A 46963-nucleotide genomic window follows, 5' to 3' on the forward strand; every position below is an offset into this window, starting at 1 on the left:
ACTAGCATTAATAAAGTCGATTCTGGTAAATGAAAATTAGTAATTAGGCGATCAATCACATTAAATTTAAAACCAGGATAAATAAAAATTTGTGTATCACCTGACCATGCTTGTAGTTCACCCTGATGTGCGCTTGCAGCACTTTCTAGCGCACGTGTTGCAGTTGTACCGACAGCAATGATCTTATTACCACGTGCTTTGGCTGATTGAATCGCCATTACAGTAGAAAGCGGTACTTCACACCATTCGGAATGCATCACATGATTTTCAATATTATCGACTCGAACCGGTAAAAATGTACCAGCCCCCACATGTAAAGTGACAAAATGTTGTTCAATTCCTTTACTTGTTAGTGCAGCTAAGATGTCTTCATCAAAGTGTAAGCTGGCCGTTGGTGCTGCAACGCTTGCTAGTTTTTCCGGATTATGAAAAACAGTTTGATAGCGTTCTGTATCGATCGCTTCAGCTGCCCGATTAAAATAAGGTGGAATTGGAAGCTGTCCATATTGTTCAAGAATATCGAGAACAGATTGAGAAAATTCAACAATAAATAAATTTTCATGCCGACCTTGTACTGATGCTGGAATTTCATCCTCTCCCAGAAAAATTTCTGCACCTGCTTTGGGAGAGTTACTGGCTTTAATATGGCAGTAGGCCGTTGTTGAACTGATTAAACGTTCAACCAATACTTCAATTGCACCGCCCGAAGCCCGTTTGCCTTTTAAACGTGCTTTCATGACTTTGGTATCATTGAGAATAAGTAAATCTCCCGGGCTAAGCAAATCCACAATCTCTTTAAATAACCGATCATGATATTGTCCTTGTGCATCTAGGTGTAATAATCGAGAAGCACTACGAGACGCTAGGGGATAATGTGCGATTAATTCTTCAGGTAAATGATAACTAAAGTCGGAAAGTTGCATAAAATTGAGGAAAATAACTAGTAATGAATAACACAGTATTATACGCTGATTATTAAGAAAAGACTGAAATCGCAAGAAACGAATGAAAGATGAAAAAAAATAGTAGAGTATGCTGTTAAAATAACCAGAAAATAGAAAGAGATATTGACATAAACAAAGAACAAGGTAATATTAACCGCACAAACAAGACCTCCTTTCCCGAGGTGGTGAAATTGGTAGACGCGGTGGACTCAAAATCCACTGTCAGCGATGACGTGTCGGTTCGAGTCCGACCCTCGGGACCACCTATAGGTCAACAGATTATTACACAAAACCCCGAAGCCTTGATATATAAAGGCTTCGGGGTTTTGTCGTTTTAGGGGTTTCGGTTTTTTTCGGGTATTTTTAGGTATATTTTGGTATGTATCTCCACCCGATCTCCACCCGGTACACCTGGTTAATTGGAGTTGGTTTTATGAGATCATCTGTTTATCAAAGGGCGAATGGTAAATGGAAGGCCGATGTTGCGCTTGATGATGAACGTCGTACAAAAACTTTCGATAAAAAAAGTGATGCTGTGCTTTGGCAAAAGGAAAATGAACGTGATTTGTTGTTGAACAAGCGAACACGGGAGGCATTAGACCAAAGAAATATTATTGTGACTGTTGCCGAGGCTTTGCGTCGTTATGCCGCTGAAGTATCGGAATTTAAAAAGACAGGGAAAAAAGAAAAACAACGGATCCGTTATTTTATTGATACTTTACCAAACGTGGATTTTCCGCTAGTAAAGTATCGTGCTGAATATCTGGTGCAGTATCATGACATGGTGATGAAGCGGTCTATCAATCCATTGTCTGCATCAAGTGTATTACGTGATTATTCGACGTTATCTGCATTTTTTAACTGGTGTCGTAGAGATAAGGGCTGGATTGATTTTAATCCTGTAGAGAGCGTTAGAAAACCGAAAAAGCCGGTTCATCGTGTACGCCGTATTGAAACTGACGAGGTGGACAAGATTCTGACGGCTTTAAATTATGTTCCTGGTACTGTGCCAACGACCAAAATGCAGCAAGTAGGTTTGATTTGGCTCATTGCGATGGCAACCGGAATGCGATCGGGGGAAATTGTCGGTCGGAAGATCCATGATATTTTACTGGATCGGGACTGTGTAATTCTTCCGGATACAAAAAATGGTACCAGTCGAGTTGTACCGCTTGATGATTATGCAAAGGATCTCTGGACCTTGGCTCTGCGGATCCGCAGAACGAATAATTCCAGCAAAGTTTTTTCTGTCTCTGACGGCAGCCGTGATACTTTGTTTCGTAAAGCTCGGACTGTGGCCAAGTTGGACGATGCGGATTTGACGTTTCACGATAGCCGACATGAAGCGGCAAGTGTGATGGCCAAGCGGATTAAAAATGCTTTGACGTTGTGTAAAATATTTGGCTGGAAGGATCCTAAATTTGCTCTGGTCTATTATAATCCTACCAATGACGAGATCGTGGACGAGCTTAATCAAAGTAAATTTAATCCTGTGTATCGGAAAAAGGTCATAAAGGTAACTGATGATTTAAAAATCGCTTAACTGTCTGTTTTTATATTTGAATTTTGGATTGGTGGAAAGGTAACTTTCAGGTGTAAAAGCGGTAACGGATGTTACCGCTTGGTGTGGTTTAGAGGGGTGTCATTTCGTCCTGTACCTGTTTTAGGCGGAATTGGGCTTTGTCCAGTACGGTGATGAGGTCGCCTTTGGATAGGTGGGTGACACGATCACTGGTGCCGTCCATGCCCATAACTGCGATCATGTTGAGGGTGGCTCTTACTTCGTCTATGAGGTCGGCATGGTTTTGGGTGATGCCGAATTCGATGTCTTTTTTCATTGTTATTCTCCCTGATGCTCAATCATGTTTTTTGGCGTGCTGAATACCCAGCATTTGCAGGTTTTTCCTGTTAAACGACTACTGACTGCCTGATTGCTTTGCATAAATACAGGGTGTGGTTGATGGCTGTTGAGTAGGGCAGTGGTGAGCTGTGGCCGTGGTGGTAAGCCTTCTATGATTTGGTAGAGGTTGACCAGACTTAGGGCAATGTTGTGTGGTTTTCTGCTGTGGTTGAGTTTGTCCAGACCGTAGTTGTAGATTGCACTCCAGAAGCTATCGAGTGTTTGCTGGTGGATAAGATTGTTTTGATCCAGTGTGAGGCATTGCAGGGGTAAGGTTTCCCGATGAATTTTGTTGCGTGTATACCAGATGACTTCGGCATCTTGGATAATACCTTGTGCATCATGGTTGAATTTGGTGATGGTAAACAAGGGGCTGCCTGAATTAAGTTGTACTTTTGCGCCAATGTGCAGTTGATTTGGGTTGTGTTGAAGATTGTAGAGGGTGGCTGCCATTTGGTTAAAAGCGTTGATGTAGGCAACTTTAAAATCTAATGCTTTTTTCCCAGTAAAGCCCATTGCGAGGAGGGTAAAACCATCTTTAGTCATCTCATAGATTTTGTCTTGTCGAGATGCGTTGTTTGGCATTTCCACGGTCGTTGACGTAAGCTCAAAATTGAGCCCACGTAAATCTTCTGGTAATTCAGCAATTAGATTTTCGATATCTCGGATGACATTCTTGTGCAGTTTGCCAAAATATTTTGCTACTTTTAGGCTATCAGTTTTGATTTGCTGATTTTGGATAAAGACGGCATCGTTGAGGTCAAGTGTGTTCATGCGCTTGCCCCTTTGATTGTTGTGATGATTCTTTGGATGAAAGTTGGTTTTTGGGCAAAGTTTGGGGACAGAATACGTTGATAACAGATTTTATCGAGATGACTTTGAGGTGGGCGAGTTTGTGCCTGAGCTGATTTGTTCATGATGAAGTCTCTACTGCAAGTTACGTTTTACCTCCCTACGCCAATAGGGTGGCAGACTGAACGACGTTGGCGTACCGCTAGCAGTAGAGAGCGGCGGATATTTCTATCCCATCGCCCAGTCCACCATAACGCACAGATGTGACTTTTCATCAGACAAAAAAAGACCGCTTTAAGCAGCGGATTTCTGACTGCTACTACTTATTCGAGACGCCAATCTCGACTACTCATGTGGAGTAGTGGTTTTATATTGCCTTAGAAGTTGATAGGATGTCAATACTTGCTCACGATGGTAAAAGTGATGAATACAATATTTGTATTAGATAAAAATATTATTGCTTTAATTTATGAGCAGCTAACTCTTGTACATAAGCCAAAAGACTCTAGCAAAAGGCTAACTAAGAAACAGTTAGAAATGCTTAAATTTTTAAAACGTCATGATAGAAAACAGTATGCTTTTAGCTCAGTAACATCTGTTATTGAAGGGCGTACTAGACAAAAAGAAAGTTTTGAACAAGTAAAAGTTTCAATAGAGTATGATACTAAAAATTTAGATTCTTTCTTTTCTAACGCTCGTACAGATACGAAAAGTTTAAAATCAGACGGTGCAAATACTGCACATATCTTAAGCCATTTTAATCCAGTATACTCTGAGAGAAAATATAGGGAAGTCCTAAAGCATTACTATTTATCTTTAGAAAAATATAGAGTTAAAGGCAGTATTCCAAAGGATAAAATAGATGAATTTTCATTTAGTATTCTTAATTTCTCTGATAATCTAGGGTTGCCTCTGAATAATCCAATAATTAAGATAATATTAATGTATATTAATCAAATAAAAATATATAGAGAGCCAAACTCTAAGCGAAAAGAACCTATAGATATTCTACATCCTTCAAAAAAAATTAAAGACTTAGATGAAAGAGTTCACAATGTATATAGTGACTTATCCATACCAAATTTACTTGCTTCACAAAATTATGCTAAAAATAAAATATTTCAACTTCAAAAAGTTAAAATCCGATTCCTAACTTTAGATGAGGCTCTAAAAGAGTATGTTAATCTATTTGACCTAAAAATTAAATCAAAAAAAATTTCAAAAAATCAACCTGGTGTAGAGGATATGATTGTCGAACTGTATGTAAATAATTCTAAAGTTGATGAGTCACTAAATGAAGTTTATAAAAAATGGAAAGATTCAAATTTAGAAAAATAGATATAAAAATATAAAAAAGAGAGAGGCAAAAACCTCACAGATTGCTGACAATTAGGGGGTGATATCACCCCCTAGGTATGCAAATTTTGATTATTTTGGGCTTTAATTCAGCAATTCCTGCTGATATTTGATGTCTAGTTCATCTGCCATTTGTCCAATAATCTGATTCAAGGCAGAACGATCTGATTGATCAGGGGTTTTGTTTTTGATAGCAATCATCTGGGCAAACTCTTTACGTTGTCGATTGATGGCTGATTGATGTTTGTGATGGTTCAAATTTACAGCAAAACCCATGCTTTCATAATCATGTAAAGCATCTGCCCATTCTGTGATTTTTTGCTGTAAATAATCTGCACCTGAAATATTGCCATTGGCTCGGACTCGTTCTGGATTGATGGTCATAAAATAGGATGCAATTCGATCAATTCTGATAAAAACTTCGGGTAAGTAGGTAGGGTTATCCCTATCTACAGGTAGGGATAACCCTACCTGATTATTGGTTCTGGGCTGTTCGAAAATACCTAAATGATTGCGATAGAAATCACTACTCATGATTTTGGATCGTTGATCCTGCCATATTAGTCCTAACATATCGACAATGGGTTTTAATGGTGTGATGTCCTCAGCAGTTGGACTTTTGTGAACAGGAAGTTGTAAGCCTGCATAGTTGATGATCATGGTGATAGATGATGTTTTCATTGTATGTCCTTAATATGAGATTGTCTGTTTATCAAATGCCATGGCGTATTTGGTCACATCACTGGCTTTCCAGCGTGGGACATAGGTATCTTTGGTGGGTAGCATGCGTGCCGGTGGGAATTGCCTGTGGCTCATGATGTGTTTTTTGGTGTAGTCAAGGCTGTAACCAAAATAGGCAGCAATGTCATGTTCGTCCCAGAGTTGTTGATCCAAAGGTATGGTCGGACGATGGGCGATTCTATCGACCATTTTGTTGATGATCTTTTTAAGTTGGGATAGGTCTGCCATATTTTTTTAACCTCTCGACAATGCGCTGGCCAGTGCAAGTGAAATGAAAGTCGCCAAAGTTGTTACGCTAATAGAGGCAATTAGTGCATGTAGGAAATTACGGCTTATCCAGAAACAAACGAATAACATCACAAATGCCATAGCAAGTACGGTAAGCATAATTTTTAGTGCAAACGGGTCATATAGCGTTGGTATGACTGCGATAAGTGCATTAAGATATGACATGGCTTTAGTCCTCTAAGGCTAGACTTTCAGGGTCGATAAATGGCAACTCATTTGGATCGATAGAATTGGCGTTCGGAGATCCATTTGAGTTGTCGATTTGATTTTTAATTCGATTAGCTAGGTCTTGAATGACTGCTAATGTTTGTCGTGTTGCACCGTATAAATACGGATAATTTTTTGCATTTGTCTTTACTTCATCTTCAGTAACAATATTTTCGAGTATTGCGATGGATTCATTGATGCGAATAATTAAGTTGTCAAGCGCATAGGCTTTAAACTGTAGATCCTCATTTTGTTGCATGGTTATTTCCCCTTGGCTTGAATTAGGTTTGGATTTGTGAATATCCAGCATTTAACCGTCCGTCTTCGGTCGGATGCTTCATTGTCTGCATCGACGTTTTTGCCGGCATCGGCGGGATAGCGGTTTGAGCTGACGGCCCGATTGGTTTCGATGAATTTGTATTTCTGTGATGTCTTAAGTAAATCCTTGATTAAAGTGATGTCCGGTAACTTCTGGTAGTACTGGGCGGCAACTTTGTAGATTTCGTTTAAATTGATCGCTACGGTTTGAGCATCTTGATCGTGATGATTAAGGCTAAATTGTGGTGAACGGCCCGACTGAAGATATTCGAATGCTTCCCAAAATTGTTCGACTTCTTTACAGTCGCCATTCAGTTGATCGACACGGGCCTGTGCCATTTCCATGAGCATATCTTGGGCCTTGGCCACTTCTTCATAATCTAGTACGCCATCAAGTACATGCTCTGCCAATGCTTCGACTAGGGCTGCTAATTGGGCATGGCATAAAGCGATCCTAGTATGGGTAATGCCGGCACTGTGGTATTGGTCTTCAATACTTTTTAGGCGGTCTTGATAGGTTTGTAGGATCTCGTTTTCTTTGCGTAGGCAATGCGTCATGTAAGTGCATGTGTCTTCGAGTTCCATGCGGTCGAGTGTATCGACAATCCGCTTGGTTTCGAGGGACTGTCCTTTGCGGTCAAAAAACAGGTGTAAGGTACGGGTCAGAATTGCTTCTGATGCAGCAATGGACGTATTTTGGCTGATCATGATTGCGCCCCGGAATGGTGGCTCATACGTTTCATTACCTGCGTTTTTCACACCTTTGGAGCGGATTGCCCGACCATTAAATGCATCTTTGAGTTCGTCCCAACTGAATTTTGCTTGTTTGACACTATTACCCTGCTGATCGTTACGGTCGCCTTCGATCAGGACGACGGGAAGGTTGGAGATTTGGGCAAAGTTACGATAGACCGCAACGCTGGTGGCTTTGTTGGCATCAAAGCCTTCATAGTCTTTGCGTCCGGATAGTTTCCATAAAAATTCGATTAAACGGGATTTACCTGCACCAGCTTCACCGACAATTTCAATGAAAGGGTATGAGCTATGAAGGCTGCGGATCTGTTCTGCAAAATAAGATCCTGTCCACCATGCCAGTGTGATTAAACCTTTGCTGCCTCTGACACGATAAAAGTCTTTCCACCATGTCGGTTTAAATTCCTTCTTGGGGTTGATGGTGATGACCGGGGATTTGGCCAATGACTTGAGTTCAAGGCGTTTGATCTTGAAATAGTCATGTTCATTAATAGCGATGATCTGGCCGTTGTGGACAGCATGCTGCGGGAAAATATAAGTTTGGTGTTCGCTGGAATAGCCAATAAAATCTGTGGTTTTCACTTCTTTGAGTCGCTCCGTTTTGCGTTTGATAAAAAATTCAAGTTGTTGATCGGTGCCGGTCCACATTGCACCGGCCATAATTTGCATGGTTGCATCTTTAAATTTGCTGCGGCTGCCGATTTCACTGGCGGTAAATTGTGTCTTTTTTTCTGCCCATTGGCTTTGCATGTTGAAGTAATACCAGGACTCGCCTGTGACTTCGTTGCGTTCAAAATAAAGGGGTTCGATTTGGGCGTTACAGATTTCGGTGACTGCTGCACAGTCCCGAAGGGCTTGTTCCCGTTTTTGTTGATCTAACATGTCGTCAAAACTAGGGTCTTCTTCGATTTGGTTCATACGCCTGACATATTTGTCGTAGTCCAGATTGAACCAGTACAGACGGAAGTTATGATTAAAGAAAAAGGTTTTGGTACGACCTTCTTTGAAGTTATAAATAAGTAGACCTGCCTGTTCGGCTGTTTCGGCAATCAGTAACTCACCGTAATGACGATATTTAGCCCGTTCTTCGCTGTGCAATAGATCATGTAAAAACAGGTCGTTCCAGTCGAAATTTCGACCTTTTACCTGGTGCGGTGGCAGGGCAGCGGAAGAAGAAAATTTTTGTTGTAATGCCCGGATGTGAAATTTTTTGGTGGCATCTTTGCCGGCTTTATCGTTGTCGAATGCCCAGATTAATCGTGGTTTGTCGATTTTTAATTCGTGGCAGCGGTCCTCAATTTGTTTGAGCAATTGGGTAGGGTAGTTACTGGTGGACATGCTGGCTATTGCCGGTTGTCCAGATTGCACCAGGGCGATTGAATTAAATATGCCTTCGCTGATCCAAATGCTTTGTACTTTGCATAGGCTGTCGAGATCCAGTAATGACCAAGCCAGACCTTCATATTTGCCAATAAAGTTGGCTTTTTGACGGCCGAAACGTTCTGGGCGGTCGATAAAGCGTTCCCAATACACACCCTCGGCAATTTTAAAACGGACGGTGCCGGTATAAAGCCCTGGATATTTTTTCTCGTTGCTAAAAGTTTCTTGGGTGTAGCGGTCTTTCAGTGCTGCAAGGTCAAAACCTCTGCCATGTTTGAGATAGGCATCGGCTGCGGCATGAGGATTGATGTCAGTTTTTGGAAATTCTTTGGACCAATCCTTGAATAGATCTTCGCAGATGTCTTTGACGTGTTCTTCGTAGCCGCATTTATTCAAGCGACCGCATTTAACGATGCGTGGATTGATGGCATGGGTGTAGCATTCTTTTTTACTGCATTGTGGGCAAATACCTTCTCTATACCATTCACCTTCACGTTTAAACTTGAAGATCTGGTTTAGACGGTCGTCGATGCGTCTTGATATATCTGACATGGATAAACTCTATTGCAATGAAACGTAATTAATTTTTTGTGATTTGTAGCTTTGGCTACCAGAGTTTTATCTATGCAATAGAATCCGCTTCCTGTTGTTGCTGTATGAATGCATCAAGTAAAACTCTGGTGGGTTTTCTTCGGGTTTCATAGGCAACTTTTTCAATGATGGCTCGTTCGGCTTCGGTGACACGTACCGCAATCACATGAGTTCGGTTCTGTTTTGATTGATTGTTGCATTTAGACATGGTTAAATCCCTATAAATCGTGATTTAGTTACTTAGTAAAACTAATTTATCACGATAAAAGATGATTTAAAAGTACTTATTTGGAAAAAAGTATGAAAAATGATGATTTATTTAATCGTGGTGAAAGATTACGTGAAGAACGAAAACGCCTGGATATAAAAACACAGGAAGATTTAGCGGAAATCCTTGGGGTAAAAAAGAATTCTATTGTTCGATATGAAAAACATAATGATGCCTTAACTACCGACCAACTGGATAAGCTGGAAGATTATGGTTTCGATATTGGTTATATTCTCTGGGGCAAGCGTTTATCCAATAGAAATGAAGTTGCTGCTGATTTATCTGAAGATGAACAACGATTGATTGTAGCGTATAGACAGACCAAAGATGAGATGCAAGCCGGATTGGTTGCAGTAGCGGAGTGCTTTGCAGGGCAGTTTAGTGGTTGAATTAGTTTAGCCCTATATAGAAGCTAGCTAGTTTAATTAAAAACCGTATGAGCATAATAAAACTAGCCATTAAGGCAATGTGCCATAGGATTTTGATAAAGCTATTTGGGTTGTAGTTCATAGATTCCATCATTAAGCCTAGAAATTTAAATCGAAATTGCTTATTATTGCTCACAAGTGTTTAATCCTTATGCTTCAAGGGTCGAACCAGAAAAGCCAAGAACTGCAAATTCTTGGCTTTTTGCTTTTGAGCTTTATTGTTCATTTTTTCTTGTTAATTAAAATTATGCTGTGTTGTGTATTGGCGATAGACAACAAAATGTTATATTTGTAAAACTTGATTCTAATAATTTGATCGTGTGTTGTTTGCTCTGGGGAGAAGAGTAGTGTGAGTAATTCTACTGAAAAAAGTATTAAGAAAGATTTTAAAATCTCTGACTACATTGGATGGATATTGCTAGGTATAACACTTTGGTTTCTGTTTCCTTGGATATTCTCGTTTTTTTTTAACTGGATAATGACAGACCCGAAGTATTATGGTGAGAATTTTGGTGCTGTCGGTGACATTTATGGTAGTGTAAACGCTTTATTTACCTCAGCGACTTTAATTCTTGTTATCGTTTCAACCATGATGCAACGGCAAGCGAATCAAGATGTTCGTGAAGCGATGGCAAAACAGCTGAAACAGGAACAAGCGTCTTCAACTGCACAATTAGCACAGGCTATTGATTCAACAAAAAAACAGCTTGAATTAGCTATACAAGTACATGAAGCACAAATTAGTGAATCAAAGTATGCAATTTTTAATAATAAATTTTATTCTTTAATTAATTTTAAATCTGAATCTGTAAACAATCTGGTTTGGTATACTGATGAACATGGGGTAGAACAAAGAATAGAACCAAAAATCTTTTTTGAACGCTTGTCAAAAACAGTGCGTCATTCTTTATCTGTATGGTCAGAAAATCCCGATGAAATGGATATAGAATTTTTGAAGAAATCTGTCTATATTAAAACGTTTCCCTATTCTAAAAGAAATGACATAACATCCTTACTTGCGTATTTCTCAAATTATAAGTACTTGATAGAATTGGTAAAAAATATGGATTTATCGCCTATAGATAAAAGGATGTATTTAAGAATAATAGCAAATTCAATGAATTATAATGAGCAAATTATTTTATTTTATATTTCACCACTGTATAAAGACTTAATGGAATGTTTAAAAGATTCCGAAATATTTGTACATTTTTCGGGTTATCGATACGAGTTTTTCGCACATAAATTTTATAATGAAAGTTATTTTGGAATTGAGTTTTGGAAAGAGTTTTTTAAAGAACAGGGAGACCCGACCTAAGTCGGGTCTTTTATTACTTCAAGACTTGATCTATCTCACAGATTTGGTGGTGAAGCAGATTAAACAGTGCAGTGTGTTCAGCCGGTGTTAGCTCCTCGTTGATTTTGGTGAATGCGGATAATGCATGTTTAATGGTTTCAACTGGGTATTGAATCTGCTCCAGTTTTTGTTCTGCGGTCATATTTTGACGCAGTTGAATTTGTATTGTTGAGCTCATCTTTTATTTTCCTAACTCATTGTATGAGTGGGGATTTGATGTAAAAACGGGTATTTATCCAAGTGGATATTCGGTATGTTCCAATACATGCTGTTGCCGTGCATCAAATATCCAGCATTTGACGGTTTTGCCTGTGATGATACTACTGACGGCATGGTTGTGCTGCATGTAGATCGGGTAGGGGCTACGGCTTTGCATGAGGTTGGCTTGTAGTAGGGTTTTGGCCGGTAAACCTTCGATACTCTGGTAAAGCTGAGTGATGTTGAGTGCCAAAATGCGGCTGTCCCGGCTGTGATTGAGTTTGTCTATGCCGTAGTGGTTTATGCTTTGCCAAAAGTCGCCTAGGGTTTTGTTCTGGATCAGGTTTTTTTGTTCCAGTGAGAGGCAGGCGACGGGAATGGTTTCACGACATAGTTTGGCTTTGTCGTGCCACATGACTTCGGCATCTTGCATAAAGCCGTTTTGGTCGTAGTGGATACGGCTAACGGTGTAGAGTGGTCCACCGGATTTAAGTTGTACAGCTGCACCGACATGGATATGTTGCAGATTGCCTTGTACGTTGTGAAGCATGGCAGCCATTTGGTTGAAGGTGTTGATGTAGGCAATTTTGGTCAGTGCTGCTTCTTCACCAGTAAAGCCCATAACCAAGAAAATAAAACCATCTTTGGTCATTTCGTACATTGGGCGTGGTTTGCCTTGTTCATCTAAATATTCGACGAGCGTAAAATTGCGCTGGTTAAATTCAACCACCTCAAAATTGAGGGCGTTAGATTTAGCCTCCTGAAAATTAAGGGCGCTAGATTTTATTGCTAAGATACTTTCGATTTTTTGTAAAACATTGTCGTGACGTTTTTTAAAAATCTCGGCAACTTTTAGGCTGTTGGTTTTTACCTGTTGGTCGTGGATAAATACTGCATCGTCGAGTTGTGTTATTGCATTCATGAGCATTCCCCCAATTTCTTTGATTGAATGGAATCATACATACTTTGAATTGCATGTGGAGGTGCATAAAAGGTGCTGAAGAGGTGCGTAAAAAAATTGATCATGGCTATACTCCCCAAAATAGCATGGAGAATGCCAAGCCAAAGATACAGAGATATGAGGCGGTATTGATCAGGGTTTGTTGACGCTGGCGACGACGCTGTTGTTGATTGTATGCGTCTACATCGTAGATTGGGGTGTGTTCCCGTACGGAATTTTGAGTGTGCGAATGCGTAGAAGCGAAATGTTTCATTTGCTATTCCTGTGATCAAGTTAAGTTTTAACCTGACACCATTACTTCTCACGGTGATGGTGACAGACTGGACAGGGGTGAGAATACCGCGATCACAGGGAGCGGCCAGCCCGAAGGCTGCCCTATCCAGCCTGCCATAGAACAGCAAAGCTGAATTGTACGCAAAAAAATAGCCCGTGACGGACTTTTTGCGTCTGTGATCATAAATATTTCAGGTTCTCACGCCTGTGCAAGGATTTTGCCTTGCCTTTAAAGCGTAACTAAGTTACTATTTTTTGGCAAGTAGAATTTTAATATTTTTATAAGTAATTGGTTTGGTGGGGAAAATGACAGAAGATTTAAGTTTAGCGGAGGATATAGCAAGAAAAAAAAAGCTTTTAGGCAAAAAAAAACATATTTAATTAGTACTTTAGAAACCTTAAAAAATGAAGATTGGAATAATTTATTATATAATCATACAAATGATAGTATAAAAGCTACTATTGAAACCATAATTATACTTCTAGGTGAATTAAATTTTAATGATATTGATATATTAATTAATTTAGAGAAAAACATTGATCTTATAAATAATAATTTAGAAAGAATTAAAAACAAGGTGGGTGATATTGATAAAAACCTAGCAAATATTTTGGGTTATATTAATATTTCTCTATATTTTATTAAATTATATACAGATCATCGTACTAATTTTACTAATTTTATAGGTAATTCTCTTAATAAAATTATGGTAGAAGTAAATGAGGAATTGAATACTTTTCGAAGACGAAGAAATATTGCTGATAATGCAAAAACTGAAAGCATTTATAATAATGCAGTTAAGATTCACAGAGATTCTGAAAAGAAATATAGAGATAAATTTTATAAAAGTCTAGTCATAGTTTTTAGTTCGACTTTTTTACTTTTCCTATTAAAATCTTGTATTCAAAATATTTGGGAAGTAACTGATTCAGAATTTTGGTTTCTAAAATTATCTGTTTTAACTGTAGGAATTACATTAATAACTTATTTTATAAAGCAATCCTCACACTATCAACATTTAGCCGATCAAAATTATCAAACACAAGTTGAGTTGCAAGCTTATCCAAGCTTTATGGAAAGTATCCCAACTGAGGAAGCGGCTAGTGTCCGTAAAGAATTAGCATTAAAGTACTTTGGTCGGGAACTAGAAAAAAGCAGTAATAAAACAAATGGTAATTTACTGGTAGACCAGGTTAAAACGAGTGCAGATTTGGTCAAAGCAACAACGGAAGCAATTAAGAATATTAATAAAAACGGTAATGCACAATGAAGACTTGGGAACAGACCTATATTGAGTTTGTCATTTCACTGGCAGAGCCAGTTAAAGACGGTAAGATGATCCATGGTTGGAGTGTGTATTGGTTGATGCCTTGCGAAGATGTTGAGTATCGATCAAAAAATCCTTCTGATGTTAAGTTTGTTCGTAATAGACCGATGCCAAAAATTTGAGATGGGACTAAGTATTCCAGATTGTCAAGTAAAACAGCAAACATTAGGGTTTAGCGGTAGCTTTTGTATCGTTACTAAGTTACTATTTTTGTGTAAGTAGAATTTTAAGATTTTTATAAATAGTTAGATTGGTGGGGAATTTGGTGTGGCTAATGAAAGAATGCTGTTATCAGCTGAATTAACAAGTGCAAAAGCTAATTTAATAAATCTTAAAGGACAGCTAGATCAATTTATTAATAATAATATTAATAAATATAAAATAAATACCAATATTACTGAATTTTCTCGATTAACATCGACCTTTGACGAAATAATAGAAAAATTAGATACATTAATATCATTAGGATATTGTAAAGAAAATGGTGTTATAAACTTACATGCTTCAGTAGGTATATTATCTAGTGATTTAATATCTTTTATGAACACTGCTTCTTCTGAAAGAGAAGGTTTGTTTAACATTAATAGTTCTCATCTAATGAATGTTAATATTCACATGGCAAAAATAATTGATATATTAAATGAGAATATCAATGAATATCTAGCCGCATTTAATAATAGTGATTTTAAAGCTAAAAATATTTTAGAACGTGTAAATGTATTGGAAAATAAATTAGATGAATTATCTTTCAATCAGATTCGTAAAGAAGTTCAAGTGCTAGATAAAAAAATATCTAATTTAATGGATCATAAATCTAATTTCATTGAAGATTTTGAACAGAAGCTAAGAGAACGATCAAATGATCTTATTCTTACTCTTCAAAACGAAATCAATGAACAAAAAGCGAATGCTACTGTTCATATAAATAATGATATTGAAGAGATTAAAGAGTCCATTGGTGCATCCAAAAAAACAATTGAAGAACTTTTGGGTGATATAGAATCCTATAAACGTATTATCAATCATAAATCTGAAGAAGAAATTTCAAGACATTATTCAAAAAAAGCTTCTTCGGAAATGATAACTTACTGGATAGCAACTGCTTTAAGTATTGTGATCATTATCGTCGCTCTATGTATGGCCTGGTTTGGTTTACAAGACTATTATCAAACTTATGTTCACGAAACCGATCCAACAAAACTTCTAGCACTTGAAGCTACAGCTGAATATGCCACTATCTATTTAGGGTTTCGGCTTGTTCTATCTTTCTTATTATTCTTAACGGTAATTTATACTAGCCGTATAGCGTTTCGTTCATACACACACTGGCGTCATAGTGAAAGTATGAAGTTGAAGCTGAGTTCATTACGTCCGTTTATCAATTTATTTGAAGATGATGAGAAAAAAGATATACATAAAGGATTGATTCAGGATTATTTTGGTAAAGATGCTGGAGTAGTTGATTTACCTAATGAGAAGTTTAAGGATGTGCCTAAAAATATTGCTGATATTGCGATGAAAGCGATAGAGAATGTTAAGGATCGTGAAAATAAATCATAATAAAACTTTTAATAGGGAATAGTAGCAGTGAATGCAAATGTTGATTTAAATATTATTATTCAAAAACTATTGAATGATACCTATGGTTTGATCTTTTTATGTAGCATAATTTTTTTAGTTATTTTGGCAATGGTTATCTATTTTGTTGCAAAATCAGGTTTAATATCTGAAATTAAAAATTATTTAGAATATCGAAATAAAAGTGAACAAGATAGATTGAAGAATCAAGAAAATTTATTAAATGATTCTTTGTTTAAAAATGTAAAATCTGAGCTTGAATATCATTTTAATATTGAAAAAATTCAGAAATAATTGAAATTTAAGCATTATGATATAGATTTACTTTTTTATATTATTTCATGCCGTAATAAAAAAGCTGCTATTAAATATTATGAGTCTGCAGGCTCTTGTCTTGAAAAAGATCAAACAACCAAAAAATATAAGTTGAAATCAAAATATACAGATGGCAGTGTAAAGGTCATGTATTGGATTGGAACGATACAGTATTTTGTTTTTGTATTTGCATCGTTATTCCCGACATTTTGGGTTTTTTATATCGCATGGACAACAGGTGAAAGTCTTAAAGACTTACCAAATATTTTTTTTGGATTGCAATTTTTATTATCCATTATTGCAATTACTATCGGCTTATGTTTTTTAAGCCCTCTGTTAAAACCATGGAAAGCAAAACAATTTTTAGAGTTGGAAAAAGTGAAGGATTAGAGACAAAGATATTTATTCATCTACTCGATGATGTGCCAGCTCATATGCTTCACTACGCTCACGCTTGCCCACGGCCAATACAAAGACCAAAACTACATCATCTTGTACTTGGTAAACCAAACGATAGCCTGACGCTTTAAGCTTGATTTTATAACAGTCTGAAAATCCACTTAAACGATTGGCTTCGATATGTGGATTTTCCAAAATTTTGGCAAGTTTCTTTTTAAATTGTGTTTGAATGGTACTGCCTAGCTTTTTCCATTCCTTTAATGCTCGTGGATCAAATTCGAGACTGTATTTAGTGTTAGAGGTCATCTAGGCTTACCTTAATGCCTTTTTGTGGGGTGGCTAATCGTTGCTTCACAATTTCCAAAAGCTCTGCATCTTCGTCTGAAACGACTAGCGTTTTGAAGGGTAGTTTTTCTTGATCTGCGACATATTGTAAAGTTTGACGCAATAAATCGGATGGCGTAATCCCTAGCTTATCCAAAGCTGCATAAGCTCGTTCTTTTAGTTCATCTTCTATTCGGATATTAATTGTTGCCATTGTAATGCACCTTGTAAATACATTTGTATGTACAAATTATAAGTTATAAATTTAACTTTTTCAAAAAAACATTGTTAATTTATTTAGAACCGATGAATCTGAAGTAATGGAATTTCTAAATACCAGCACACGGCGATCAGTGCCATCAAAGCACCGGTCAAAAAGCCGAAATAAAATGCTGGCCAGTGCATTAACGAAATGTTCTGGCTTTGGCTTCTTGTGTTGCTGCACAGTCAATACATAAGGTAATGCCACCATAGGCTTGCCGCTGTGGTGGAATGTCGTTGCCGCATTGCTCACATTCTGTAAGTGATGGGGCGGTGTAGTCTTTGGGCTGGATTTTTATTTGCTCTAGCTGGCGTTGTTGGGCGATGTCAATGATGTCTGTCATGCTGGTTGCTTCAACTGTTTGAGGATTTCCGGGTTTGGGGTGGCTGAAGGCGAGAGTTGTTGTAGCCATTCTGTTCGACCTTTGAAGGTGGCTCCGCAAAATGGATTGGTGCATTGGGCATATACTGTTTTGAGCAGGGCATGGTCCTGACGACTGGAGCGCAGAATCATGGCCGATTTACAGTGAGGGCAGGCATGTTTTGGTATTCTCATGTTGTGTTTGCTCTGTAAACATATGTAAATAATAGCTTAAAACCACGATAAATAGTGATTTTACTTGTAAATATCATTAAATATGATACTTTATGTCTGTCAGCACCGCTGATAATTGCAATGAAAAACCCCATTTTCTACCCACTGCCCCAAGTGGGTATTTTTTTGCCTATTTTTTGGCATTCTGTATTTTTTGATATTCACGTTTTGCCCAGGCATCGGCAGATTTTTTGCTGACATAAACATGTTCTTTGATCAGTGGTTTGCTTTGTCCACCAAGCACCACGACTTGATCTTTGCCATTGCTGCCTTTGTACCAGGTCTTTACGCCGGTGTATGACGCATATTTATTTTTGAGTTTGGCGGCTTTTTCGGCTTTGGTGAGTGGGGCTTTTTTCTCTTTCTTGGGTTTTTCCACCAAGGGCTGATTATTGGTTTCACGAATACGGTTGTATTCTCGATAAGCTGCATTTTCTGCCGAATTTTGAGTTTGATATGTATGTTTTAAGGTGAGAGGTTTGCTTTGATCGCCTAGCTTAAAATTTTGTTGCTTGCCATTTTTGTCTTTATAAATTGCAATAACGCCTGTGTATTGGCTATACACCAGACCATCATTGTTGTGACAATTAGGTCATCAACGGGTTTGTCGGCATTGATGACACCTTTCACATAAGGCATGTATTTCGGAACAAGTTTGCGTTTTTCTTCAATCTTGGTCTGAATTGACTCAATGCCTTTGAGCCGTATTTTGTCATTGGTCAGTTCTTTAAGCTGTAACTGATATGCGCTGGCATCTTTGTTGTAACCGCCAAAGTCATCGGTCATGGCGGTCGCTTGTTGCTCCGCCAGAACCTTTAAACGATGGCGTTTTGCTGGTGACATCATCGTTAAATTACCTTAATCAATAAATTCGATATTTTCTGCAAATGCGACTTTTTCGTATTCTTCTACGACATAGTCTTCATTTACCGATTCATAGTTGGCGATCTGGTCTTTTTTCGGTTCATCAATAATGTGACGGCGACGAGTACCTTTTTGCCAATAAATAGACAAGTTATCCAGGCTGGTGATGAGAATTGCATTCTCTGCGAAGTACGGCACTCGGATAGCTTTTAATCCACCAATCTGAATTTGTGATACCAGAACTTGGCCTGCCAAAACATTTTCGTTGTCATCGGCATTGTTGGTAATGCGGAAATTCTTTTCATTGAGCAAGTTGCGGCCGACAATCACAACTAAATCGGTACCATCCCGAAAAATTGGATGGATATATTCATCGGCAATGTTCTGTACCAATGCATCCAAATTTTTATAGTCACCTGTTGCACCGACGGTAATTTTTCCAGTCCCTTCCGCTCCTTCAGTCATATGTTGCGCCGGTGCATCGGTACGGATTTTTTGCAGCCAGCCGATATTGACATCCTGTAATAGTGGATTGGTTGACCGGTTTGTTGTTGCAGCGGCAGAGGTACCGTTCCAACCAATCATGATGCGATCCAGACCTTGCTGGGTTTGAATCTGATCTTTAAACAGTGGGTAGAAATTCGGTTTATGTGCCCACATGTCTAATCGGTTATAACGGATTGCTGTATCGAAGTTGGTCTGGCGGCAGAAATAGTCACGTTTACGGCTGATGTTTGATGGATCAATTGCAGTACGTTCACCGCTACCACTGGTATCGGTACGCCCTGCGATGGTTGAACCCATGCCTAAGCCGAGTACTTCCGCTGTTTGATCAATTACTTCTTCAACATTGATCATGCCGAGGAATTGGACTTTTTTCTGAATCTGTCCTTCAATTTTCTGGGCAATCGTCGGACTGACGGTAAATTTTTCGGTAACACTGGACACACCGTTAAGCGTGGCCAGTTGTGTCATTGCTGCATTAAATCTTAATCGGGTGTCATTACGCATTTTTTATCTCAAAATCTGGTTAATCGTAAAAATTAGAGGACTGGATTAGCAGTCCACGACATCGGTTGAATTTCCACGGCTAAATTGCTGCTGTTGTCCCGGTTGTTCGGTTGATTCCAGCTTTTGTTTTACAGTGTCATAATCTGTTTTCAGCGAATTAAAGTTTGCTGCTAAATCGTCATGTGCAGTTTTTAGTGAAGCAAATTCTTTTTCGACATCGACCTGACGTTCGCCAACCATTTGAACTGCTTGCTGAACATTGGAAAAGTTGCTATCGGTTTGTTCTTTATTGCTGGAGAACATGGCCTTAAATTTGTCGAACCAACCCGTATTAGCTTGAGTTTCTTCAAATTCGATGCTGGCTTCAATTGGTGTCGAGAACAGATTGTCTGGACTGTCACCAAACTTGATGCCGGCAAATGTACTGGAAAATTTTAATTTTTCTGTGCCGATGGAAGCTGGTGAGTCGGTAATGCCTAAGCCACCTAAATAGGTTTTACCTGTGCCGGCAAAGTTTGGTTTGACTTCAATTGAGGTATAAATTTTCTGCCCTTTTTTATTGACTTCAAGCAATTGGGGTAGGGCTTCGATCTGGGCAAATAACGCAAGTTTTTTCTCACCGGCGATTTCAACTTCTTCGGTTTTAAGAGCAAGCACGTCACCATACGCCCCAAAAGTTGAATCTGGAGAGGCACTGCGTAAATGTTCCAGCCAAATTCGGGCACCGTAGGTATTTTGGCTGTATGTATCAGCCATATCGGTGAGCCATTGCGGTTCGATGGTACGGCCATCAATTGATGCACCGGCGACGGCTACACGAAACCATTTTGATTTTTTAGCCGTTGCTTGATTTTCTGCTGACATGTTGGATCCTGCATTAAAATTGAAAATAACAATCTATAAATATAATTGGCAGAATCGGCACAAATAGATAAATACGCAATAAGCCCTTGTTGTGTATAGCGAATAGACAACACCATCAACATGCTTAATTTTGTAGTAATTGGCTTAATTGCTACATGAATGAGATCGCCGAAAAATCCCCAATCCTGACCTTTGATAACCGACTGTATGCCAAGTTTTTGTACTGGATGGGTTGGCGGATCAGTTCGATTGCAGAATTCTTGAAAGAGAATGATAAAACTGTCCATGCATGGAAGGCTCGTGACAAATGGGACAAAGATGCACCTGCCGGTCGTATTGCCGAAGCACTTGAAGCCAGAATGGTGATGCTGATTTTAAAAGATCAAAAATCGGCACATGATTTTAAGGAAATTGATTGTTTGATGCGGCAGGTTGAACGTCTGGCCAGAGTCGATAAATATTTAAATGGTGGTAATGAAGCGGATCTGAATCCGAATATTAAAAATAGAAATGCTAAACCGAAAAAAGCAAATTTACCCAATGCCCTGACAGAAGAACAAATTGAGCAATTGATTGAAAAATTTGATGAGGGATTATTTGATTATCAGAAAGTCTGGTACCGAAATGTAGATCAACGTAACCGAATATTGCTGAAGTCCCGTCAAATTGGTGCGACTTTCTACTTTGCTCGGGAAGCTTTGATTAAAGCAATCACCACCGGACGGAATCAAATTTTTATCTCTGCATCAAAAGCCCAGGCACATGCTTTCAAGGGGTATATCAAAGATTTTGTCATGCAGGCGATTGAGGTTGATCTTAGCGGTGATCCGATCGTGATTACTTTGCCAAGCAATGAAACGGTACGTTTATTTTTCTTGGGTACAAATTTCAGGACAGCACAAAGTTACTCCGGTGATTTATATTTTGATGAGTTCTTTTGGGTCTATGGCTTTGCCCAATTGAAAAAAAATGCCTCTGGTATGGCATCGCAAAAAATCTATAAGAAAACTTATTTTTCTACACCTTCCACCAAAACCCATGAGGGTTATAAGTTCTGGAATGGTGAGGCCTATAACAGAGGGCGAACCAAGGATAAAAAGGTTGAAATTGATGTATCACATGATGCGTTGGTAAATGGTGCATTGTGTGGGGATCGCACTTGGCGGCATATTGTTAATATTTATGATGCTGAACGCCAGGGCTGTGATTTATTCGACATTGAAGAATTGATCGACGAAAACAGTACCGAAGAATTTTCTAATTTGTACATGTGTGAATTTGTTGATGATGGTCACTCAATGTTCCCATTGGCCAGCTTGCAACCATTGATGGTTGATAGTATGGAACTTTGGTACAAGGACTTTAAACCTACCTTCAATCGACCTTTTGGCAATAAAGAAGTATGGCTAGGTTATGACCCTGCGGAGACAGGGGACAGTGCCGGATTGGTTGTTCTGGCACCACCTGATTATGAATATTCAAAATTCCGTGTACTGGAAAAGCATCAATTCAAAGGTATGGATTTCCAATCGCAGGCCGATGTGATTGAAAAAATATGTAAAAAATATCGGGTGACTTATATCGGACTGGATACGACGGGTATGGGTACTGGTGTTGCCCAGCTGGTCAAAGTCTTTTTCCCTGCATTAACCACTTTCAGTTATTCACCTGAAGTTAAAACTTTACTGGTAATGAAAGGACTCGAAGTGGTACAGGACGAACGACTGGAATTTGATGCCGGTGATATTGATATTGCCATGAGTCTGATGTCGATCAAAAAGACTATGACCGGATCCGGTCGTCAATTCACATTTGAGGCCAGCCGATCTGAAGAAACCGGACATGCAGATTTAGCCTGGGCATTATTGCATGCCCTACATAACGAACCGCTGGGCCAACGCTAGGGTGCAAAAACAGGTAGAACAAAAGTTGAGATTGGATAATGAGTGATGAACACGTAAAGCTAAGTGATGGTATGGTCTTTACCTTTGGCGATCCGGAACCGGTATTAAATGGCTATCAAATTCAGGATATGATGGAATGCTGGTGGAATGGCCAATATTATGAAACGCCATTTAATATGTACGGATTGGCGAAATCGATTGGATCAAATCCGTATTTGCCCAGTGCTTTGCAGTTCAAGAAAAACCAACTGTTAAAATATTTTGTGCCACACGCAAAATTAAACCTAAAACAATTTGATCGCTTGTGCCTTGAGTTTGTGACGTTTGCCAATGCTTATCTGGAGCGTGTAGACAATTGGTTGGGTGATCCCTTGTACTATCGTGCATCCATTGCAAAATATACCCGGCGTATGAGCAAGGATAATGAATTTTTATTGATTAAAGATGATTATTCGTTACAGCCATATCGTAAAGATTATATTTGCCATATTGCCGAAAATGATATTAATCAGGAAGTGTACGGTGTGCCGGAATGGATGGCCGTGCTGCAAAGTGCATTGCTGAATGAGTCGGCTACACTATTCCGTCGCAAGTATTACAACAATGGATCGCATACAGGTTATATCTTGTATATGAATGATCCGAACATTACCGAAGATGATGCGGAAGCGATTCAAACTGCGGTAAAAAATTCAAAAGGGCCGGGTAATTTTAAAAACCTGTTTATCCATGCGCCCAACGGCAAAGATAAGGGTGTACAGATTATCCCAGTCAATGAAGTTGCAACCAAAGATGACTTTTTTAATATCAAGTCCACAACTCGAGAAGATATACTCGCAGGGATGCGTATTCCACCTGTATTGATGGGTATTATTCCAAGTAATACTGGAGGCTTTGGATCTCCGACGGAAGCATCACAAATTTATTTTGAGAATGAGATTATCCCATTGCAGGTACGTTTATCATCAATTGTGAATGAATGGGCAGGGGAACAACTCATACATTTTAATAATCCTATAGTGCCAATGCCACTGAAGGATTGATCTGTTATCTATCTAATCCAAAAAGCCAAGAATGACAATTCTTAGCTTTTTGGATTGCTCACAAAGTTATTTAGCAACTTCTTGAACGGATTTTGTAAAATTATAAGTTGGTAATAAAACTGGATCATATCCAGAATTAATAAAGAAGTTATTTACAAACGCTCGAATAAAGGGATAAGCAATGGCTGGGGCATTTACTTTAGGAAAATTTGAGTCCTTAAACTCTTGAGTAATAGGATTTTTACTTGAAAAACGAGCAATAAAATCAACCTTTAAAATGCCATCATCCTCTTTACCTTCAGGTAAAGGCGCTTTTATATCAAGCTTAAAATGGACAAGAAAATCATTTTCATCTTCATCCTCGGTTTCAGGAAATATTGAATTATAGTAAATAGAAGGTAATGCTGCCTGTTCTTCTTGCATTTCGTCAAAATATTCCAATAAAGCTTGACTTGGTATGAAATGAACTCGTACAGCTCTATAATCTAATAATCTAATACTCATGTCATTCCTTAGGCTGCAATATCAGGGGCGAGGTCAAAAGTATTGTATTTTGCTTTATTAACAATACCATTAGAATTAAAAATAGCTGTAGAGTTATCTTGAATAAAATCAGTATTTCTTGAACGTGGCTGATGTGATTTAATTATTTTTACTGTATCACACAAATCTAAGTCTATCGCATATACTCTATGAGAGCGTTTTGAAGTTTCTTCAATTATAGACATCCAAATGTCCAGATGACGATTAATTTCGTTCTTCTTTACATTATTTAAGCAAAACAAATAATAGTTATCAATTCTTTTGCTATTTAAAGGAATACTATGACTTAAACGCTCATGATCCAGTGTTTCATATTGTTGAATAAATAGCTCAACATTCATTTCTTGAACTAAATTATCAAGAAACGCTGAAGCATTTTGAATGTAGTTATTGTTCATAATATTACCTTTTTAAAAATCAACTTGCTTTGGCAATGACATCACAGTATTCGTTTGGATAGTGTGGTATCTTACCTTGAATACATTGCTTCTCATCACTAAAAACACATAACTGAATTCTAGCTAAACCAGGAAAGTATTCATTTTTTTTAGATGCAGAATTGGGGGTGAAATCTATACAAAACTCTTCATCAATCCACGCATCCAAAACTTTCATTGCCTTAAAATTGAAAGTCTCTTCTTTGTAAAAATTCCTCATATGATCAATAACAGTTGCTATGGTTGGTTTAGGTAGCTTTTTTGAAGAAAATTTTCTCGAATGTTCATATAAAGCCTCATATGACTTTAGAAGTTTTTCAAAGAAATATTTTATATGACTAACATTTCCCACCATATCAAATATCTTTTCATATTCAATGTGAATTAAGTAACATGTAATACAGTAGGGTTGTCTTAATCGATCAGTACCCCACCATTTAGCGAAATGATCACTATCTGGCCAAAAATAGTAACCATCACTCAACCACTGATATTCATTACTATTTTTTGCATGATGAGGAAATTCATCATAAAGAACACGCCAATCTCTGGAATCAGTTTTACATGTTTGGTAGCATGTAATTTGTATCATCTGACCTCCAAAGTGTATTACCTATTTATTAACCGATGATGAAAAAAGTCAGTAAATTACTGACCTTCTCTAATTAGATTATATATGGAAATACTAAGGTGTGCTATACACCTTGCCAAAAAATAGTAACTAAGTTACTATCCAAAGTACAGAGCAGAAATGCTCTTACCACCAACATGGTGGGCGAGTTTGGTCACTCGTTTAAGAAATACATGGTAGGCAACCGCTACTAGCGGATTTTTTTTGCTTATAATTCGGTTCATCCGCTTTATGGTGGATCGAATGGGGAGGCGTAAGCCTGCCGTTTTACCTGTGTTTCACGGTTGACCAACCCCGTTCGGTCTGCCACCCCAGTTTGGTCACTGGGTTGGCATAACAAGCCAAAACACACAGGTACATAACATGAAAAAATCTCATGTGGTTGAACACACCCCGATCTACGATGTAGATGCACATACTAAGCACCAACGTCATCAGCAAAAAATCAAACTAATTAAGAGCACTTGCGAAGCATGTGTTTTTACCTGCTTGTTTGGCTTAACATTCTCACTATTCTTTTGGGGGATATAAGCCATGAACACATCATTATTTGATTTAGACAATGCGGTCTTTATCCAAAACCAACAAGTAAAAACAGATAGCCTGCAAGTGGCAGAGATTTTTGGTAAACGTCATACGCATGTTTTAGAAAAAATCGAAAACTTGGATTGCTCACCCGAATTTACGTCAGCCAACTTTTCGGCTCACGTACAAATGATTCAAGCTGGAGCTGTTCAACGTGAATCCAAATACTACGAAATGACCAAAGATGGCTTTATCTTCTTGGTCATGGGCTTTACTGGAGAGAAGGCTGCACAGATCAAAGAAGCCTATATCAAGGCCTTTAATACGATGGCAACCATGCTACATAACCAACAGTATGTATCGCAAGGGTTGCAATACGGAGCCAAAGTCCAGTTAATTTCGGGTAGCCCAGAGTTCACCGTCAATCAAATGATCTGCGATGAAGAAGGTTATCTGCATAGCGTAGAAGTTGTATGCTGGAATAAAAACCGTCTGCATAAAGAAGTGCTTAGCGTTGCTAGTGTTATTCCAGTCAAGGGATTTCAGAGTGATGTGTTAGATCACTTCTGGAAGGCTGTCTTTGCCTATGGGCTGGACAAACTCAACCACAGCAAGAACCCTAATCTGATTGCACTTAACCTAAAACAGGTGTCCCAATCCATTCAAGGCATACCACCTCGTATGGAACTGGCAGCCTTGCTTATGCATAGCCGTGATCCTTATCCAAAGTACATGCAGCACAACTATGCTGTACACAGTGCTGTAACGGATAAGACCATCAAATGTTGGGTATTCGATACCACGAAACCACAACAAACTATTGAATATAAAGCATAAGGAGCATGCCATGATTCCATTATTAAAAGCAGGCAATCCACTACGTACAGCCGAAGACAGGCTGGAGAATGTACAAGACCAACTCAACCGTCTGGAGCAATACATCTCAGCACTTAGTCGAATGCATTACGATGATGGTCTACCTAGTGAGGAGTTCAATGCCATCATCAATGGCTTGCATCTACAAGTGTATGAAATTTCACAGCAAGTTATGAATAATTGAGCAAAAAATAATCCGAAACGAAGAGTGCACCATACGAGTGCATTCTTCGTGAGGGCGGGCAATTCACCCCACCTCACCTGGGGTCTCTAAATGTGTCGATTCTTCTACAAGAAACGGTCTTAAAAAAATATTGCTGCTCTAGGCTATATATAACTGGATCTAGTGTTATCGATTTGTAATGTCATTCTGCATATTTCTACAAGCATTCTACGATCTTCTACAGCACAAAAAGCGGAAGATAAAAATCATGATGAATCGTGATTTATAAAAAGATAGGGTAAAAGGTAATTCGTTAAAAATACATCAAAAATATTAATATAAGCTATTGAATAATATGTATTAATTTTAGTTACCTTGTTAGGGTAATTTGTGGTAACAAGAATCGTGATTTTTTAAAGAAATATATATAAATCATATATATAAAAGGTAATGTTAGATTACCTTTTTAAATGGTAATTTGTTACCTTTAAGTTACCATGAAATTACCTTTTGTGATTTAGTTATTTAATTATATAAAACATATATTTAAATATAATTTTTAAGTTCTTGTTACCTTTGTTACCCTTTTCCGAGAATACCCCTAATTTTTCAAAACATTCAATTTTTGCATTTTGATTGTATCAGAATATCCGGTATTTATTTATCACTATATTTCGTGATTTAACTTTGTATTTCTCACTGTATATCGTGCTATCTCCGCCAATTCTCCGCCTAAAGACAGTGAACTATTTGTTATATAACGCTAATGAGGTTCCGACCCTCGGGACCATCTGTAGGTTAACAGATTATTACACAAAACCCTGAAGCCTTTATATATCAAGGCTTCGGGATTTTTTCGTTTTAGGGGTTTCGGTTTTTTTCGGGTATTTTTAGGTATATTTTGGTCTGTTACACACACAATTTGACTTGTTTTGAGTGTTTTGAGATGCAGTACATCACCATATATCAATTAAAGAGTGGTAAATGGCGAGCCGAGGTTCGTTTTGAGGGTCTTAGAAAGACAAAGGTTCATGCAACTGAAAAGGATGCAAAGAAGTGGGCTGTTCTTCAAGAAAGGGATTTTATTCTGAACCACAATACCGAGATTGCTTTAAAGAAAAAAACTATTTTGACGGTTGATGAGGCATTAACTCGTTATAGCAATGATGTTTCACAATTTAAGAAGACTGCCAAAAAAGAGATGCAGCGAATAAAGTATTTCCAAAACGTTCTCCCTCATGTTGATTAGCCATTGGTCAATTACAGTTCTGATTGTTTGGTGGAATATCGTGATAAGGTGATGAAACGATCAATAAAGCCATTAAAAGCCAGTTCTGTCCGTCGTGATTTTTCCACATTGTCCTCATTTTTTTCCTGGTGCATTGAGAAAAAATGGATTAAACATAATCCAGTTTCTGAAGTGAAATTACCACTTATTCATAATTATTTTTTTTCGGGGTATTGGAGAAGGCATATGTTTTTTTTGAAGTTTTTTTAGGGTTAATTCTATTTCTAGGACTGATAATTTTTCAGGTGGGAATAGTAATAATTAACTTTAATAATGCATTGTTTTTTATTGGATTATTATTTTTATGTGCTAGCTATGATATTTTTAGGTATAATGAAAAATTGGATTTGAATAAAGTCGGCCTTAGAATATTTTTTATTGAAAGAGATTTTTCTAAATTATCAGGACGATTTGCATATGTGCTATCTAGATTAGGTCTTTCCTTTATTTTTCTGTCTATTTTATAAAAATATTCGTTATATTAAATTTGATGGTGAAAGTATGCTTTTATCAAAAAATACTTAGGGTCTGTTGATATTTCATAAAGGCAACCAAATGTATATAGTAGATCCGTTTAAAACCGCATACAAATATGAAAAAATAATTGGAATAATACATCAATCGAATCGACTAACCATTCTTTCCTTTTCTTCTTTACCCATGCCCACATTTTTTCTATAGGATTAAGGTCAGGACTATAAGGTGGAAGCCAAAGTATTTGATGACCATTTTGCTTGAGTAACTCCTCTATATCTTGACGCTTATGAAATGCTGCATTATCCATCACCACAACGCTATGCTTTGGTAACTCTTTTATTAGAAATTCTTCAACCCAAAAATAAAAGACATCCGAATTGATCTTACAATCAAATAAACCTACTGCAAATAACTGACCTTGGTAAATTGCACCTATGGCATTGGTTTGGTTCTTTAATTGCCAATTGTATGTTCCAAAACAAGGTGTCCCTTGCCTGGAGTAGCCATAAGGTCTGTGTTCATGTGATCTAAAGCCACTTTCATCAATATAAACAATGGGGTGTTTGACCTTTAGTCGGTCTAGTTTTTTCAGGTATTGTTGTCTGATTTTAGGCTTTGCTTGCGGATGGCGTAAGGTCTTTTTTTAACTGTAATCCCTAAACGCCTTAAGGCATCGCCTATAGATGAGACGCCACAATTAAAACGTGCTGCACGTTCATATTGATAATCATCCGGATATTTTTCCACATCTGCTCGTAGAGCATCATCATCAATTTTGGAAGGTTTACGTGGGCGAGTTCTTTTGATCTCTATACGTTTTTTCCATTTAACAATCGTGTTTTTGTCAATTTCGAATTGTGTCGCAACGGCTCGAATGGAATATCCTTCCTCAAGCTTAGCCAATACTTTCTTTCTAAAATGTTCTGAGTAACTCATCTGTTTATTGTATGTTATCTATAGCAGTTTTACTATATACAAGCTAAAGCAATGGCATTTTCATAATTACGCTTTAGTTTGTCATATCGAGTTGCTATTCCTCTAAATTGCTTCAATCTTGCAATATTATTTTCCACTAAGTACCTAATTTTATATCAATTCCAGTCCATATGATTATTGTTGCACTGAGCATTTGATTTTCTTGGAATATTGGCTTTTGTATTCGTTGCCTTTATTTGTTCTTGTAGCTCTGGTCTCAGATATACTCAAAGAATTCATGACGTGGAATGAGGGGCAAAAATATCAAAGTACTAATTCGTATTTACTAATATTGATTTTTGAAAAATCATCATTTTTATCTGTTAAAAGCTGCCCACTCCTGCTTGTGCAAACTTAAATCATATTCGGCAGCATTAATAAACTCTTGTAAATTAAATTCTTTACGATTTTCAGGTAGTTTAATTAATATTGGTAATCTTGAGATACCATTATCTCCGGTAGGAAATGCATAATGCCGCTCTTTATTATTAATTGAAATTAAAGCTTCAAATTCCAGATAAACAGATAAATTGGAATATTCCTTTGGAATTCTTAATATCTCAATAAATGCAGATTCTTTGATTAAATCTATTTTATTTTTTAGTTGTCGAATATTTTCTTCAATTTTTTTATTTTTGTTGAATAGGCGCTCCATAAAACCGTAATTACCTTCATCTTGTTTGCGTTGCAAGGTTTTGATTTGCTTGGATGTATCAAGATAGGCCTGCAAATTTTGTTTACCAATCTGTTTTAATTTTTGAATAGGTTCTAATGCATTTTCGTGTTCTATATACCATTCTTCAGTTGAGGATATTTTAAAGATATGTGTTGAACGTTTTTTTAGTAAAGTAAGGTAGGCTTGTAAACGGGCAGAGAAATTATTTACTTGTTCATCAAAAATGACGGCGGGTTGATTTTGAAAATCATAAAAATAACTAATGATATCAGACATAATTTGTTTAATACTGATGAATAAATAATTGCATTCATCTTGATGTAAGTTATTACTTCTTAAGTATTTTGCCAAAGGCTCTAGGATGTTAATACTTAAACGTTGTTCAAATTCCAGTAACCGTTCCCGAATAATGCTTTCGATATTTAATCCCGTGGCATCGAATGGTTGAAAAAGAAAAGGTAATAACATTTGGCTGTTGTATTCTTCAAAATGACTGATTAAATCGCTGATCGGCTTACTAATTTGTTTTTCTATACTAATAATTCTTTGCATTTGTGATTTAAATTGCTGAATATGTTGCTCATTATCCAGTAAAGTTAAATCCAGTATGATGCCATTAAGATAAATATGTTGAGAAGCTGTTTCAATAATATCTTCTTGTAAGAAGCGACGGGCAGAAAAAGGATTTGATTGTTGGGATGCTGTCGGTGCCAGTATGAAAATAAATTTTGATGTTTTTACAATTTCCAGTTGTCGAATTTGTTGCTGTTGCTTTAAGTAAGTATTAAATAATGCTTTAGGTTGTTCTGCCAGTTGATAGGGACGTAATGTTTTAAACCAGTAGCCTAAAAGTTGTTGTTTTAAAAAAACCTCATTAAAAAAACTTTTTAACTGTTCCGTGGTGATGTTGCGTTGATTGAAGGGTATTTCAATAGTTTCTTTTTTCAGAATAATATTGGCTGCTTTATAAATAAAACCTTTACGAATTTTTTGTTTAATTTTTTGTAAATTAAGGTTTTCATTAACATCTATTTTATCAATTTGTCTGAGAATAATTTCCAGAAAATCTGCAATTTCCAGTGCATTTTTATATTTGTCCAGTTCGGATAAAGAGCTGAATACTTTTTTTGCCAGGTTTCTTATCCCATCATGCCCAATTTGATCAATCGTATCAAAAAATTCGGTGCGAGGATGATATGAGAATGTGTTATGAACTTTATTCCATTGAATCTCTTTTACTTGAAGAATTTGTTTATAAATAATTTCTCGCATTTCCTCATCAAGTTGTAGAAAAATTTTTTGTAAGGAAAGTTCCCATGCCTGATCCAATTGTGGATCAATTTGTGTAACGGCAATATGTAATTGATAAGGAATATGTTTATGCATTGAGGAAATCATTTTTTACCCTAGAGTGCATTAATTTTTTGTGAATGGAGTGATTTTATAATTTTTCATGACAGAATACATCGCTAGTCCTGATCATATTCAGGCGTATTTAAAGATGGTGAATCCTGTGTCGGAATTTTATAATCTCCATTGGCCCATGCGCCAAGATCAACGAGTTTGCAACGTTCGGAGCAAAACGGACGAAATAGGTTATCGTGCCATGTGCTGGGTTGGCCACAACGGGGGCAAGCAAAAGTTTTAGGGGGTTGATTCATTGTTTAATACTCATGCAATCAAAACAGACAAATTGTAACGTAATTGTTAGACTTAATGCATGTTCTTTGTTGTGATCGGTCTATGACAATCCCTGATATCCGTCCATTTCAACCACAATATTTAAAAGCCCCTCGAAATTTTCAAGCTATCACCGATCAGTCGGTTTGTTTGGAAATTGGCGCTGGAAAAGGTAAACATGCTTGTCTGTTTGCATCACAGCATGCAAATCAGCATTTGATTGCCATTGAACGTACAGCAGAAAAATTTCAGTTTATGTTTAGACAGCATCAGGAATTGGCATTGCATAATTTGCAACCTGTTCATGCTGATGCTATACCATGGGTCGTACATGCTTTGTATCCAGAACAGGTTCAGCAGTGTTTTATTCTTTATCCGAATCCCGAACCGCATAATCCTGCACAGCGTTGGCTGAATATGCCTTTTTTTGAGTATTTATTGTCACGCTTAAAAGCTGGTGGTCAAATTACCTTGGCGAGTAATATCAGAGAATATATTGATGAAGCAGAGCAGCAGCTTCTGCATGTTTGGCATTTACCTTATCAAAAACAGAAAATTGTAAAGGAGTCTGCTCGCACACACTTTGAAATTAAATATCTACAGCGTGGTGAATTATGCCAGCAATTATTAATAACCAAGCCACAAGGTTACCAAACCCGTTTTGATCATACCTTGCCACAAGCTGGAACAGTCATGCCATGAATGCAAAAATTGTCATTATTGGTGCAGGTCCGGCAGGTTTGGCGTGTGCAGAGCGTTTGACAGAGTTAGGATTTGATGATATTTCTATCTATGAACAAAAGCCATCTGCTGCACGTAAATTTTTAATGGCGGGTAAAACAGGTTTAAATATCAGCCATAATGAGCCTTTTGAACAGTTTATAGCACGTTATGATCATAACGACTGGTTAAGCCCAATGATTAAAACATTCGATGCGCAGGCAATTCGGGAATGGATGCAGGGGCTAGGTATACAGTCTTATGTGGGGAGTTCAGGTCGAATTTTTCCCAAAGAAATGAAAGCGGCACCTTTATTACGTGCATGGCTAAAGCGGTTACAACAACGTGGGATAAGATTTCATTATCGACATCAGGTCACAGCTTTAACACAGCATAAACTTTCAGGAATTGACTTAAATACACAACAAGCATGGGTCACTACATTTGATGTGGTGGTTTTGGCCTGTGGAGGGGTATCTTGGCCACAATTAGGTAGCGATGGATTGTGGCAAGGCTGGATAAATGATACGCAGCTTAATCCATTTCAAGGCAGTAATGTGGGGGTATGCCAATCATGGTCAACGTATATGCAAGCTTATTTTGGGCAGCCATTAAAACGAATTAAAGCTTGGACATGCAATCAACAGGCGCAGTTTGGTGAAATGGTGATTAGTCACTATGGCTTGGAAGGTGGCTTGGTTTATCGTTGTAATCGTGGACTTAGGCGGCAATTACAAGATAATGCGGTAGCCACATTATTTCTGGATTTATTACCGGATGTTGATGTACTTGAGTTGGAAGATAAACTTTCTCTGGGTAAAAAACAGTCCCTCAATACGCGATGGCAAAAAGCCGGTTTGGATAAAACCAAAATTGCTTTATTACGAGAAATTGTATGCAAACAAGATTGGACGAATCCTAAAAAAATGGCATGGCATATTAAACAGCTTACATTAAATGTTCATGACTTTAGACCGATTACGGAAGCAATTAGTTGTGCAGGTGGTATTCGCCTGGATGCTTTAGATCAATATTTACGTATTAAAACCCATCAAAATTGGTTTGCTTGTGGTGAAATGTTGGATTGGGATGCCCCAACTGGAGGGTATCTGTTAACTGCTTGTTTAGCGACAGGGCGATGGGTAGGAGAAGGTGTTTCTACTTATTTGTGTAAATAGATTAAAAAAACTTTGAGGATATACTGATGGAATATGTGGGAAGTTGTTTGTGTTCGGCTGTTCGCTACAAAATTGAAGGCGATATTGGTGAAATTCTGCAATGCCATTGCCAGCGTTGTCGTAAGACAACAGGAAGCGCATTTGCGGTGGTTGCTCCAGTACACCGTGCGCAGTTTAAATTTTTACAGGGTGAATCTTGCATTAAAAAATTTCAGTCTACAGCCATTACCCAGCGGTGGTTCTGTAGTGAATGTGGTTCACCAATTGTAAGTCTTAGAGAAGATATGCCGGAATACTTCCGCTTGCGTGTGGGTACGCTGGATACGATATTATCACAACGACCTGCCAAGCATATTTTTGTTGCATCCAAAGCAGAGTGGGAGTGCATTTATGATGACTTGCCACAATATGCTGAGCGACCAGAATAAACATAAAGTGGAGCAGTCAATTAGTCAGGTCATGGCTATAACTATTGTCAATGACCTGATAACGTTAAGGTCGTTTCAAGACATTATTTTGCCTGTAATGCTTGACCTTCAAATTTGATTCCCTCCCAGCCATTTTGCATAAACTGACGAATGTTTTGATGATCTATGTGATCTGGTGTTGCTAATACAGATTGATAATGTTCTGCAAATAGTTGTAAGGTTTGATTTTTGTCTAAGTTATTTAATTTTGCAAAACTGAATACTTTGGCACTACCTTGGTTTTGCTCCGCTGTATTGTGCTGACTACCGTTTTGAAATGCTTTGGCATGATAAGTGTAACGTGCATCAATATACGCAATCACATCAGCAAATTTTGCAGTGCCTGCATCTAGTTGGGCAAGTAAGTCCTGAGCCATATTTTCCTCTAAGTTTAAAGATTTTGAGCAGCTTAACAAGCTTTATGAATGCAGACAATATTATTGAGTAGTACATTATGCGACTGTAGATTTTTTAAATAAGCTTTGCTTTAAATATTGTAAACAGTAATTGTATTTGTATCGTTTGGATTTATACTTTGATCCATCGGGAAATGGCATACTTCCCTATACAAACCGCCAATTGTTGGCTAATGATGCCTACGTAACCCCATATTGATGAGGGTGCGTAGTCATGCATCCTCCATATCCTAAAAATATTAGGAGGATCTAAAATGTTCTACACATTACTTTCAATTGCCATAGGTTCTGTGATTGGTGGTTGGTCAAGATGGTATATCGGTTTAAAGCTTAATTCAATTTATCCGGCAATTCCATTAGGCACAGTCTTTGTGAATTTGATTGGTGGCTTTATTATTGGTTTTGCGATCGCTTATTTCACGCATAGTAGCCTAAATCCCAATTATAAACTTCTTATTGTCACGGGCTTTTGTGGCGGCTTAACGACATTTTCCACATTTTCTGCTGAGATTGTGACGCTATTAATGCAAGGGCGATTGGGCATGGCATGTCTAGCAGTGACAATTCATGTTGTTGGTGCTGTGTGTATGACATTTTTAGGCATCTTGACCCAGCAATATCTTTATCAATAAATAAACAGATGCAGTTTTTTGCTAAGAATGGTTGAGGGATTGCATGCTGCAAAGTAGAATTACTCTCATTTTATAACATTCTGAATTTTTTGGACCAATTAATCATGGCTGAACAAATAACCCAACAACAATCACTGGAAGCATTTGAACAACAACTCAGACAAAAAGTTCAGCAGGGTGATCCAGTTGCCTGTTTTCAGATCGTAGAGCATTTTGAGCGTAAAGGCATTGCCCCTAATAAGTTAGAATCGACCAGCCGTATCAATTTGTTGATGGAAGCTTCCAATAAGGGCATTGGTGCTGCCAGTATTTTGTTGGCACACTGGTATTTAAATGGTCATTATGTACAAAAAGATGCGGCTAAAGCGATTTTATTTTTTGAACACGCAGCAAATGTTTGTAAGGATTCATACGGTTTTTATGAGTTGGCAAAAATGTTTGAACTGGGATTGGGGGTTAAAGCTCAACCGGAGAAAGCACAGCAATTTTTGAAAAAAGCTGTAGATTTGCATAATCCTGAGGCAACGTTTACTTATGCTACACAACGGATACAGCAGGAACCTGAACATAGTCTGCAATTGCTTAAAGATAATTATAAAAAACATCATCATGTTAAAAGCTTGCTATGTCTAAATGATGCACAGGAGTTTAATCAGGATAAAGTGCAGAATTTTTTTGAGGCGAATCAAGATGATCCGTATATTGCCGGCTTATTGGCATTTCGCTATCTTAAAAACGGACAGTTACAGCAAGCAAAGCAACTGGCACAACAATCTGCACAACAAAATAATCCGATTGGCTGTCATGTACGTGCGTTAGTGGAATATCAGGATTCTGATGGAGATGCAGCACTGGCACAACAATATATGCTAAAAGCTGCACAATTGGGGCATAATGAAGCTGCTTATCAAGCAGCATTGGTAGTGTTGCAACAGGTTGATCAAATTACGGATTCTGCTCAGAAACAACAATTATTACAACAAGCTTTACAACTTTTAGCTCAGGCTGCACATGCTGGGGTTGCTTCAGCACAATTTTCATTAGGACAATGTTTAACACAAGGGATTGGCGTTGAAGTTAATCGTCAGGAAGGTTTTCGCTGGATTGAACGGGCAGCGCAGCAAGGCAATGTTGATGCAATTTTTGCCTTGGCATTAAACTTACCGGTTGAGCATGAGCAACATTTACCATTATTGAATACCGCAGCACAGGCAGGGCATCCTAAAGCCATGATGTGTATGGGAATTTACTGTCAAAATCATGATCAGCCTGCGGAAGCTATTGAATGGTTTACACATGCTAAGGCTCGTGGTGATATTCGTGCAGGTTATCTATTGGGTATTGCTTATCGTGATGGTTTGGGGGTTGACGCCGATGCTAAATTAGCCGTAGAACTGTTAAATCAGGCGGGTGAACAGGGTGATGCTGATGCGTATTTTGCTTTATATGAGTCATATAAAGAGGGGATTGGCGTACGTAAAAATAAAAAATCCCAAGCAAAATATTTAAAACTGGCACAGACTGCACAACATCCTAAAGCACTTGAAATTCAAGAATAAAATAAATAAGCAATAAAAAACGCCCAAAGACAAAATCTGGGCGTTTTTAATTTTTAAATGATCAATCTAACTGACATGTTGACCAAACAAACCCAGAGCTTCTTCAGCGCTAAAGCGGTATTGTGCATTACAAAATTGGCAATTCATTTCGATTGGATTTTGAGCCATTAAGGTTTCCTTAACGGCTTCTGCTCCAATTTGCAATAAAGCATTGGCACAGCGTTCCTTGGAACAGGTACAACCAAAATTTAATTGTTCAGCCTCAGGTAAGCGTACATCTTCTTCATTATAAAGGCGATATAGAATTTCTTCAGCCGGTAAATGAATTAACTCATCTGATTTGAGCGTTTCAGTAAGCATCGTCAGACGAGGCCATAAATCCTGATCAATTGTTTCCTGTTCTTCTTCAGTACGAGGCAATAACTGAATCAACAATCCTCCGGCAGTTTTATGGTCACTTGCCAATACAATTCGAGTTGGAATTTGTGCCGATAAGTCATAGTACTGAACTAAACACTGTGCTAGTGTTGCATGTTCAAGTGGAACAATCCCTTGATAGCGTTCACCCATATCAGGTTCAATATTAATAAATAATACGCCATTTTGTAGACTGGAAAGCGCAATACTGCTGTCTTCAGCCGTAGCAAAACGATCATCTTCAGTAAATTCAGCCAATGCACGCAATTCACCTAAATGATTACATTCAGCCATTGCCCATTTTAGACTGCCGGAACCCTGAATCTGAATACTGAGTCGCCCCTGAATTTTTAATGTACTGGCGAGCAAGCTGCTGGCAACCAACATTTCACCCAGTAAAATCTGAATGGCCAGTGGATATTCACGCTGAGATAAAATGGTGCTCAGGGTTTGTTGCAAATGCACTACTTCACCACGAATAGGACAGTCATGAATATAAAAACGTTGGCGGACATCAGTCATAATCTTCTCCATAATCAGGCATAAGTGGTGACAAAAGCATAAATATCAAGTTTGGCGAGACGAACTGTCGTCATTTTCAGCAGTTGGTGCACTAATAAACACTTCAGGATCCTGTTTTTGTGCAAACTCATCATTTTCAAACAAGTTCTTTAATTCTTGCAGCATATCACGGTTAGATTCAATTAATTTTTGTGGATCAGCATAGATGCCCTGTTGAAATTGTAGAAGTTGTTCATCGTAATCAAGAAATCTTTGAATTTCTTCCTGAGCACGGATTGGGTCTGTTCCCAGTTCCAATAAAAGTTGTTGTGCCATTGCCAACGAAGACAGATAAGTTTCTCGCCAAATATATTTGACACCAATTTCCCGAAGTAAATGCACATGATGCCGATCTCTGGCTCTTGCTAGAATAGTCACTTGTGGGTGATGCAGGCGAATATGCCGTGCAACATTCATAGCATCCTCCACATCATCAATCGCTAGTACAAAGATTTTTGCTTTAGCAATGCCCGCAGAGTTTAAAATTTCAGGCATGGTGGCATCGCCATAGTAAACTTTTCCTCCATATTGACGAACAAAATCGACCTGATCAATATTATTGTCGATCGCTGTAAATGGAATATGGTGGATGTGCGCAATTCGTGTGACAATTTGTCCCACACGACCAAAACCAGCAATAACAATGTATGGTTCAGGGGATTGATGTTCAGGAATATCATCATATTTTGGATGAGTTGCCTGTTTGGCAAAAATAGGTTCAATAAAACGATCGAGAACCCAGAAAAGTGCTGGTGTTAAGATCATGGAAAATGTCACGATCAGGGTGAGTGGTGCAAGCATTGGAGGTTCAATCATTTTCTCAGCAATTGCTGCACTAAAGACCACAAATGCAAATTCACCACCCTGTGCCAGCGCTATTCCTAGTCTTAAACTATTGGCAAAGGATTGCTTACGAAAATAGGCCATTACGGTCAGCGATAATACTTTTATCAGCATCAGTACAATGGTGCCACCAAGAATTAGTAAAGGTTGCTCTACGACAATATTCAGGCTGATACCCATGCCAACCGTCATAAAGAACAACCCTAGTAGCAAACCTTTAAATGGTTGAATACTAGCTTCAAGTTCATGACGGAATTCTGAATCGGCAAGTAATACACCTGTCAGAAATGCACCAAGTGTGGTACTAATTCCAATGGTGTCCATAAGCACCACCACCCCTAAAACAATAAACAATCCAACTGCGGTTAAGAGTTCAGTGGCACCACTTTGGGCGACAAAACGAAATAATGGTCTTAGAATATAACGACTAAATAAAAACAAACCGGAAAATGATGCAATCACTGCCATAAAATATGCAATACCGTGATGCGCGGTTTCATGGCCAGCCAATAAAGGAATCATGGCCAGCAAAACCATTGCCGCAATATCCTGAAATAGCAAAATGGCAAAAGATTGTTGCCCATAGAAGGTTTTGATTTGTTTTCGATCTTCCAGTAGTTGCAACACAAAAGCAGTAGAGGACAAAGCCAATGCAAAACCGACCACCAGACTTGCAGATAATGAAATCGGTAAAATTAGCCAGAGAATTAGCATCAATACACAGCCAGTAATGGCCATTTGCAATCCACCCAGAATAAAAATGGATTGTCGCATTTGCCATAAACGCTGTGGTCGCAATTCCAAGCCAATCAAAAACATCAACATGATGACGCCATATTCAGCTAATTCCAGAATTTCTTCATGGTCATTGGCAAGATTGAGTGCGCTTGGTCCGAGTAAAATTCCTGTAAATAAATAACCTAGAACCGTTGCAATGCCAAAACGCTTTCCCAAGGGAACCAGAATTAGCGCCGTAGCAATAAAAAGGGTGACTTGTAACAGCATTGACATGATTGGTTTAGGCTCTCAGGGTGTAATTGACACTATCAGTAAAATTATAAAGGTGTTTAGTAATAAAACTTAAGATCACATCAAGCCAAATCTTATATTTCACTTTATAAAGTCAGGCTTGATTCAGTTTCAAGTTTAGTCGTTTAAGCATAGAGATAAAACATTTTAACTTAAATCCTGTGGATCAATATCTAGCGTAATACGAAGTTGATGTTGTCGAGGTTGTTTAAATAGCCATTGCCACCATAATCTTAATTGTTCATGAAATGCTGGTCGGGAATGACACATCAAAATCAGATTACTGCGATAAAATCCAGCTTTCTTTTGCATGGGTGCTTCAATAGGCCCCCAAACCTGTAATTTGCTTGTGCCAAATTGTGGCCACATATTCAGGGCGTGATGTAAATATTCCAGATTATATTGTGCTTGTTTACTTTCGGCACGAATCATGGCTGCATAAGAATAAGGAGGTAATGCTGCCAGTTGTCGTTCTTTTAACGCTTGATCAGCAAAAGCTGCATAACCATGCTTGACCAGGATTTGTAATAATGGATGATCAGGTCGCAGGCTTTGTAATAGAACCTGACCAGTGATATGTCCTCGGCCGGAACGTCCTGCAACTTGTAAAATAAGCTGTGCAGTACGTTCTGGGGCACGAAAGTCACTGCTCATTAATCCCGCATCGATATCCAGAATAGTGACTAATCCAACATAAGGAAAGTGATGACCTTTTGCCAACATTTGTGTTCCTAGAAAAATAGCAGCCCCGGGTTTCTGGGCACGGCTATAAATATTCTTCCAGCTATTGACTCGAGTGGTGGTATCCCGATCTACCCGGAAAATAGCAGTATCTGGGAATAATTCATATAATGTTTCTTCAAGACGGGCAGTTGCCAGACCAATTGGTTTGATCTCTTCAGATTGACAGGATGGGCAAAGCTTTGGTAATGCTTGTTGATAGCCACAATGATGGCATTGCAATTGGGTATAAGGATGATAATGCACGGTTAAATGTGCATCACAATGTGGACAATCAGCTTGCCATGCACAGCTTGTGCACATTAATACAGGTGCATAACCACGGCGGTTAATAAATACCAATACTTGTTGATCTTTTTTCAGTTGCTCTCGAATAGCATCAATTAAAACATCTGCCAGTCCTTGGGTTTTCTTGGCAGTCTTTAAATCAATCAATTGAAATTTAGCAGGTTTTGCAAGACCAGCACGCTGAGTTAAATGCAAATGCTGCATTTTATGTTGTTGTACTAAAGCCAGACTTTCAAAACTTGGTGTGGCCGAACCTAAAACGACTGGACATTGTTGTTTGTAAGCCCGATATAACGCTACATCTCGGGCATGATAACGAAAAGTATCCTGTTGTTTATAAGATAAATCATGTTCCTCATCCAGAATAATCAGACCAAGACGCGGTAATGGACAAAATATGGCGAGACGGGTACCTAAAATGATACTGGCTTTACCGGTTTGAGCCTGTTGCCATGCTTGTAAGCGTTGTGAATCATTTAATCCGGAATGTAAAAGCACTGTATCTACATGAAAGCGTGCTCGGAAACGTTCAATGGTTTGAGGCGTTAAGCCAATCTCGGGCACCAGTACCAATACTTGTTGCCCTCGTTCAAGTGCAGTTTGCATGGCTTGTAAATACACTTCAGTTTTACCACTACCTGTTACTCCATCTAGTAAAAAAGCAGCATACTGTCCCAATTTTTGTCGAATTTGATCAATAGCGAGATCTTGTTCAGGATTGGCAGTAAGCGGCATTTGCGCCAACTGCATTGGTTTTGGACTAAAATTAATGGGACGAATGATTTTTTCAACTAAATGTTTTTGTTCTAGTTGTTTAAGCTGTGCTGCGTTGATTCCGGATAAATTCAAAATGGCTTCAGGTGCACCCTGAGGATGTAATTTGATGCTTTGGTAGGCTTCTAATTGTTTTGGTGCATTTTTCAATAAAGTTATGCCATCGAGATCTGTAATTTTCCAGTAAAAGGTGAGTAAATCATAAGGTCGTCCTTGGCGGAGCACGTTAGGTAATGCAGACAAAATGACTTCGCCAACAGGAGATTGATAATATTGTGCTGCCCATTGTAATAACTGCAATGTTGCTTGATCCAGTAAAGTTGCTTCATCGAATAACTTGGCAACAGGCTTTAACTGAAACTCAGCAGAAAAAGGCACATGACAATCCAACTTTTCTACAATAATGCCAATCATTTGTTTTTTGCGAAATGGTACAACGATGCGTGTGCCAATTTTTGCTTGGGCAAAATGAGTGGCGGAAATTTCATAATCGATCAGATCAAATAAATGCACAGCGAGAGCGACACGTACTCGATAAGGATGGCTTTGCTCAATCTGAGTCATAAAAATCTCAATATTTATCGTGATCAAAGCGTAATATAAACTGGCAAGATCACAAAATGAAAGCATCTGAGCTTAGGTATTTTGATTAAATCATACAGTTGAAATTATTTAAAATAGCAACAGATCCTAATAAAAAGAAACATTTTATGAAAATATTTATACTGTTCTGATTTTGAAGTTTTATAAGAATAAATATAAAAAAGTCCTAAGATATTTTCTGTATAAGAAAAAGTTGAATCTATTACTTTTAATAAAAACTTAACTTATCAAGATTTTATTTTATGTTTGTTAATGATTATTAATGCTGTCCTTAACAATAAATATAAATTATGAATTGATATAGGCTTATGTTTATTTGAGAATATCGGCATAATTTATTTAAGATGCCAGCAGACAAAGGAGAGGGAGATGCGAACATTTTTTCTACCCGATGAATTAAGTCGAATGCATTGGGCAGTTCTTAAAACAGTTTTCCTTACTTTTTTGATATTGCCTATCAGCCATTTTTTGGCACAAATGATTGGAAGCGTACAGGGAAGTAGTCAGATCATGGTTGGATTTATTGGGATTAGTTTAATTAGTGCAACCATCATTATTGCATTCACCGCAGCTTTGAAAATGACCATCTGGCAAACCTCTATAGCGGTCAATCCGACACAACAAATTGTTCTTAGACTTTATCGACATGTGCCTATGCTGTTTTTTGTTTCCTTATTTGCATTCGCTTTATGTCAGCATACATAAAAAATCCGGTCAATATTGATCGGATTTTTTATTCTATTTAACGACGTTGTTTATATGATGTGTCTACAACAGCCGGTTTAAAGCCAATCCCTAATAGTAATAACAAAAGACTTAAAACCAAAATACTCCAGTCCCCCAGACGACTATACAAAGTTTCTCCAGTCATTGCTGGTAAATCCCCACGTAAAACAGCGCGTGTATCTACTGGTAATTGTTTAACAATTTGACCTTGTGCATTGATGATTGCTGTCACACCAGTATTGGTTGCCCGAATAATCCAGCGCCCATTTTCTTTGGCTCTCATTTGTACCATTTGCAAATGTTGCCATGGGCCTGTGGTACCAGTAAACCATGCATCATTAGAAATAGTTACCAGAAAGTCATTATCCTTGGCATTTTGCCTAGTTAGATTAGGATAAGCAATTTCATAACAAATTGCGGCAGCTAGTCGATGATTTTTGATCATTAATGGTGTTTGGTGATCGTGACCAGCACTATAACTGGATATGCCTTGCTGCAAGCCGGGCAATAACCACTTTAAAGTACCAGCAAGAGGAATGTATTCGCCAAAAGGCACCAAACGTTGTTTGAAATATAACCCTTGTGTATCCATTCCTGATGCCATAATCGCATTATAGTATTGTGGATACTTATCTGGTGATTTTACTTCCTGCCAGTAGGGAATTCCTGTTACCCATGCTGAGTGTGCTATTTTTGCCTGCGTACTCATTGAATCCAAAAATGGTTGAATCTCAGTTTGAAACATTGGAATAGATGATTCTGGCCACACCACCAGATCCCGTCCCCATTCATTCTGACTGAGCGTAGCGTAAATACTTAAAGTTTGTGCTTGATATTCTGTGAGCCATTTTAAATCCTGAGGAATATTTCCTTGAATAAGCGAAACCGATAACGGCGCTTCAGTTTTTGTGCTGACCCAGTGTAATTGTTTGGCACCCCATGCACCTAGAATGACCAAGACTATCGGAATTAGCCAAAAACGTTTACCAAATAAACATTCGGTAAAAGCAGTAGCAATTAAAATCACCACAAATGACACACCAAAAATACCAAATAATGGTGCGTATTCATCCAAGCCGTAATTGGTAAATGCGTAACCAGCAAATAACCAAGGAAAACCGGTAAACAACCAGGTCTTTAACCATTCAAATATAACCCAGAGTGGCGTAAATGTCAGAGGTGTTTCCGGGAAAAAACGGCGATATACCCAAGCTTGTACTGCATTAAAAAGCCCCATGATACTGGCCATTAATGCAATCAATATGACAGATAATACTGATGAAGTATCACCATAGATATGAATGGAAGTATATAACCAGAATGCTCCAATAAACCATAAGCCACAGCCAAAAGCCCAGCCGATCAGAAAAGCATGCTTGCTGGAACGTTGGTGTAAACAGGCATATAAGAGTGCAGGAGATAAAATTGCGAGCCACCAGAAATGATAAGGTGCTAATGCAAAAGGTAAAATTGCCCCCGCCATTAATGCAATAAAACACACCCATCCCAATGAGATACGGTGTGTTTTTTGAGTTGCTGGAGCTGTTTTTAATTTATCAAAAAATGATCTCATGATCGAACAGCTCGGATCAAATGAATAGTACGAGAATCAGCTTCGAGAATCTGGAAATTCCAGCCTTCTAGTTCTACAATTTGACCTTGCAAATCATTAACCAAACCAATTTCCTGAAGCAATAAGCCACCCATTGTTTCTACTTCTTCATCAGAAAAATGTGTGTTCATTAAATCATTGAAATGTTCGATAGGAGTTAAAGCTTGTACAATCCATGCATTTTGGTCATCTGGTTGAATAAATTGTGCAATTTGATCAGCTTCATCATGTTCATCCTCAATTTCACCAACGATTTCTTCCAGAATATCTTCCAGTGTGACAATACCCGATGTTGTCCCATATTCATCAATCACAATTGCCAGATGTGACTGAGTATTTTTGAGCATCCGCAGCACCTGATCAGAACGTGCACTTTCAGGAACAAACAAAGGCTGACGCATTAGTACATTAATATCTAATTTTTGTGTACGGCGTTCAGTTAAAAATGGCAATAAATCTTTGGCTAATAAAACACCAACCACAGTGTCTTCATTATCTTTGGAAAAAACAGGAAAACGTGAATGTGCAGATTCAATTAAAACATGAATAATATCAAGTAAATCATCATCTTCTTGTAAACTAATCAACGCTGTGCGCGGTGTCATCACTTCACGAACTTTGGTTGCTGGAAGATCAAGTACACCTTCTAACATGGCAACAGTATCAGGTTCTAAAAATTTACGGGAATCTTGTACTAGCTTTAATAATTCATCACGAGTTTCTGGGGCGGTATGTAACCACTTTCTCAAGCCTCGTGTCCACGATGGGCTAGATTCTTCTTGCATGAGGGATCCTAAAAAATGCAAATCAGGAAAAAGTCAGCTTCATCATACCGAAGAAAATACAGAGTTGCATCTAAAACAACTTGATTTTTATTGATGATTTGTCAATAAATTTAATTTCCTGACAGATAAATAAATTATGTTAAAATACCTGACCGTATAACTTAACTATCCAGTCCTGATAATGCCAGATTCATTGACCATATCTATAAAACAGCTTGATACTCGAGGCTTACGCTGTCCTGAACCCGTAATGATGTTACATCAAGCCATTCGTAAATCACAATCAGGTGATGTTATTGAAGTCTTTGCAACTGATCCATCAACTTCTTGGGATATTCCAAAATTTTGTATGCATCTAGGACATACCTTACTGCAACAACAAGAACAAGATATCGAAGGGAAAAAAGAATACTATTATCAAATACAAAAAAAATAAGTGGCGCTAATTTTAGGCCACTTACTCTATGTTTTTAATCACAACTTAAAGTTTTACCGAATCTTCATGCAATGATTCATTGAGCTGATCTACGATTGTTGCCCAATTATCATCAGCTGAAATTTTTTCCTTAATAAATGCACATTGTGCCTCATTCCAAAAAGATGCATCAGTAATATAGGTTTGAGCATCCAATTGGTGATTCTTAATAAATTCTTCTATAGCTAGCTGGCTTGAATCTAATCCTAATTGCTGAAATAAATGAGTCATTCTTGGCGTCACAGTATTCATGCTCATCTCTTTATTCCTCCCCTGTTATTAAAGTTTACTTTAAATAGAAGATAGCATACCTTTTATTTAAAAAAATAAAATCTTGGCATTAATCTTTTATTATTTACTCCTTATCATTCATAAAGTTCACTTTACTTTTGAAATGAGTCTTTCTAAGATGAGAGTGTAAAAAGTATACTTTATTTAAGTTTTAAGGACTACAAAAATGTCATTAAAAGCAGTATTTCTGGATTATGCCAGTCTAGATCAAAGTGATTTAAATTTTAATCAGTTAAAACAACAATTTGATGAACTCTATTTGTATCCATCAACACAGTCTGAAGAAATTATAGAACGTTTAAAAAATGCCGACGTTGTGATTACCAATAAAAGTTCTCTAAGTGAACATACTATTCGACAATTACCAAATTTAAAGTTAATTCTTATTTCTGCTACAGGTACAAACAATGTTGATTTAGTCGCAGCAAAACAAAGAAATATTCCAGTATGTAATTGTCAGGGTTATGGTACGCATGCTGTAGCACAACATACAATGAGTTTAATATTAGCATTAGCCACACAAGTGATTAAATACAATCAGGCAGTTAAACAGGGCCGTTGGCAACAATCTGAACAATTTTGCTTTTTGGATTATCCAATTATGGAGCTTGCTGGGAAAAAGATAGGAATTTTGGGTTATGGTGAACTTGGGCAGGCAGTTGCTAGGCTTGCACAAGCTTTTGGTATGCAAATTTTAATCGGTCAACTTCCTCATCGTCCTAAAAAAGACGGATATTTACAACTTGATGAGTTGTTGGCACAAGTAGATATTCTAACATTACATTGTCCATTAACACCTGAAACAGAAAATTTGATTGATGAAAAAGAACTATCAAAAATGAAAAACACTGCATTTGTAATTAATGTGGCACGTGGTGGCATCATTAATGAACAAGCTTTAGCAACAGCATTAATTAATAGAACAATTGCAGGGGCAGCCATAGATGTTTTAACAGTTGAGCCACCATCTACAGGAAATCCATTGCTTGATCCTAACCTGACTAATTTAATTATTACACCTCATTCAGCATGGGGAAGTGTAGAGGCCAGACAAAAAATCGTAGATCAACTTACTGAAAACGTAAAAGCATACAAAGAAAAGCAACTTATTCGCTGTGTGAACTAGAAATAATAACAACTTTGCTCAAAAAACAAACAACAATAATAAAAATAGGGTAGAAATGCTGAATAAACGAACGAAAGGAGAAAAAAAGGGTTTTGGGGTATTGCAAAGGTATGGGGATAGTGTAGAATGCACATCCATCGGCGGTGATGCAGATAAAAACTTGTTGAAAAACAGGGTGTTAGTTAGGGCTTAAGGGTTTTGATTATCA

The 46963-nt window shown here is 37.8% G+C and carries 58 protein-coding genes, 1 tRNA gene, 1 pseudogene and 1 riboswitch (1 of these 61 cut by a window edge); of the genes and pseudogenes, 23 read left to right on the forward strand and 37 right to left on the reverse strand.

Annotation, left to right across the window (positions count from 1 at the left end; translation table 11 throughout):
- Positions 1-923, reverse strand: partial view of a tRNA preQ1(34) S-adenosylmethionine ribosyltransferase-isomerase QueA gene (queA, locus tag F4V57_RS07445; protein ID WP_070070427.1) — the 5' portion only. 115 nt of this gene lie to the left of the window's left edge; only the first 923 of its 1038 coding nucleotides appear in the window; it begins with the start codon at positions 921-923; its stop codon lies off the left edge, out of view.
- A gap of 197 nt (positions 924-1120) precedes the next feature.
- Between queA and F4V57_RS07450 the strand changes: the two genes are divergently transcribed.
- A tRNA-Leu gene (locus F4V57_RS07450) sits at positions 1121-1207 on the forward strand.
- Between the two features lie 170 nt (positions 1208-1377).
- Positions 1378-2487, forward strand: coding sequence for a tyrosine-type recombinase/integrase (locus F4V57_RS07455; protein WP_070070426.1), 1110 nt, complete (start codon positions 1378-1380; stop codon positions 2485-2487).
- Positions 2488-2575: 88 nt separating this feature from the next.
- Here F4V57_RS07455 and F4V57_RS07460 read toward each other — a convergent pair whose 3' ends face one another.
- The 3 genes from F4V57_RS07460 to F4V57_RS14755 are packed head-to-tail and all read right to left on the reverse strand — an operon-like array spanning position 2576 to position 3761.
- A complete protein-coding gene (locus tag F4V57_RS07460; protein ID WP_070070425.1) occupies positions 2576-2782 on the reverse strand; it encodes a hypothetical protein in 207 nt (68 codons plus the stop codon).
- Between the two features lie 2 nt (positions 2783-2784).
- Complete coding sequence (locus F4V57_RS07465; protein ID WP_070070424.1) at positions 2785-3618, reverse strand: Rha family transcriptional regulator; 834 nt, start codon at positions 3616-3618, stop codon at positions 2785-2787.
- The gene (locus F4V57_RS14755) at positions 3615-3761 is read right to left on the reverse strand and encodes a hypothetical protein (RefSeq protein ID WP_171257559.1); all 147 of its coding nucleotides are present in this window, start codon (positions 3759-3761) and stop codon (positions 3615-3617) included. The genes F4V57_RS07465 and F4V57_RS14755 overlap by 4 nt, the downstream gene beginning before the upstream one ends.
- 298 nt (positions 3762-4059) lie before the next feature.
- On the opposite strand from F4V57_RS14755, the gene F4V57_RS07470 reads away from it, so the two are divergent.
- On the forward strand, positions 4060-4974 hold the full coding sequence (locus F4V57_RS07470) for a hypothetical protein (protein ID WP_141729266.1): 915 nt from the start codon (positions 4060-4062) through the stop codon (positions 4972-4974).
- 102 nt (positions 4975-5076) lie between these two features.
- Here F4V57_RS07470 and F4V57_RS07475 read toward each other — a convergent pair whose 3' ends face one another.
- From F4V57_RS07475 to F4V57_RS14760, 6 genes are all read right to left on the reverse strand, one after another.
- Positions 5077-5673 carry a hypothetical protein gene (locus tag F4V57_RS07475; protein WP_070070422.1) on the reverse strand — a complete coding sequence of 199 codons (597 nt, stop codon included), beginning with the start codon at positions 5671-5673 and terminating at the stop codon, positions 5077-5079.
- Between the two features lie 9 nt (positions 5674-5682).
- Positions 5683-5961: a hypothetical protein gene (locus F4V57_RS07480; protein ID WP_070070421.1), complete on the reverse strand. Its 279-nt coding sequence runs from the start codon at positions 5959-5961 to the stop codon at positions 5683-5685.
- Positions 5962-5967: 6 nt separating this feature from the next.
- The gene (locus F4V57_RS07485) at positions 5968-6186 is read right to left on the reverse strand and encodes a hypothetical protein (protein ID WP_141729265.1); all 219 of its coding nucleotides are present in this window, start codon (positions 6184-6186) and stop codon (positions 5968-5970) included.
- Between the two features lie 4 nt (positions 6187-6190).
- Positions 6191-6487, reverse strand: coding sequence for a hypothetical protein (locus tag F4V57_RS07490; protein ID WP_070070419.1), 297 nt, complete (start codon positions 6485-6487; stop codon positions 6191-6193).
- Positions 6488-6489: 2 nt separating this feature from the next.
- On the reverse strand, positions 6490-9231 hold the full coding sequence (locus F4V57_RS07495) for a toprim domain-containing protein (protein WP_070070418.1): 2742 nt from the start codon (positions 9229-9231) through the stop codon (positions 6490-6492).
- A 70-nt stretch (positions 9232-9301) separates the two neighbouring features.
- Positions 9302-9478, reverse strand: coding sequence for a hypothetical protein (locus F4V57_RS14760; RefSeq protein ID WP_171257558.1), 177 nt, complete (start codon positions 9476-9478; stop codon positions 9302-9304).
- Positions 9479-9570: 92 nt separating this feature from the next.
- Between F4V57_RS14760 and F4V57_RS07500 the strand changes: the two genes are divergently transcribed.
- Both F4V57_RS07500 and F4V57_RS07505 read left to right on the forward strand, forming a co-directional pair.
- Positions 9571-9927 carry a helix-turn-helix domain-containing protein gene (locus tag F4V57_RS07500; protein WP_070070417.1) on the forward strand — a complete coding sequence of 119 codons (357 nt, stop codon included), beginning with the start codon at positions 9571-9573 and terminating at the stop codon, positions 9925-9927.
- A gap of 388 nt (positions 9928-10315) precedes the next feature.
- Positions 10316-11284, forward strand: coding sequence for a hypothetical protein (locus tag F4V57_RS07505; protein WP_070070416.1), 969 nt, complete (start codon positions 10316-10318; stop codon positions 11282-11284).
- A gap of 13 nt (positions 11285-11297) precedes the next feature.
- On the opposite strand, the gene F4V57_RS07510 is transcribed toward F4V57_RS07505, so the two are convergent.
- From F4V57_RS07510 to F4V57_RS07520, 3 genes are all read right to left on the reverse strand, one after another.
- Complete coding sequence (locus F4V57_RS07510; RefSeq protein ID WP_070070415.1) at positions 11298-11501, reverse strand: hypothetical protein; 204 nt, start codon at positions 11499-11501, stop codon at positions 11298-11300.
- Between the two features lie 54 nt (positions 11502-11555).
- The gene (locus F4V57_RS07515; protein WP_070070414.1) at positions 11556-12443 is read right to left on the reverse strand and encodes a Rha family transcriptional regulator; all 888 of its coding nucleotides are present in this window, start codon (positions 12441-12443) and stop codon (positions 11556-11558) included.
- A 106-nt stretch (positions 12444-12549) separates the two neighbouring features.
- Positions 12550-12735, reverse strand: coding sequence for a hypothetical protein (locus tag F4V57_RS07520; protein ID WP_081409245.1), 186 nt, complete (start codon positions 12733-12735; stop codon positions 12550-12552).
- Between the two features lie 598 nt (positions 12736-13333).
- Between F4V57_RS07520 and F4V57_RS07525 the strand changes: the two genes are divergently transcribed.
- The 5 genes from F4V57_RS07525 (at position 13334) to F4V57_RS07540 (ending at position 16366) form a co-directional block, all read left to right on the forward strand.
- On the forward strand, positions 13334-14026 hold the full coding sequence (locus F4V57_RS07525; protein WP_150330545.1) for a hypothetical protein: 693 nt from the start codon (positions 13334-13336) through the stop codon (positions 14024-14026).
- Positions 14023-14205, forward strand: coding sequence for a hypothetical protein (locus F4V57_RS14770; RefSeq protein WP_070069789.1), 183 nt, complete (start codon positions 14023-14025; stop codon positions 14203-14205). Before F4V57_RS07525 ends, F4V57_RS14770 begins: the two co-directional genes overlap by 4 nt.
- A 145-nt stretch (positions 14206-14350) precedes the next feature.
- Positions 14351-15643 carry a hypothetical protein gene (locus tag F4V57_RS07530; protein ID WP_070069788.1) on the forward strand — a complete coding sequence of 431 codons (1293 nt, stop codon included), beginning with the start codon at positions 14351-14353 and terminating at the stop codon, positions 15641-15643.
- Positions 15644-15670: 27 nt separating this feature from the next.
- Positions 15671-15955, forward strand: a complete 285-nt coding sequence (locus tag F4V57_RS07535; protein WP_070069787.1) for a hypothetical protein — start codon at positions 15671-15673, stop codon at positions 15953-15955.
- Positions 15956-16366 (forward strand): hypothetical protein, encoded by a 411-nt coding sequence (locus F4V57_RS07540; RefSeq protein WP_070069786.1) that lies wholly within the window; start codon positions 15956-15958, stop codon positions 16364-16366. It abuts the gene before it with no gap.
- A 12-nt stretch (positions 16367-16378) separates the two neighbouring features.
- On the opposite strand, the gene F4V57_RS07545 is transcribed toward F4V57_RS07540, so the two are convergent.
- The 8 genes from F4V57_RS07545 to F4V57_RS07580 form a co-directional block, all read right to left on the reverse strand.
- On the reverse strand, positions 16379-16681 hold the full coding sequence (locus F4V57_RS07545; RefSeq protein ID WP_070069785.1) for a type II toxin-antitoxin system RelE family toxin: 303 nt from the start codon (positions 16679-16681) through the stop codon (positions 16379-16381).
- Positions 16671-16913 carry a type II toxin-antitoxin system RelB/DinJ family antitoxin gene (locus F4V57_RS07550; protein WP_070069784.1) on the reverse strand — a complete coding sequence of 81 codons (243 nt, stop codon included), beginning with the start codon at positions 16911-16913 and terminating at the stop codon, positions 16671-16673. Before F4V57_RS07550 ends, F4V57_RS07545 begins: the two co-directional genes overlap by 11 nt.
- Positions 16914-17103: 190 nt before the next feature.
- Positions 17104-17304, reverse strand: coding sequence for a TraR/DksA C4-type zinc finger protein (locus F4V57_RS07555; protein WP_070069792.1), 201 nt, complete (start codon positions 17302-17304; stop codon positions 17104-17106).
- The gene (locus F4V57_RS15105) at positions 17301-17516 is read right to left on the reverse strand and encodes an ogr/Delta-like zinc finger family protein (protein ID WP_081409199.1); all 216 of its coding nucleotides are present in this window, start codon (positions 17514-17516) and stop codon (positions 17301-17303) included. Before F4V57_RS15105 ends, F4V57_RS07555 begins: the two co-directional genes overlap by 4 nt.
- A 169-nt stretch (positions 17517-17685) precedes the next feature.
- Complete coding sequence (locus F4V57_RS07565; RefSeq protein WP_070069783.1) at positions 17686-18120, reverse strand: hypothetical protein; 435 nt, start codon at positions 18118-18120, stop codon at positions 17686-17688.
- Complete coding sequence (gene gpM / locus F4V57_RS07570) at positions 18048-18401, reverse strand: phage terminase small subunit (RefSeq protein ID WP_070069782.1); 354 nt, start codon at positions 18399-18401, stop codon at positions 18048-18050. Before gpM ends, F4V57_RS07565 begins: the two co-directional genes overlap by 73 nt.
- A gap of 12 nt (positions 18402-18413) precedes the next feature.
- A complete protein-coding gene (locus F4V57_RS07575; protein WP_070069781.1) occupies positions 18414-19430 on the reverse strand; it encodes a phage major capsid protein, P2 family in 1017 nt (338 codons plus the stop codon).
- Between the two features lie 45 nt (positions 19431-19475).
- A complete protein-coding gene (locus tag F4V57_RS07580; protein ID WP_070069780.1) occupies positions 19476-20294 on the reverse strand; it encodes a GPO family capsid scaffolding protein in 819 nt (272 codons plus the stop codon).
- A 155-nt stretch (positions 20295-20449) separates the two neighbouring features.
- Here F4V57_RS07580 and F4V57_RS07585 point away from each other — a divergent pair, with 155 nt between their 5' ends.
- Both F4V57_RS07585 and F4V57_RS07590 read left to right on the forward strand, forming a co-directional pair.
- Complete coding sequence (locus F4V57_RS07585) at positions 20450-22198, forward strand: terminase large subunit domain-containing protein (RefSeq protein ID WP_070069779.1); 1749 nt, start codon at positions 20450-20452, stop codon at positions 22196-22198.
- Between the two features lie 38 nt (positions 22199-22236).
- Positions 22237-23241, forward strand: a complete 1005-nt coding sequence (locus tag F4V57_RS07590) for a phage portal protein (protein ID WP_070069778.1) — start codon at positions 22237-22239, stop codon at positions 23239-23241.
- 66 nt (positions 23242-23307) lie between these two features.
- Here F4V57_RS07590 and F4V57_RS07595 read toward each other — a convergent pair whose 3' ends face one another.
- The 4 genes from F4V57_RS07595 to F4V57_RS07610 form a co-directional block, all read right to left on the reverse strand.
- Positions 23308-23745, reverse strand: a complete 438-nt coding sequence (locus F4V57_RS07595; RefSeq protein WP_070069777.1) for a protein-export chaperone SecB — start codon at positions 23743-23745, stop codon at positions 23308-23310.
- An 8-nt stretch (positions 23746-23753) separates the two neighbouring features.
- Positions 23754-24182 carry a hypothetical protein gene (locus tag F4V57_RS07600; protein ID WP_070069776.1) on the reverse strand — a complete coding sequence of 143 codons (429 nt, stop codon included), beginning with the start codon at positions 24180-24182 and terminating at the stop codon, positions 23754-23756.
- Positions 24183-24201: 19 nt separating this feature from the next.
- Complete coding sequence (locus F4V57_RS07605) at positions 24202-24813, reverse strand: hypothetical protein (RefSeq protein WP_070069775.1); 612 nt, start codon at positions 24811-24813, stop codon at positions 24202-24204.
- Positions 24814-25081: 268 nt separating this feature from the next.
- Positions 25082-25267, reverse strand: coding sequence for a hypothetical protein (locus F4V57_RS07610; protein WP_141729227.1), 186 nt, complete (start codon positions 25265-25267; stop codon positions 25082-25084).
- Positions 25268-25386: 119 nt separating this feature from the next.
- Here F4V57_RS07610 and F4V57_RS07615 point away from each other — a divergent pair, with 119 nt between their 5' ends.
- The 3 genes from F4V57_RS07615 to F4V57_RS07625 all read left to right on the forward strand — a co-directional run bounded on the left by F4V57_RS07615 (position 25387) and on the right by F4V57_RS07625 (position 27665).
- Positions 25387-26214, forward strand: a complete 828-nt coding sequence (locus F4V57_RS07615) for a Rha family transcriptional regulator (protein WP_070069774.1) — start codon at positions 25387-25389, stop codon at positions 26212-26214.
- 10 nt (positions 26215-26224) lie between these two features.
- Positions 26225-26437, forward strand: a complete 213-nt coding sequence (locus tag F4V57_RS07620; protein WP_070069773.1) for a hypothetical protein — start codon at positions 26225-26227, stop codon at positions 26435-26437.
- Between the two features lie 925 nt (positions 26438-27362).
- Positions 27363-27665: a hypothetical protein gene (locus F4V57_RS07625; RefSeq protein ID WP_070069772.1), complete on the forward strand. Its 303-nt coding sequence runs from the start codon at positions 27363-27365 to the stop codon at positions 27663-27665.
- A 613-nt stretch (positions 27666-28278) separates the two neighbouring features.
- Here the strand turns inward: F4V57_RS07625 and F4V57_RS07630 are convergent.
- From F4V57_RS07630 to F4V57_RS07650, 5 genes and pseudogenes are all read right to left on the reverse strand, one after another.
- Complete coding sequence (locus F4V57_RS07630) at positions 28279-28788, reverse strand: IS630 family transposase (RefSeq protein WP_141729226.1); 510 nt, start codon at positions 28786-28788, stop codon at positions 28279-28281.
- Positions 28770-29117, reverse strand: a complete 348-nt coding sequence (locus F4V57_RS07635) for an IS630 transposase-related protein (protein ID WP_070069770.1) — start codon at positions 29115-29117, stop codon at positions 28770-28772. Before F4V57_RS07635 ends, F4V57_RS07630 begins: the two co-directional genes overlap by 19 nt.
- A 32-nt stretch (positions 29118-29149) precedes the next feature.
- Positions 29150-29365 (reverse strand): annotated as a pseudogene (locus tag F4V57_RS07640) (transposase); the annotation flags it as partial.
- Positions 29366-29472: 107 nt separating this feature from the next.
- Positions 29473-31218 (reverse strand): hypothetical protein, encoded by a 1746-nt coding sequence (locus F4V57_RS07645; protein ID WP_070069769.1) that lies wholly within the window; start codon positions 31216-31218, stop codon positions 29473-29475.
- Between the two features lie 83 nt (positions 31219-31301).
- The gene (locus tag F4V57_RS07650; RefSeq protein WP_070069768.1) at positions 31302-31493 is read right to left on the reverse strand and encodes a DNA gyrase inhibitor YacG; all 192 of its coding nucleotides are present in this window, start codon (positions 31491-31493) and stop codon (positions 31302-31304) included.
- An 82-nt stretch (positions 31494-31575) separates the two neighbouring features.
- Between F4V57_RS07650 and F4V57_RS07655 the strand changes: the two genes are divergently transcribed.
- The 3 genes from F4V57_RS07655 to F4V57_RS07665 are packed head-to-tail and all read left to right on the forward strand — an operon-like array spanning position 31576 to position 33838.
- Positions 31576-32214 (forward strand): DUF938 domain-containing protein, encoded by a 639-nt coding sequence (locus F4V57_RS07655; RefSeq protein ID WP_070069767.1) that lies wholly within the window; start codon positions 31576-31578, stop codon positions 32212-32214.
- Positions 32211-33410 carry a TIGR03862 family flavoprotein gene (locus tag F4V57_RS07660; RefSeq protein WP_070069766.1) on the forward strand — a complete coding sequence of 400 codons (1200 nt, stop codon included), beginning with the start codon at positions 32211-32213 and terminating at the stop codon, positions 33408-33410. Before F4V57_RS07655 ends, F4V57_RS07660 begins: the two co-directional genes overlap by 4 nt.
- Positions 33411-33436: 26 nt before the next feature.
- Positions 33437-33838 carry a GFA family protein gene (locus F4V57_RS07665; protein ID WP_070069765.1) on the forward strand — a complete coding sequence of 134 codons (402 nt, stop codon included), beginning with the start codon at positions 33437-33439 and terminating at the stop codon, positions 33836-33838.
- An 83-nt stretch (positions 33839-33921) separates the two neighbouring features.
- Here F4V57_RS07665 and F4V57_RS07670 read toward each other — a convergent pair whose 3' ends face one another.
- On the reverse strand, positions 33922-34254 hold the full coding sequence (locus F4V57_RS07670; protein WP_070069764.1) for a HopJ type III effector protein: 333 nt from the start codon (positions 34252-34254) through the stop codon (positions 33922-33924).
- 160 nt (positions 34255-34414) lie between these two features.
- A riboswitch (Fluoride riboswitch) is annotated at positions 34415-34483 on the forward strand.
- Between the two features lie 64 nt (positions 34484-34547).
- On the opposite strand from F4V57_RS07670, the gene crcB reads away from it, so the two are divergent.
- Both crcB and F4V57_RS07680 read left to right on the forward strand, forming a co-directional pair.
- Positions 34548-34925, forward strand: coding sequence for a fluoride efflux transporter CrcB (crcB, locus tag F4V57_RS07675; protein ID WP_070069763.1), 378 nt, complete (start codon positions 34548-34550; stop codon positions 34923-34925).
- A 104-nt stretch (positions 34926-35029) separates the two neighbouring features.
- On the forward strand, positions 35030-36484 hold the full coding sequence (locus tag F4V57_RS07680) for a tetratricopeptide repeat protein (RefSeq protein WP_070069762.1): 1455 nt from the start codon (positions 35030-35032) through the stop codon (positions 36482-36484).
- Positions 36485-36550: 66 nt separating this feature from the next.
- Here F4V57_RS07680 and hslO read toward each other — a convergent pair whose 3' ends face one another.
- From hslO to F4V57_RS07695, 3 genes are all read right to left on the reverse strand, one after another.
- The gene (gene hslO / locus F4V57_RS07685; protein WP_070069761.1) at positions 36551-37423 is read right to left on the reverse strand and encodes an Hsp33 family molecular chaperone HslO; all 873 of its coding nucleotides are present in this window, start codon (positions 37421-37423) and stop codon (positions 36551-36553) included.
- A 45-nt stretch (positions 37424-37468) separates the two neighbouring features.
- Positions 37469-39316: a monovalent cation:proton antiporter-2 (CPA2) family protein gene (locus F4V57_RS07690; protein ID WP_070069760.1), complete on the reverse strand. Its 1848-nt coding sequence runs from the start codon at positions 39314-39316 to the stop codon at positions 37469-37471.
- A 165-nt stretch (positions 39317-39481) separates the two neighbouring features.
- Positions 39482-41707, reverse strand: coding sequence for a primosomal protein N' (locus F4V57_RS07695; RefSeq protein WP_455423259.1), 2226 nt, complete (start codon positions 41705-41707; stop codon positions 39482-39484).
- A gap of 402 nt (positions 41708-42109) precedes the next feature.
- Here F4V57_RS07695 and F4V57_RS07700 point away from each other — a divergent pair, with 402 nt between their 5' ends.
- Positions 42110-42445: a hypothetical protein gene (locus tag F4V57_RS07700; protein ID WP_070069758.1), complete on the forward strand. Its 336-nt coding sequence runs from the start codon at positions 42110-42112 to the stop codon at positions 42443-42445.
- A 37-nt stretch (positions 42446-42482) separates the two neighbouring features.
- On the opposite strand, the gene lnt is transcribed toward F4V57_RS07700, so the two are convergent.
- Complete coding sequence (gene lnt / locus F4V57_RS07705; RefSeq protein ID WP_070069757.1) at positions 42483-44039, reverse strand: apolipoprotein N-acyltransferase; 1557 nt, start codon at positions 44037-44039, stop codon at positions 42483-42485.
- Entirely contained in the window at positions 44036-44863 is an 828-nt protein-coding gene (locus F4V57_RS07710) for an HlyC/CorC family transporter (protein ID WP_070069756.1), read from the reverse strand. The genes lnt and F4V57_RS07710 overlap by 4 nt, the downstream gene beginning before the upstream one ends.
- 181 nt (positions 44864-45044) lie before the next feature.
- Here F4V57_RS07710 and tusA point away from each other — a divergent pair, with 181 nt between their 5' ends.
- On the forward strand, positions 45045-45299 hold the full coding sequence (gene tusA / locus F4V57_RS07715; RefSeq protein WP_070069755.1) for a sulfurtransferase TusA: 255 nt from the start codon (positions 45045-45047) through the stop codon (positions 45297-45299).
- A 45-nt stretch (positions 45300-45344) separates the two neighbouring features.
- Here the strand turns inward: tusA and F4V57_RS07720 are convergent, their stop codons facing one another.
- Complete coding sequence (locus tag F4V57_RS07720; RefSeq protein ID WP_070069791.1) at positions 45345-45590, reverse strand: DUF2789 family protein; 246 nt, start codon at positions 45588-45590, stop codon at positions 45345-45347.
- Between the two features lie 205 nt (positions 45591-45795).
- On the opposite strand from F4V57_RS07720, the gene F4V57_RS07725 reads away from it, so the two are divergent.
- Positions 45796-46755, forward strand: coding sequence for a 2-hydroxyacid dehydrogenase (locus F4V57_RS07725; protein WP_070069754.1), 960 nt, complete (start codon positions 45796-45798; stop codon positions 46753-46755).
- The last annotated feature ends 208 nt before the right edge of the window (positions 46756-46963 follow it).

The sequence above is a fragment of the Acinetobacter qingfengensis genome, assembly GCF_008693185.1.
Taxonomy (GTDB): Bacteria; Pseudomonadota; Gammaproteobacteria; order Pseudomonadales; family Moraxellaceae; genus Acinetobacter; species Acinetobacter qingfengensis.

What these genes read in the sequence shown, in the direction of transcription:
- F4V57_RS07455 (WP_070070426.1), top strand. Translation starts at nt 1,378, where the DNA reads ATGAGATCATCTGTTTATCAAAGGGCGAATGGTAAATGGAAGGCCGAT.
- F4V57_RS07460 (WP_070070425.1), bottom strand. Translation starts at nt 2,782, where the DNA reads ATGAAAAAAGACATCGAATTCGGCATCACCCAAAACCATGCCGACCTC.
- F4V57_RS07465 (WP_070070424.1), bottom strand. Translation starts at nt 3,618, where the DNA reads ATGAACACACTTGACCTCAACGATGCCGTCTTTATCCAAAATCAGCAA.
- F4V57_RS14755 (WP_171257559.1), bottom strand. Translation starts at nt 3,761, where the DNA reads ATGAACAAATCAGCTCAGGCACAAACTCGCCCACCTCAAAGTCATCTC.
- F4V57_RS07470 (WP_141729266.1), top strand. Translation starts at nt 4,060, where the DNA reads ATGAATACAATATTTGTATTAGATAAAAATATTATTGCTTTAATTTAT.
- F4V57_RS07475 (WP_070070422.1), bottom strand. Translation starts at nt 5,673, where the DNA reads ATGAAAACATCATCTATCACCATGATCATCAACTATGCAGGCTTACAA.
- F4V57_RS07480 (WP_070070421.1), bottom strand. Translation starts at nt 5,961, where the DNA reads ATGGCAGACCTATCCCAACTTAAAAAGATCATCAACAAAATGGTCGAT.
- F4V57_RS07485 (WP_141729265.1), bottom strand. Translation starts at nt 6,186, where the DNA reads ATGTCATATCTTAATGCACTTATCGCAGTCATACCAACGCTATATGAC.
- F4V57_RS07490 (WP_070070419.1), bottom strand. Translation starts at nt 6,487, where the DNA reads ATGCAACAAAATGAGGATCTACAGTTTAAAGCCTATGCGCTTGACAAC.
- F4V57_RS07495 (WP_070070418.1), bottom strand. Translation starts at nt 9,231, where the DNA reads ATGTCAGATATATCAAGACGCATCGACGACCGTCTAAACCAGATCTTC.
- F4V57_RS14760 (WP_171257558.1), bottom strand. Translation starts at nt 9,478, where the DNA reads ATGTCTAAATGCAACAATCAATCAAAACAGAACCGAACTCATGTGATT.
- F4V57_RS07500 (WP_070070417.1), top strand. Translation starts at nt 9,571, where the DNA reads ATGAAAAATGATGATTTATTTAATCGTGGTGAAAGATTACGTGAAGAA.
- F4V57_RS07510 (WP_070070415.1), bottom strand. Translation starts at nt 11,501, where the DNA reads ATGAGCTCAACAATACAAATTCAACTGCGTCAAAATATGACCGCAGAA.
- F4V57_RS07515 (WP_070070414.1), bottom strand. Translation starts at nt 12,443, where the DNA reads ATGAATGCAATAACACAACTCGACGATGCAGTATTTATCCACGACCAA.
- F4V57_RS07520 (WP_081409245.1), bottom strand. Translation starts at nt 12,735, where the DNA reads ATGAAACATTTCGCTTCTACGCATTCGCACACTCAAAATTCCGTACGG.
- F4V57_RS14770 (WP_070069789.1), top strand. Translation starts at nt 14,023, where the DNA reads ATGAAGACTTGGGAACAGACCTATATTGAGTTTGTCATTTCACTGGCA.
- F4V57_RS07545 (WP_070069785.1), bottom strand. Translation starts at nt 16,681, where the DNA reads ATGACCTCTAACACTAAATACAGTCTCGAATTTGATCCACGAGCATTA.
- F4V57_RS07550 (WP_070069784.1), bottom strand. Translation starts at nt 16,913, where the DNA reads ATGGCAACAATTAATATCCGAATAGAAGATGAACTAAAAGAACGAGCT.
- F4V57_RS07555 (WP_070069792.1), bottom strand. Translation starts at nt 17,304, where the DNA reads ATGACAGACATCATTGACATCGCCCAACAACGCCAGCTAGAGCAAATA.
- F4V57_RS15105 (WP_081409199.1), bottom strand. Translation starts at nt 17,516, where the DNA reads ATGAGAATACCAAAACATGCCTGCCCTCACTGTAAATCGGCCATGATT.
- gpM (WP_070069782.1), bottom strand. Translation starts at nt 18,401, where the DNA reads ATGATGTCACCAGCAAAACGCCATCGTTTAAAGGTTCTGGCGGAGCAA.
- F4V57_RS07575 (WP_070069781.1), bottom strand. Translation starts at nt 19,430, where the DNA reads ATGCGTAATGACACCCGATTAAGATTTAATGCAGCAATGACACAACTG.
- F4V57_RS07580 (WP_070069780.1), bottom strand. Translation starts at nt 20,294, where the DNA reads ATGTCAGCAGAAAATCAAGCAACGGCTAAAAAATCAAAATGGTTTCGT.
- F4V57_RS07585 (WP_070069779.1), top strand. Translation starts at nt 20,450, where the DNA reads ATGAATGAGATCGCCGAAAAATCCCCAATCCTGACCTTTGATAACCGA.
- F4V57_RS07590 (WP_070069778.1), top strand. Translation starts at nt 22,237, where the DNA reads ATGAGTGATGAACACGTAAAGCTAAGTGATGGTATGGTCTTTACCTTT.
- F4V57_RS07595 (WP_070069777.1), bottom strand. Translation starts at nt 23,745, where the DNA reads ATGAGTATTAGATTATTAGATTATAGAGCTGTACGAGTTCATTTCATA.
- F4V57_RS07600 (WP_070069776.1), bottom strand. Translation starts at nt 24,182, where the DNA reads ATGAACAATAACTACATTCAAAATGCTTCAGCGTTTCTTGATAATTTA.
- F4V57_RS07605 (WP_070069775.1), bottom strand. Translation starts at nt 24,813, where the DNA reads ATGATACAAATTACATGCTACCAAACATGTAAAACTGATTCCAGAGAT.
- F4V57_RS07615 (WP_070069774.1), top strand. Translation starts at nt 25,387, where the DNA reads ATGAACACATCATTATTTGATTTAGACAATGCGGTCTTTATCCAAAAC.
- F4V57_RS07620 (WP_070069773.1), top strand. Translation starts at nt 26,225, where the DNA reads ATGATTCCATTATTAAAAGCAGGCAATCCACTACGTACAGCCGAAGAC.
- F4V57_RS07625 (WP_070069772.1), top strand. Translation starts at nt 27,363, where the DNA reads ATGCAGTACATCACCATATATCAATTAAAGAGTGGTAAATGGCGAGCC.
- F4V57_RS07635 (WP_070069770.1), bottom strand. Translation starts at nt 29,117, where the DNA reads ATGAGTTACTCAGAACATTTTAGAAAGAAAGTATTGGCTAAGCTTGAG.
- F4V57_RS07645 (WP_070069769.1), bottom strand. Translation starts at nt 31,218, where the DNA reads ATGCATAAACATATTCCTTATCAATTACATATTGCCGTTACACAAATT.
- F4V57_RS07650 (WP_070069768.1), bottom strand. Translation starts at nt 31,493, where the DNA reads ATGAATCAACCCCCTAAAACTTTTGCTTGCCCCCGTTGTGGCCAACCC.
- F4V57_RS07655 (WP_070069767.1), top strand. Translation starts at nt 31,576, where the DNA reads ATGACAATCCCTGATATCCGTCCATTTCAACCACAATATTTAAAAGCC.
- F4V57_RS07660 (WP_070069766.1), top strand. Translation starts at nt 32,211, where the DNA reads ATGAATGCAAAAATTGTCATTATTGGTGCAGGTCCGGCAGGTTTGGCG.
- F4V57_RS07665 (WP_070069765.1), top strand. Translation starts at nt 33,437, where the DNA reads ATGGAATATGTGGGAAGTTGTTTGTGTTCGGCTGTTCGCTACAAAATT.
- F4V57_RS07670 (WP_070069764.1), bottom strand. Translation starts at nt 34,254, where the DNA reads ATGGCTCAGGACTTACTTGCCCAACTAGATGCAGGCACTGCAAAATTT.
- crcB (WP_070069763.1), top strand. Translation starts at nt 34,548, where the DNA reads ATGTTCTACACATTACTTTCAATTGCCATAGGTTCTGTGATTGGTGGT.
- F4V57_RS07680 (WP_070069762.1), top strand. Translation starts at nt 35,030, where the DNA reads ATGGCTGAACAAATAACCCAACAACAATCACTGGAAGCATTTGAACAA.
- hslO (WP_070069761.1), bottom strand. Translation starts at nt 37,423, where the DNA reads ATGACTGATGTCCGCCAACGTTTTTATATTCATGACTGTCCTATTCGT.
- F4V57_RS07690 (WP_070069760.1), bottom strand. Translation starts at nt 39,316, where the DNA reads ATGTCAATGCTGTTACAAGTCACCCTTTTTATTGCTACGGCGCTAATT.
- F4V57_RS07700 (WP_070069758.1), top strand. Translation starts at nt 42,110, where the DNA reads ATGCGAACATTTTTTCTACCCGATGAATTAAGTCGAATGCATTGGGCA.
- lnt (WP_070069757.1), bottom strand. Translation starts at nt 44,039, where the DNA reads ATGAGATCATTTTTTGATAAATTAAAAACAGCTCCAGCAACTCAAAAA.
- F4V57_RS07710 (WP_070069756.1), bottom strand. Translation starts at nt 44,863, where the DNA reads ATGCAAGAAGAATCTAGCCCATCGTGGACACGAGGCTTGAGAAAGTGG.
- tusA (WP_070069755.1), top strand. Translation starts at nt 45,045, where the DNA reads ATGCCAGATTCATTGACCATATCTATAAAACAGCTTGATACTCGAGGC.
- F4V57_RS07720 (WP_070069791.1), bottom strand. Translation starts at nt 45,590, where the DNA reads ATGAATACTGTGACGCCAAGAATGACTCATTTATTTCAGCAATTAGGA.
- F4V57_RS07725 (WP_070069754.1), top strand. Translation starts at nt 45,796, where the DNA reads ATGTCATTAAAAGCAGTATTTCTGGATTATGCCAGTCTAGATCAAAGT.